The sequence below is a fragment of the Janthinobacterium sp. GW822-FHT07H11 genome (genome assembly GCF_058798615.1).
In genome coordinates, this window is sequence record NZ_CM179507.1 from 2,563,272 (window position 1) to 2,619,541 (window position 56,270).

Below are 56,270 nucleotides of genomic sequence, written 5' to 3' on the forward strand. Positions count from 1 at the left end.
CAGACATTTCAGCGTTGCAGAACGGGGAATTTTGTGGGACTTTCAATAATTATGTGGCTGCAGGATCAACTGCCATGATTACGGAATGTAAAACGGGGAAACATGGCGCCGATTTGCGCCAAAGTAGCCGCCGCCGGATAGCCGTGCAGGGGGCGGCCGGACAGCGCCGCGTCCGCGCAGCCTTCGGCGCGGAACTGCTGCAACACGTAGTTGTCGACGCCTTTGGCGGCCAGGGTGGCGGCCAGGGCCAGCAGCTGTTCGTCTGGCAGCAGGTCAGGATGGGTCGTGGTGCGGCATTCGTAGGCGACGCCGCTGGCCAGGATGGCGTCCAGGCAGGCGCGCGCCGGGTCGCCGCTGCCGGCCACGCGGGTCACATGACGATAGTCGGCAAACGGCGCCTTGATGTCGAAGCCGACCCAGTCGACGAGGGGCAGCACTTCCTGCAGGCGCTGCGGATAGATGCAGGCCGTATGCAGGCCGATGCCGAAACCCAGCGCCCGGACGTCCTGCATGGCGCGCGCCAGCGCCGGGTCCATGCACGCTTCGCCGCCGCTGAAGACGACGGCGTCGACCAGGCCCGCGCGGCGCCGCAGCCAGGTCAGGACGTCCTGCCACGGCATGGCGCCCTCCTGCGTGCGCGGCTGCAGGTGCGGATTGTGGCAATAGCCGCAGCGCCAGGGGCAGCCCTGCACGAAGACCACGGCCGCCAGCTTGCCGGGATAGTCGGTGGCGGAAAAGGGCGTCAGGCCGCCCACTTTCAACTCAGCCATGGCAGGCGGGCTGGCCTACCCGGGCGCTCGCTTGCGTAAAATACTGGCGCTCGTGGAATTCGCCCTGCTTGCCGATGTTGAACGAGGCGACGGGGCGGTGGTAGCCCATCACGCGCGTCCAGATTTCGCAGCGCTGGCGTTCGCTGTCGAGCAGGGTGATGGCGGGGGTGAAGTCGGGACGTGCGTTCATGGCGTTTCCTCAAGTGATGGAGCAATGTGGGCCTGCTTGCGGGCGATCAGCTCCGCGTCGCAGGTGGGACAGAATTCATGTTTGCCGGCCAGGTAGCCGTGGCGCGGGCAGATGGAAAACGTGGGCGTGACGGTGATGTAGGGCAGGGAAAAGCGGCTCAGGGCGCGTTTCACCAGTTCGCGGCAGGCGTTGGCGTCCGACAGCGCTTCCGTCATGTACAGGTGCAGCACCGTGCCGCCCGTGTACTTGCGCTGCAGCGCATCCTGCAATTCCAGTGCCTCGAACGGATCGTCCGTGTGGCCCACGGGCAGCTGCGACGAGTTCGTGTAATACGGGTTGTCCGGCGTGCCGGCCTGCAGGATGGACGGATAGCGCTTGCGGTCTTCGCGGGCGAAGCGGTACGTCGTGCCTTCGGCCGGCGTCGCTTCCAGGTTGTACATATGGCCCGTCTCTTCCTGGAATTGCACCATGCGCTCGCGCACGTGGTCGAGCAGGCGCACGGCCAGCGCATGGCCTTCGGGCGTCGTGATGTCGTAAGCGTCGCCGCTGAAATTGCGGATCATCTCGTTGATGCCGTTCACGCCCAGGGTGGAAAAGTGATTGCGCAGGGTGCCCAGGTAGCGCTTCGTGTACGGGAACAGGCCTTGCTGCATCAGTTCCTCGATGGTGCGGCGCTTGATTTCCAGGCTGACCTTGCCCAGTTCCAGCAGGCGGTCCAGGTCCGCCATCAAGGCTGGCTCGTCGCCGCGCCACAGGTGGCCCAGGCGCGCGCAGTTGATGGTCACCACGCCCAGGGAACCCGTCTGCTCGGCGGAACCGAACAGGCCATTGCCCCTTTTCAGCAGTTCGCGCAAATCCAGCTGCAAGCGGCAGCACATGGAGCGTATCATGTTCGGCTTGAGTTCCGAATTGATGAAATTCTGGAAGTAGGGCAGGCCGTAGCGCGCCGTCATTTCGAACAGGCGTTCCGCGTTTTCGCTATGCCAGTCGAAATCCCCGGTGATGTTATAGGTGGGGATGGGGAAGGTAAAGACGCGGCCCTTGGCGTCGCCCGCCATCATGATTTCGATGTAGGCGCGGTTGATCATGTCCATCTCCGCCTGCAGCTCGCCATAGCTGAAGTCCATCTCCTGGCCGGCGATGACGGGAATCTGCCCGCGCAGGTCGTCCGGGCAGACCCAGTCGAAGGTGAGGTTGGTAAACGGCGTCTGCGTGCCCCAGCGCGATGGCACGTTGAGGTTGAAGATCAGCTCCTGCATGTACTGGCGCACGTCTTCGTAGCGCAGGCCGTCCTTGCGGATGTAGGGCGCCATGTAGGTGTCGAAGGAACTGAAGGCCTGCGCGCCGGCCCACTCGTTCTGCAGGGTGCCGAGGAAATTGACGATCTGGCCGATGGCGCTCGACATGTGCTTGGGCGGACCTGATTCGATCTTGCCCGGCACGCCGTTCAAGCCTTCATGCAGCAGGGTGCGCAGCGACCAGCCGGCGCAGTAGCCGGCCAGCATGTCGAGGTCGTGGATGTGCAGCGCCGCTTCGCGGTGCGCCGCGCCCACCTCCGGCGGATACACCTGGTCCAGCCAGTAGTTGGCGATGACCTTGCCCGACACGTTGAGTATCAGGCCGCCCAGCGAATATCCCTGGTTGGCGTTGGCGTTGACGCGCCAGTCGCGCCGCTCCAGGTATTCATTGATGGACGCGGCGACATCGACCTGGCCGCGTGTGGGGGAAACTGCATTCGTCGTCATGAAACCTCCAATAAACACAACATGCGGTGTTTTTATGAAGGTTATCCACTAAATGTAGTGCAGTCAAAGGTGGCGTGCAAGCGATTCGCGTATCCTTGATCCAGGTGAAAAAACCACCTCAGCCGCTTTTGTTCCAGCGCGTTTCGCGCAGGATCAGCCAGCTCGCGCAAAAGAACGCGGCGCCGCAGGCGGCGATGCTGGCGACGGAGGCGGGCAGCACGTGGGTCCAGATTTCCAGTGGCGTATAGGTGCTCCAGCTGGCCACGCGCGCGTCGAAGGTGACGTAGTTCGCCAGCAGCCAGTAGACGGCCAGCAGGCCCGTGCAGATGGCGGCCTGGCGCAGCAGGGGCATGTGGCGGCGCGCGAACACGGCCAGCAGGAACAGCAGCAGCACGCCCGGATACGCGCCCAGCACTTCCGGCGACAGCAAGGAGACGGTCCCCGCGTCATGGCCGTCGGCCGGTCCGGCCCACTGCACCTGCAGCGCGGTGAGGAACAGGGTGAGCAGGAAAATCAGCAGCGGTTTGCGGGTCATGGCGGGCAATCGAAGAGGGAGAAAAGGGGGGCATTCTACAGCCAGGTCAAGCAAGTTGAACGCGCGCCAGCCATGCAAGCATTCCTTCACCTGCATCAAGGACTGGGTGGCATGGGCGGGGCTATAGTCTCGACCCTGAGCCGCCACAGGATTGTGAACATCATGAAGCTAGAAGCAAGCATCGCCACCCATGCGGCCGGACCGCTGGAGCTGGTCTGTCCCGCCGGCAGCCTGCCGGCCCTGAAGGCCGCCGTCGACAATGGCGCCGACACCGTGTACCTGGGTTTTCGCGACGCCACCAATGCGCGCAATTTCGCCGGCCTCAATTTCGACGAGAAGGCCATCGCCGAGGGCGTGCGCTATGCCCATCAATATGGACGCAAGGTGCTGCTGGCGCTGAATACCTATCCGCAGCCGCATAACTGGGCCGTGTGGCGCAGCGCCATCGACCGCGCCGCGCAAGCCGGCATCGACGCCATGATCGTCGCCGATCCGGGCCTGATGGCCTACGCGGCCCAGCACCAGCCGCAGCTGCGCCTGCACCTGTCCGTGCAGGGCTCGGCCACCAATTATGAAGCCATCAATTTCTATCGCGAGCACTTCGGCATCGCCCGCGCCGTGCTGCCGCGCGTGCTGTCGATGGCGCAGGTCGAGCAATTGATCAGCAAGACCGACGTCGAGATCGAGGTCTTCGGCTTTGGCAGCCTGTGCGTGATGGTCGAAGGGCGCTGCGCGCTGTCCTCGTATGCGACGGGCGAGGCGCCGAACACGCACGGCGTGTGCTCGCCGGCCAAGTCCGTGCGCTGGCTCGAGACGCCGAACGGCCTCGAGTCGCGCCTGAACGGCGTGCTGATCGACCGCTATGCGCCCGGCGAAAACGCCAGTTACCCGACCCTGTGCAAGGGACGCTTCGAGGTCAACGACGAGGAGTACTACGCCATCGAGGAGCCGGCCAGCCTGAACACGCTGGCGCTGCTGCCGCAACTGATCGCCATGGGCGTGCGCGCCGTCAAAATCGAAGGCCGCCAGCGCAGCCCTGCCTACGTGGCGCAGGTGACGCGCGTGTGGCGCGAAGCGATCGACGCCTGCCGCGAAGGCAATGCGCGCTACGCCGTCAAGCCGGGCTGGATGGCGGCCATGGACAAGCTGGCCGAAGGCCAGCAGCACACCTTGGGCGCGTATCACCGCTCCTGGAAATAGCAAGACCTACTGCGCGTCCCGGGGCGCGGCCTGCGATGCTCACCGCCTCGGCGGCCCCGTGCCGGAGCACGGCTGCGCTTCCCGGCCCCGCCGCGAGCCGCTCGCTACGCTTTTGTCACTTAAAAAATACTGGAAAAGGCATGCTAAAACTATCGTTGGGTCCCTTGCTGTACTACTGGCCGCGCGCCACCGTCTTCGAGTTTTATCAGCAGATTGCCGCCACCGCCGTCGATATCGTCTACCTGGGCGAAACCGTGTGCTCGCGCCGGCATGAGCTGCGCCTGGCCGACTGGCTCGATATCGCCGACATGCTGGCCGCCGCCGGCAAGGAGGTGGTGCTGTCGACGCAGGCGCTGATCGAGGCGGGCGCCGAACTGGCTACCCTGCGCCGCATCACGGGCAATGGCCGCTATGTCGTCGAGGCCAATGACATGGGCGCCGTGCACTGCATGGAAAAGGGCGCGCCCTTCGTCGCCGGCCCCCATTTGAACGTGTTCAATGGCCCCAGCCTGCAATTGCTGGCGCGCCTCGGTGCGCGGCGCTGGGTGATGCCGCTGGAAATGGGCCAGGCGGCACTGGCTGAAATGCAGCGCCAGCTGCCCGAGGGCATGGAGACGGAAGTGTTCGCCTATGGCCGCATGCCGCTGGCGTTTTCCGCGCGCTGTTTCACGGCGCGCAACCGCAACCTGCCGAAGGACGATTGCGGCTACAGCTGCCTGGAAGAGCCGGACGGCCTGCTGATGCGCACGCGTGACGACGTGCCCTTCCTGGTGCTGAACGGCACGCAGACGCAATCGGCGCTGGTCTACAACCTCGTGCGCGAACTCGACGTCATGCGGGACATGGGCGTGTCCGTTGCGCGCATCAGTCCGCAAGCGATGCATACGGACCAGGTGATCGCCATCTTCGACCGCGCCCGGCGCGGCCAGGTCAGCGGCGTGGGCGCCCAGGCGCAACTGGCCGCCTGCCAGCCCGCCGGTGCCTGCGATGGCTACTGGCATGGCCAGCCCGGCATGGAACTGGGCGCCGCCCATTGAATGAATTGAAAGGAAATACCATGCAAGATCAACTGGACCGGTTGCCGGTCCCTGTGCCCGCTCCTGCAGGCGCGCGTCCGACCCGGCCGCCGATGGCCTACCGGCTGCCCGAACCGCTGGCCGACCTGCTGTCCAAGCTGCCGCCGTATCCCGCGTCGTGGCTGTTCGTGCAGGGCCTGAACCGCCTGCTGGCGCCGCAGCTGCCCGACGACGTGCGGCGCAGCCTGGAAGGGCGCAGCCTGCGCCTGCGCCTGGTCGATGCGGGGATCGCCTTCGATTTCGAGTGGCAGGGCACGGTCTTCGTGGCCGAGCGCTATGTCGACGTGCCCGACCTGTGCATCGCCGCCAGCGTGCATGACCTGATGCTGCTGGCGCGGCGCCAGGAGGACCCGGACACCCTGTTCTTCAGCCGCCGCCTGAGCCTGGAAGGCGATACGGAGCTGGGCCTGCTGTTCAAGAACACGCTCGATGCCATCGAGCTGCCGCCGTTCGACCTGCAGGCGCTGGGACCACGGCGCGTGCTGGCCCATTTGCGCGACCGGGGAGCGCGGGGAGGGTGAGCGGAGGCTGGCAATGGCCGGGACAGGCCTGCGATAATACGGCTTTTGCCCGCCAGTCCGGGCGCCCCTGGAATCGTATGGCACTCAATATCATCGGCCTGTCAGCCGGCCACGACTCGGCTTGCTGCCTGCTGCGCGACGGCGTGCTGGTGGCGGCCGTGCAGGAAGAGCGTTTTACGCGCATCAAGAACGATGGCGCCTTGCCGCTGCAGGCTTTCGAATTTTGCCTGCGGCAGGCGGGGCTGGCGCGCGCCGATATCGGCGCCATCGCCTATTTTGAAGAGCCGCAGGCGCGCGCCGCGCGCTTGCGCGGCATGGCTGAACGGCCCGGCATCGCGCCTGCACGGCGCGCACAATGGCTGGCGCAGGCGCAGGCGGTGCCAGACGCCGCCGGCCTGCAAGCGGCGCTCGGCTGCGGCGCCCCCGTGCACTTCATCGCCATGCCTGCGGCGCATGCCGCCGGCGCATACTACTTTTCCGGCTATGACGATGCGGCCATCCTCACCGTCGACGGCCCGGGCGGCATGTGCGCAGGCAGCATGGCGCACGGCGCGGCGGGCCATATCACGCCACTGGCCGATGACCCCAGCCCGCACACGCCGGCGCTGCTGTACAGCGCCGTGACTGCCTATCTGGGTTTCGAGGTCAATGAAGGCGAATACAAGGTCATGGGCCTGGCGCCCTATGGCCAAGCGCATCATCTGGAGCGGCTGCGCCATTTGCTGGCGACGTCCGCCGATGGCGCCATGCGCCTGGAGCTGGCGTATTTCGACCTGGACGGCGGCCAGCTGTTTTCTCCCGCGCTGGAGGCCTTGCTGGGACGCCCGGCGCGCCAGCCCGGCGGCGCGCTGGATGCCTTCCACGCGGACGTGGCGCGCAGCCTGCAGCTGCTGTTCGAAGAAATCATGCTGGACAAGGCGCGCCAGCTGCATGCGCTGGCGCCTTCGGCCAACTTGTGCCTGGCCGGCAGCGCGGCCCTGAATTGCGTGGCGAATGCCCGCGTGCTGCGCGATGGCCCGTTCGAGCGCCTGTTCGTGCAGCCGGCGGCCGGTGGTGCAGGCGCCGCGCTGGGCGCGGCAGCGACGCTGGCGCGGCGTATGCCAGGCCAGGCGTCGTCGCGCGAGCGCCTGCGGCATCTGTCGTGGGGGCCGGAATACAGCCAGCCTGAGATCGATGCGGTATTGGCGCACGCCGGGCTGGCGGGCCAGCGCTTTGCCGGCGACGATGTCGCGCTGGGGCAGGCCGTGGCCGCCCGGCTGGCGCAGGGCAGGGTGGTGGCCTGGTTCCAGGGGCGCGTGGAGTTTGGTGCGCGGGCGCTGGGCAACCGTTCCATCCTGGCTGATCCGCGCGATGGGGCCATGCGCGCGCGCATCAACGCTCTGGTCAAGCTGCGCGAAGGTTTCCGGCCATTCGCGCCCATGGTACTGGCGGAAAAAATGCGCGACCATCTGGCGCTCGATCACCTGGCGCCCTTCATGACGGAGACCTGCCAGGTGAAGTCACCATTGGCGCTGCCGGCTGTCACGCACGTCGACGGTACGGCCAGGGTGCAGACGGTGGATGCGCACGCGCCGGCGCGCCTGCTGGCGCTGCTGCGCGCGTTTGATGCGCTTACGGCCTGTCCCGTGCTGCTCAATACCTCGTTCAACGTGAAGGGGGAACCGGTGGTGTGCACGCCCGGCGATGCGGTGCGCTGCTACCTGGCGGTGGATATCGATTGCCTGGTAATCGGCGACGTGCTGCTGGAGAAGGCGGCGTTTTCCTGGTGATGGCAGTGGCCGCAGGCGCCGCTGCATGGCGACAGCTGTTCTTCGTCCGTCGCTTCGCCCATGAAGCCGGCGTCGTTGACGGCCGCCAGCAGGCATTCCTGGCTGGCCAGCCGTTCATCGAATTGCACCGTGGCCCCATGGCGGGCCAGCGAGACGCAGACCGTGGCCACGCCGGCCACGGCTTCCAGCGCGTCCGTCAGCCTGTCGGCGCAGCCTTCATGATCCATTCCAATGATATTCAAGCGTGCTGTCTGCATGGGTTCCTCTTGTTTTTCAAATAAAAAAACAGCGTAGGCGAGCGGCGGGAGTGGCGTCCAGAGGGGCACGCGAGAATTTATTTGTATTTGCGTATTTATTGATCTGGATTAATTCTCCTGCGTCACGGCGGCGGCAAACAAGTGTTGTTTTATACACAGTTTCCCTATTCCAGTCGACAAGTGGCGTGCCGCATGATACTGTCTTTCTGATAAGAATGACGAAAAGGAGGGCTCCCATGCAGCGCCGCCCCCTGCTGATGCTCGCTTGTCTGTGGCCGCTGGAACGCGCTCTTGCCGCGCCCGCCGCGCAAGCGCAATTGCGGTCATTGCTGTATCCGCGCCACCAGGCGCAGGAAGACCCGCAACAGGCTTATGTCACGGCCTTGCTGCAACTGGCGCTGGCGCGCTCGGGCAAGACCTATGCCTTGCGCCGTTCGCCGTTAGCGATGGTGCAGACGCGCGCCATGCATGAAATCGCCACGGGGACGGGCAAGGTCGACATCGTCTGGGCCATGAGCAGCAGTGCGCGCGAGGAACAGCTGCTGCCCATCCGCATTCCCATCGACCGTGGCCTGATCGGCTGGCGGGTCGCGCTGATCGGCGCGCGCCAGCCGCAGTTGCTGCGCCGGGTGCGCAGCGTGGCCGGCCTGGCCCGCCTGACGGCAGGGCAGATGCGCGACTGGCCCGATACGCTGATCTTGCAAGGCAACGGCCTGCGCATCGATACCTCGAGCACGTATGAAGGCCTGTTCCAGCAACTGGCCGTGGGCCGCATCGATTACTTTCCCCGTTCCGTGATCGAGGTGCAAAGCGAACTGGCCAGCCATGCGCAGCTGCCGCTGGCGCTCGATACCCACCTCGTCATCCGCTATCCGGCGGCCATGTACTTTTTTGTCGGCAAGCACCGGCCGGAACTGGCCCGCGACATCGAGGCGGGGCTGGAAAAAGCGCTTGCCGACGGCAGTTTCGAGCAGTTGTTCCAGCGCCATTTCGGCCGTCTCGCGGACGAGCTGAAACTGCGCCAGCGCCATGTGCTGGAACTGGCCAATCCCGATTTGCCGGAACAAACGCCGCTGGCGCGCAAGGCGCTGTGGTATGGCTCAAAATATTACTAATAGTATTCTTGATCGGTGTCAAATAGCCGCTTCAATCGTGCGCTGCACGTTTGATAAAACGCAAGGCGAGTTCAACAGAACACCTGTTGACACTTATAGAATTTTCACCGAACATGATTCCACGTTACAACATTTTTCCCCGGCGTAGCCCCTGGTGCCGCCGCCGCGGGACCCCTGCGCGCGTTTGCCGGCAAGCTGTCGCCAGCCTGTGGTGCGTCCTGATTTTCAGTAACCATCCGTTATCTTTTCGAAGGGTAGTCCATGCTCGATTCGATCGCGTCGGTATTGCACCAGGTTCCGGAATTGGCCTTGTTCCTGGCACTGGCGCTGGGTTACGCGGTGGGACAGATACGCTTCGGTCCCATCCAGCTGGGCGGCGTGTGCGGCACCCTGATCGCCGCGCTGCTGATCGGGCAAGTGGGCATCACCCTGGACGCCAGCGTCAAGAACGTTTTCTTCATGCTGTTCATCTTTGCCCTCGGCTACGCGGGTGGCCCGCAGTTCTTTGCCAACCTGAACGCCAAGGGCTTGCGCCTGGGCATACTTTGCCTGATCGAAGTGGTGGTGGTGCTGGCGCTGGTGCTGCTGGCCACGCGTTTTCTCGGTTTGGACCAGGGCACGGCGGCCGGCATGATGGCGGGCGCGGCGACGGAATCGGCCGTCGTCGGCACGGCCACGGATGCGATCTCGAAGCTGGCCTTGCCGGCGGCCCGCATCGCCGAGCTGCAGTCCAACGTGGTCACCGCGTATTCCATCACGTATATCTTCGGCCTGATCGCCATCGTCATCGTCACCAGCCAGGTTTTTCCGCTGTTGTTGCGCGTCAACCTGCGCGAGGAAGCGGACAAATTATGGGAAAAAATGGGCGGCGCGCAGGCGGGTGCCGACGACTTGCAGGCCACGCCGGAAATGGTGGGCCGCGCCTACCGCATCAGCCGGGGCGCGGGACGCCGCCTCGATGCCTTGCAGCATATTTTCGCTGGCCGCGCCAGCATCACGCGCGTGCGCCGGCACGGCAAGGTGCTGGACCTGGCACCGGCACTGCGCCTGCGCAATAACGACGAAGTGCTGGTGATCGGCCACCGTCCCGCGCTGGTGGCGGCTGAAGCCATCCTGGGCGAGGAATTTGCCGACACGACGGGCTTGAACATGGCTGTCTCCGCCGTCGAAGTGGTGCTGCAGCAAGCCGCGCTGGTCGGCCAGCCCTTGCGCCAACTGGCCTTGCCTTCCGGCGTGCACGTGGCGGCCGTCCTCCGTGGCGAGCACAGCATGCCGCCCTTGCCCGACCTGGCCCTGCAGCGCGACGACGTGCTGCGCCTGTACGGCACGACGGAGGGGCGCGAACTGAACACGGCCTTGGCCGCCATCGGCAAGCGCGTGCCCACGGGCGACCGCAGCAATATCGTCTACGCCAGCATCGGCATCGTGCTCGGCGTGTACCTCGGCGGCTTTACCGCCAGGCTGGGCGGCATCCCGTTTTCGCTGGGCACGGGCGGCGGCGCCTTGCTGACGGGCCTGGTATTCGGCTGGTACCAGGCGCGAAAACCCGGCATGCCGGGCATCCATCCCGGCGCGCTCGACATGATGAAGGATATCGGCCTGGCCACCTTCATCGCCTGCGTGGGCCTGGCGTCGGGACCGCAGGCGATCGCGCTGGTGCGCCAGTACGGCCTGTCGCTGCCCTTGATGGGCGTCTTGATCGCCGTCATCCCCGCCTCACTGTCGTTGCTGGTGGGCCACTTTTTCCTCAAGCTGGAAGCGCCCGTGCTGCTGGGCGCCATCGCCGGCCAGCAGTGCAGCACGCCGGCCCTGTCGGCCGTGCAGAACGCGGCCGGCAATTCCACGCCCTTGCTGGGCTACACGATTACGTATGCGATCTCGAACGTGGTGCTGCCCTTGCTGGGGCCGCTCATCGTGGCCCTGGCCGGCTCGGTGCACGCATAAGCGGCCCGCAAGGGCGCAAGCAGTCAAGAATTCCTTCAACACGAAAGGCGGTCAGCATGGAATGGTTGCACGAGTTATTCAAGAAGTCGCCTGAAATTGCCTTGTTTCTCTCCCTGGCAGTGGGTTACTACATCGGCAAGATCAAGTTCGGCTCCTTCCAGCTGGGCGGGGTCGCCGGTTCACTCCTGGTGGCGGTGCTCGTCAGCCAGGTGGGCGTGGCCATCGATCCTGGCGTGAAATCGGTGCTGTTCGCGCTGTTCATTTACGCGGTCGGCTATGAAAGCGGGCCGCAGTTCTTCAATTCGCTGGGGCGCCAGTCCGTGCGCGAAATCATCCTGGCCGTCGTGCTGGCCGTGACGGCGCTGCTGACGGTGGTCATCATGGCCAAGGTATTCGGCCTGGACAAGGGCCTGGCGGCCGGCGTGGCGGCGGGCGGCTTGACGCAGTCGGCCATCATCGGCACGGCCGGCGACGCGATCACCAAGCTGGGCCTGGCGGCCGACGAAGTGGCGCGCCTGCAGGGCAACGTGGCCGTCGGCTATGCCGTGACGTATGTGTTCGGCTCGTTCGGCGCCATCATCGTCTGCGTCAATATCTTGCCTAAGCTCATGGGGCGCACCATCCGCGAAGATGCGATCAAGGCGGAAACGGCGCTGCAGGCGGGCGTGCAGGTGCTGGGACCTGGGCAGACGCCGGCCGCGCCCGACCTGATCGGCCGCATCTACGACGTGGGTCCCGGTGCCGGACGTTCCGTGGCGGAAATCGAAAGCGCCCATCCGAGCACGGCGATTACCATCGAGCGCGTGAAACGCAATGGCCAGATCATCGACGTCAGTCCGGACCTGGTGCTGGCGGCCGACGATATCGTGCTGCTGGTGGGCCGCCGCGAAGCCATGCTCAGCGTGTCTTCCCAGCTGGGCAAGGAATTGCTGGCCGTCGAAGGCATGGAATTGGTGATGCAGCGCCGCGACATGGTGCTGACCAACAAGGCTTACCACAACAAGACGGTGGGCGAAATCCGCAGCGCGACGGCGCCAGGCGTGCGTCACGGCATCTTTGTCGTGCAGCTGAGCCGCATGGGCAAGATCCTGCCCATGCAAGCGGAAACCGTCGTGCAGACGGGCGACGTGGTAACCATCTATGGCGCCGAGCAGGACGTCAAGCGCGTGGCGGCCGAAGTGGGCTATATGATCGTGCCGAGCGCCAAGACGGATTTCGTCTACATGGGCGCCGGCCTCGTCGTCGGCCTGCTGGTCGGCTTGCTGGTGGCGCGCATCGGCTCGATTCCGCTGACCCTGGGCAGCGGCGGCGGCGTGCTGCTGTCGGGCCTCGTATTCGGCTGGTTCCGCGCCAAGCGCCAGACGTTTGGCTACATGCCCAGCGGCGCCGTGCAAATCCTGAAAGACCTGGGCCTGGCCGGCTTCGTCGCCGTCGTCGGCCTCACGTCCGGCCTGCAAGCCGTGCAAACCGTGCGCGAACACGGCCTGACCCTGTTCGGCGTGGGTGTCGTCGTGACCATCCTGCCGATGATTTTGACCATGCTGATCGGACGCTACATCTTGCGCTATGACAACGTCGCCGTCTTTGCCGGTGCCTTGTCCGGCTCGCGCAGCGCCAATCCCGCGTTCGGCGAAGTGCTGAATGCGGCGCAAAACTCGATTCCCACCGTACCGTTTGCCATCACCTATGCCTTGGCCAACGTGTTCCTGACCTTGCTGGGGCCGCTGATTGTGGCCTTCGTCTGAGTCTGCACGTATGTACAAGCACCTTTGCAAGAACCCTCGAAATGATCAGTCTGATAAGGAGTAGCAAAAATGGATTTCAGTAACCCAAGCAAACTCGCCCTGTTGAGCCCCTTCGAATTGAAGGATGCGCTGATCCAGACGGCCAAGCAAAGCAACCGCCTGATGCTGAATGCGGGCCGCGGCAACCCGAATTTCCTGGCGACCACGCCACGCCACGGCTTCTTCCAGTTCGGCCAGTTCGCCATGACGGAAGCGGAACGTTCCTACGTGTACATGGACGACGTGGGCGGCTTTCCCACGCGCGAGGGCATCGAGGCGCGCTTTGAAATCTTCGTGCGCAAACACGAAGGCAACCCGGGCGCGCATTTCATCGAGGCGGCCGTGTCGTATGTGCGCGACCAGCTGGGCCTGAGCGCGGGCGACTTCATCTATGAAATGTGCGAAGCCATCCTCGGCTGCAACTATCCCGTGCCGGACCGCATGCTGCGCCTGTCCGAGAAAATCGTCGGCCAGTATATTCACCGTGAAATGATCGGCGACCATCCGTTCGTCGGCAATTTCGACATGTACGCGGTCGAAGGCGGCACGGCGGCCATGACCTATCTGTTCGCCAGCTTGAAATCGAACCACATCATCCAGGAAGGCGACACGATTGCCCTGGGCATGCCGATCTTCACGCCCTACATCGAGATTCCTCAGCTGAACGATTACAAGCTGAACACCGTCCACATCGATGCGCCGCAATCGAACAATTGGCAATTCACCAAGAAGGAGCTGGACAAGCTGCTGGACCCGAAAGTCAAAGCTTTCTTCCTCGTCAACCCCAGCAACCCGCCATCCGTCAAGATCGATGACGAGACCCTGGACTACATCGCCAAGATCATCAAGAAGCGCCCGGACCTGATTATTTTGACCGATGACGTGTATGGCACCTTCGCCGACAATTTTGTTTCGCTGTTCGCCATCTGCCCGTTCAACACCATCCTCGTGTATTCGTTCTCGAAATACTTCGGCGCGACGGGCTGGCGCATGGGCGTGGTGGCCACGCATGAGAACAATGTGCTCGATGACAAGATCGCCAAGTTGCCGGAAACCATCAAGAAGCAGCTCGATGCGCGTTATCACTCGATCACGACGGAGCCGCGCCAGCTGAAATTCATCGACCGCCTGGTGGCCGACAGCCGCACGGTGGCGCTGAACCACACGGCCGGCCTGTCCACGCCCGTGCAGGCGCAGATGACCTTGTTCTCCTTGTTCTCGCTGATGGATGAAGAGCAAAAGTACAAGCAGTCGATGAAGCGCATTGTGCTGCGCCGCAAGGAAGCGCTGTACCGCGAACTGGGCTTGCCGATGGTGCACGACGCCAATTCCGTGCGCTACTACCATTTGCTGGACATGGAATCGCTGGCCGCGCAGATGCATGGCGAGGAATTCTCGCAGTGGCTGCTGAAAAAACTCAAACCCAATGAAGCGCTGTTCCGCCTGGCCGAGGAAACGGGCGTCATCCTGCTGCCGGGCCGCGGCTTCGGCACCACGCATCCGTCGGGCCGCGTCTCGCTGGCCAACCTGAACGAATACGACTACGCCAATATCGGCCGCGCCATCCGCAGCATGGCGTCCGAGTTCTTTGCCGTGTTCGAAAAGGAAAAGGAGAAGGGCGGCAAGAAGGCCAAGAAGTAAGCCGCTAGAAGCTTAGGTTGACAAAAACGGGCGCCCCACATGAGGCGCCCGTTTTTGTCTGCCAGTCTGCGTAACCAACAGTGCAGGCTGGAATGGACATCCGTGGATATAATTGCTATTGTGAAAGTATAAACATGGCAACCCCGTGCTTTCCCCTCATTCATTGACTGGACGCTACATGGGCAGATTGCAAGGACATTTATTATTCGCTGGCGCGCTGGCCGCATTGCTGCCGGCGCTGCCGGCCCTGGCGCAGTTGCCGGCCGGTGCGCCTTTGAGTTTCAGCGAGGCGCTGCAGCAGGCGGCGGCGGCTTCGGGCGCCGTGCAGGGCGCCGCCCTCGACGTGCGCGCGAAAACCCTCAAGGCCGAGGCGCTGTCGAATATCGACGGCCCTTCCGTGGACTTGACGGCGTTTCGCGGCCGTTTGTCGACGGACTTGAACATCGATACGAGCGGCCTGTCCGGCGTGGTGGGCGGCATCGAATCGGTGCTGCCGCCGATTCCCGGCTTGCCCAAGCCACAGATTCCCAATTCCCTGAGCCGCGAAGTGGTGACGGACCTGACCTCGTTCGGCTTGCTGGGCATGTGGCCCATCTACACGGGCGGGCGCCTGGACGCCGTCAAGGGCCTCGCTTCGAGCCTGACCCTGGCCGCGCAGGCCGAGCGCACGGAAGCGGAAGAACAGCTGGCCACCCTGGTGGCGCAGCGCTATTTCCAGTTGCTACTGGCCAAGCGCGTGGTGGCCGTGCGGGCCGAAGTGACGGCCGGCGTGACGCAGCACCAGCGCGACGCGGCCAGGCTGGAAAAGGGCGGCCTGATTTCGCGCGCGGAACGCCTGCGCGCCGACGTAGCCCTCGACAGCGCCCGCAGCGACGAGGCGCAGGCGCGCAGCGACGAGGAAATCGCGCAAGTGGCGCTCGACCGTTTGCTCGCCGTCAATACGCAAGTGCGGCCCAGCACGCCCCTGTTCGTCAACAGCTTGCCGGTTGGCACCTTGCAATCGTTCATCAGCACGGGCATGCGCGAAAATGCGAACTGGAAAAAGATCGACAGCAAGCGCGTGCAGGCCGAGCAGGCGTTGAAGCTGCACGGCAAGGAATACGCGCCCACCGTGTTTGCCATCGGTAATTACAACCTGAATCGCGGCAACGAAAAACTCGTGCGCTCGAACTGGGCCATCGGCCTCGTCGTGGCCGTGCCGCTCGTGCACCGCATCAACACGGGCAAGATGATCGCGGCCGCCAAGCTCGACCAGGAGAGGGTGGAGGTGGTGGCGCGCCAGGCCGAGCGCGATATTCCCACCCTGATCGAAAAGAACTGGCGCGCGCTGGAAAATGCGCGCATCCAGTACCTGTCCACGGCCTCGTCGGTGGAGCTGGCGCGCGAGAATATCCGCTTGCAAACGGTTGCCTTCCAGCAAGGTCAAGTGACGTCGCTGGAAGTGGTCGACGCGCGCCTGAACCTGGCCAAGGTCGAGACCCAGCGCGCGCAGACGGCCTATAACTATGTGATGGGGCTGGCGCAATTGCTGGAAGCGACGGGCGAGACGCAGCGCCTGGGCAGCCTGGCCGCCGCGGCCGATATCCAATTACCTGTGGACAAATAATAATGAGCACTTCCAAAAAACCCTTGGCCATAGTCGCCGCCATCCTCGTCCTGGGCTTCGTCGGCTGGGGCTTGTACCAGGCATTCCAGCCGCAGCGCCTGCCCTTGCAGGGGCAGATGGATGCGCAGGAAGTCAATGTCTCGTCGAAAGTGCCGGGCAGGGTGGGCCAGTTGTACGTCAAGCTGGGCCAGACGGTGCCGAAAGGCGAGCTGCTGTTCCAGCTGACGAGTCCGGAAGTGGATGCCAAGGTCGCGCAAGCGACGGCCGCCACGCAGGCAGCCGATGCCGTCGCGCAAAAGGCGCAGGCGGGTGCGCGTCCCGAGGAAATTGCTGCGGCGAAAGCCAACTGGGAGCGGGCGCAAACGGGCGCCACCATCGCCAAGACCACGTACACCCGCGTCAACAATATGTACGAGCAAGGCGTGATCGCCCAGCAGAAACGCGACGAGGCGCAAGCGCAATGGCGCGCCGCCGACCAGCTGGCGCAAGCGGCCCGCGCGCAATATGACATGGCGCAAAAGGGCGCCCGTCCGGAAGACAAGACGGCCGCCGCCGCCCAGGCGCGCCAGGTGGGCGCCGTGCTGACGGAAGCGCAGATCGCCCTGGCGGAAACGAAGATCGCCGCGCCGGTGGCGGGCCAGGTCAGCAAGATCCAGATACAGCCGGGCGAGCTGGCGCCGCAAGGTTTCCCCGTGATCACCCTGGTGAACCTCGATGACGCCTGGGCCGTGCTGCAGGTGCGCGAAGATGAGATGGCGGCGTTTGCCATGGGCAGCACGCATACGGCCAATGTGCCCGCGCTGAAACAGCAGCTGAGTTTCAAGGTCAGTTCCGTGGCCGTGCTGCCCGATTTCGCCACGTGGCGCGCGGCGCGTCCGGGCGGCACGGACTTGCGCACGTTTGAAATCCGCTTGCGCCCCGCCATCAAGGTCGAGGGCTTGCGTCCGGGCATGTCGGTCGTGTTTCCACCGCTCTGATACGCGATGAATGAAGCGGATAAGGGGCCGGTTTCTGCGCTGGCACGCGAGTGGGCGCGGCTGCGCGGCGATTTCTGGGACTTCGGCATGCTCAGCTGGATTCCCGTCGTGCTGTGCGGCATGCTGTGGCTGGTGTTTTCCGCCGGCATCGCGCGCGACTTGCCCATCGTCGTCATCGATAACGACAACTCCACCTTGTCGCGCCAGCTCACGCGCTGGCTCGACGCCTCGCCCGGCATCGAAGTGGCGGCGAAGGTGGCGTCCAGCGACGAAGCCCTGCACCGGCTGCGCGAACGCACGGCGTACGGCTACCTGCTGATCCCGAACGATTTTGAACAGAAACTGCTGGGCGGCCGGCAAGCCACCGTGCAATGGCTGTACAACGCGCAGTTTTCCTCGCACGCGGGCGCCTTGCTGCGCGACGTGCGCACGGTCAGCACGACCTTGTCGGCCGGCATAGAAATGACGGCGAGGATGAAAAAGGGCATGTCGGGCGTGCAGGCGGCGGCCCAGTTCGAACCGATACGCACGACACTGAACAGTTTATATAACGAAAACATCAGCTATGAAGCGTTTCTGACCCTGGCCCTGATGCCGGCCATGCTGCAGATTTTCATCGTCGTCGCCGTCGTCACGTCCATCGGACGCGAGTTGCGCGACGGCACGGTGCCGCAATGGCTGGCCTCGGCCCATGGCAGCTGGCTGCGCGCCGTCGGCGCCAAGCTGCTGTTCCCCCTCGTCGCCTACTGCGCGCTGGCGCTGCTGTACTTGCTGTTCTTCAGCCTGGCGCGAGGCTGGGCCGTGGCGGGCAGCTTGCCGGCCTTGTTGCTGAGCATGCTGCTGCTGGTGCTCGCGTATTGCGGCCTGGCCACCTTGCTGATCGCCGCCACCCTGTCATTGCGTTTGGCCCTGTCGGGCGCGGCATTTATTACCGCACCGGCCTTTGCGTTCGCGGGCCAGGCCTTTCCCCTGATGGCCATGCCGGCGCCAGCGCGCGCCTGGGCGGAAGCCTTGCCGCTCACGCACTACCTGCAGCTGCAAACGAAGTACTGGCTGGCCGGCGCACCGTGGCGCTATGGCGTACAGGAAATGCTGATCTTGGCCGGCTTTGCCATCGGCTGCGGCGCCGTGGGCGTATTCCTGCTGGCGCGCCGCGCGCATGCGCCGGCGGCCTGGGGGCGCGCATGATGTGGCAATCCTTCCTCGCCACGTGGCGCGCCATGCTGACGGACAAGGGCGCGCTGACCTTGCTGTTTATCGGCGGCATCATCTATTCCTTCTTTTATCCTTTGCCATACTCGACGGAAATCGTCCAGCGCGTGCCCGTGGCCGTCGTCGACCAGGACCGCAGCGCCATGTCGCGCCAGCTGACGCGCTTTGCCATGGGCCATCCGTCGCTGGACGTGATCGCTGTCACGCCGGACTTGCCCGTCGCGCAGGATTTATTGTGGCGCGACCAGGTCATGGGCGTGCTGATCCTTCCCGAAGGCTTGCAGACGGACGTGCTGGCCGGCCGCGCCGCCCATGCCCAGGTGGCGGGCAATGGCTTGTATTTGATGCTCAACAAGGTGGCCTTGAACGGCCTGGCCGAAGTGGTGGGCACGGTGTCGGCCGGCATCGAGTTGAAACGCCTGGGTGCGGGCACGCCGTCCACCATCCAGGCCAACCAGCAGCGCTCGCCCATCGCGTTTGACGCGGTGCCCTTGTTTAATGTCAAGGAAGGCTATGGCGCCTATGTCGTGCCCGGCGTGGCGACCTTGATCGTGCAGCAGACCTTGCTGATCGGCATGACCATGCTGTTCGGCACCTGGTATCAGCGCAAGACCTTCCCCGTGGCAGGCCGGCGCACGGCGGGCGGCTATGCGGGCATGCTGCTGGCGTTTGCCTGCGTGGCCTTCCTCAATTGCTGCTATTTCTTCGGCTTCGTCTTCTGGTTCCAGGATTACCCGCGTGGCGGCAACTTCGGCGGCATGCTCTTGCTGCTGGTGCTGTTCTCGCTGGCGGAAGCGGCCTTCGGCATGCTGCTGGGCATGCTGTTCCGCACGCGCGAGCGGGGCACGCAGCTGATGATCGCCACCTCGATGCCCGTGCTGTTCCTCGCGGGCCTGACCTGGCCCGTGTCGTCCATGCCAGTCGTGCTGCAATGGCTGCGCTGGCTGCTGCCGTCCACGGCCGGCATCCAGGGCTTTGTTGCGCTTAATCAAATGGGCGCGTCGCTGTATGAAATCCGCCATGAAGTGGCGGGCCTGCTGGCCTTGCTGCTGGCCTGCGTGGCGCTGGGCTGGTGGCGCTGGCGCGCCGAGGCGCCAGTGTCCATCATTAAACAAGAATGAGCACGAAACCAGGGAAAGCGCTGGAGCCCCCACTGGCCGCATCGCTAGCGACGGGATCCATCATGCCTCTTGTTCTGCAATGCTGCCAGCAGCAGCTGGCAAAAACCGGCGCGCACGGGGTCGGGCAGGTTGTCATTGGCCCGCAGCAGGCTGGCGACACGGGGTAGCGGCGCCAGCCGTTCCAGTGCCGCATGCCGGTGCACGCCCTGGCCCAGCTTGCGTTCATTGACCACCGCCATGCCCAGCCCGGCGGCAATCGCGGTCAGCACACCCGCCATCGACGGGCATTCCAGGCCCACGCTCCAGGCCATGCCGGCCTGACCCAGCTTTTCCTCGGCCAGCCGGCGGTAAAAGCAGTGCGGCCCGTAGGTGATCAGCTTGACGGTCTCGCCCGGCAAAGTCTGCTCTGCCGTGGCGGCGCACCAATGCAGCGTTTCCGTCCATAACAGTGTGTCGGCCGGCGCCGCCATGCCGGCAAAATCCTGATGCAAAATCACATCGAACACGCCGTCGGCAAAGCGTTCGCGCAATACCTGGCTTTGCTCCACCACCAGTTGCACGTCCACCTTGGGGTGGTGATGCGAGAACTGCGACAGCACCGCGCACACGTCCGTCAATGAAATCTGCTCCGTCACGCCGATGCGCAGCCGGCCATGCATCGCCGATGGCGAAAAATGGGCGACGGCATCATCGTGGGCATCGAGTATGTTGACGGCGTGCCGCAGCAGCACGGCTCCCTGGTCGGTCGTGCCAAACAGCCCGCCGCTGCGCGCCAGCAGCGGGCAATCGAGCTGCTGCTCCAGTCGCTTGATTTTCCAGCTGACGGCCGACTGGCTCAGATGGAGCATGCTGGCGGCCTGGCTCATGCTGCCGGTTTGTACCACTGCCCTGAACACACGCAGGGCATCGACGGATAGGCGCAAATTCATGAGTTATGACAAAAGTTGCATTGAAGAGCAAAAGAATGTCACTGGCGTCATGTCCAGTCAAGCCTTAGCCTGCAGGTTCTGCAAACAAAAGGACATCTGATGACGAGTCAAGAACTGCTGTTGAATGGCCACGCCCTGATCCACGGCCACCGTATCGCCACCGGTATCCATGGCGCAGGCACGCCGCTGGTGCTGGTGCATGGCACGCCGGCGCACAGCATTATCTGGCGCGAACTGGTACCGCTGTTCGTCGATGCCGGTTTCCAGGTGCACCTGTATGACTTGCTGGGCTTTGGACGGTCGGAGCGGCCCGTCGAGGCCGATACCTCGGTAGCGGCGCAGGTGACCTTGCTGGCAGCCTTGCTCGACCACTGGCAACTGCCGACCACCCATTTGTTCGGCCACGATATCGGCGGCGCCATTGCGCTGCGCCTGGCGTTCGACCACGCGTCGCGCCTGCGCAGCTTGAGCATCGCCGACGCGCCCAGCTACGATTCGTGGCCGTCGCCCACCTGGAAGCATCTGCGCGATGATTTCGCCCGGCGTGCCTTGACGCCGGCCAGCGAGCATCGCGGCACGATGGCGCGCCAGCTGGGCATGGCCGTTTTTCACAAGGACAGGATGCAGGGCGAGCTCCTGCGCTGCTACCTGGAGCCGCTGTGCGGCGTGCTGGGCCAGCCCTCGTTCTACCAGCACCAGGTGGCGCACTATAACGCCTGCTATACGATGGACTTTACCGAAAGACTGCCGCAGTTGACAGTGCCGGTACAGATATTATGGGGCCAGCAGGACGAGTGGCAGCCGGTGGCTTACGGCCATCGCCTGCAGCGCGATATTCCCGGCGCCACCTTGCACCTGTTTGACGAGGCCGGGCACTTCCTGATGGAAGACGCGCCATTGCCCGTCGCGGCGCAAGTCATCGCGTTTCTTCATCAGCTGGAGAGGAGAAGACCATGATATTGATCGGAATGCTCGATTCGCCCTACGTCAGGCGCGTTGCCATCGGTATGAAAGTGCTGGGCCTGGAGCACGAACACCGGCCCCTGTCGGTGTTTTCCGATGTCAACCAGGTACGGAGCATCAACCCGGCCGTCAAAGTGCCGACCTTGGTCACGGACGATGGCCAGGTGCTGATGGATTCGACCTTGATCCTGGCGTATCTGGAGGAACTGGCCGCGCATGCTCCCCGCATCAGGCCGGAGCCGGGTCCGGCACGCCTGCGCGCGCTGTGCCAAACCAGCTATGCTTTGGCAGCCTGTGACAAAGCCGTGCAGATCGTCTATGAACGGCGCTTGCGCCCGCAGGAAAAGCAGCACCAGCCCTGGCTGGACCGCGTCCAGCTGCAGTTGCATGGGGCTTGGGCGCAGCTGGAAGCGTCATTGCGCGAAGAGGCGCCAGACTGCTTGAGTATTGCCGGCATCACCATTGCGGTGGCCTGGAGTTTTGCTCAGCAGATGGTGCCTGACGTGATGGCGGCCAGCGATTATCCGGCCGTGGCCGCGTTGACGGCGCTGGCCGAGCAGCAGCCGGTATTTTTGGCCACGCCGATGGCGGGCTGAGCTGCTTTTCATCCGAACCGGCGCTTGCAGGTGGCTTGTGCAATAATTTCATTTCCTTAATGGAAGAGTATTGCCATGCCGTCTTTTAACCTGTTCCAGCGCCTGTCCCAGGCCCCCACCAAGCCCAAGTCCGCGCCCGCCGCGCGGCAGTTCGACGTGGCGGACCTGTACCAGGGCCCCATCGCGCTGGGAGCGGAAGGCGAGGCGCAAGCGCGGCCTTTCGATGAAAAGCTGCGCCAGGCGTATTTCTGGATCGTCAACCACGCCATCATCAGCCCCCACTACGACATCGAGTACAACGACGGCCCGTCGCAGACCTACTCCGTGGGCGACAGCCGCCGCACATTGAATTTGCCGTCGGCGCAAAGCTATTCGAGCTTCATTTTGCTGCCGCTGCTGACGTTTGCCACGCGCCGCAAATGCCTGTTCGTCGGCGGGCCGGGGCGGGGCAAGACGGCCAGCGCACTGCTGATGGGCGTGCTGGCCGGCTCCACCGTCAAGGAGGTGAAACGCGCGATGCAGCATGGCCACCCGCAGATGACGGTGGCCGATTTGCTGGGCAATCCGCTGCCGGCGGACCTGGTCAACGCGCAAAGCATGGACGATATCCGCATCGCCTGGCGCGCCTGGCTGGGCATGCGCGTGAAGATCGTCGATGAATACAACCGCATCCCCACGCGCACGCAAAGCGCGCTGCTCACCGTCATGGGCGACAATTACGCGGAAGTGCTGAGCCATATCTATGAATGCCCGGAAGCGGCCTGGTATCTGACGGCCAACGACGACCAGGGCGGCGGCACCTACCAGGTGATCGAGGCGCTGCGCGACCGGGTCGACGTGACGGTGCAGGCGCTGGCCTTCAATCCGCGCTTTTTGAATGAGCTGCTGCTGCGCGTGGAAGAAAACGTGCGTCCCGAAGAGCTGGTGCCGCCCGAGATCATCTTCACGGAAGGGGAAGTGGACCAGATCGGCGAGGCCATCCGCCAGGTGGGCATACCCGACGCCGTGCGCCGCCGCCTGGAATTCTTTGCCAGCCAGTTCGAACTGTTCGAGACGGCGGGCGGCCAGTTCGAATACATGACCAAGGATACGGCCCGCCTGGCGGGCGCCGACCGTGGTGCCGCGCAGGCGGCCGACAATGGGCGCGACCGCCTGAAGGATCTCGGTTGCCAGACCCTGAACGGCATCTCCGTGCGCACCCTGATGGCGCTCATGATCTACGCCAAGGCCATGGCATATTTTCGCGGCAATGGCGAGGTGGCGCTGGAAGACTTGCGCCAGGTGCTGCCCTTCGTCCTGCATAACAAGCTGCAGCCGGACCCGGACGCGCCATTTTTCGCGCTGCCGGAAAACGCCGCCTACCGCAGCGACAGGCTGGGCTGGCTGCGCCGCCTGTTCGACCTGTCCAACGATGAATTCAACCGCCTGGACCTGGACCGCGACGATCCCGTAGGCGTGCTGTCGGCCGAATTCGACCGGGGCCTCGACGGCGTCAGCGAGCGCGAGACCCTGGCGCGGCTGAACCGCATCGAAAAGCTGATCGGCGAACGCACGAAGGGGAGAAAACTGTACGGTCCCCTGTACGACGATTTGCTGAAGCTCAAATACCTGCATCAGCGCTATACGAATTACCGCAGCTGGCTGCGTTCGCAATGAGCATGCTGCACTGCCAAGGCTTCCTGCAAGCGCTGGCCATGCTCAATGGCGAGGCGAGCGACTTGTGTGCGAGCTACGAGTTGCTGCGCCTGCCCGATGCGCCCGATCTCGCCACGGCGCTGGGCTTGCGCGTGGAAGATCATGCCTTGCACGTCATCGAGCCCGCGCGCGACTTGCCGGCCCCCTTGTGGCATATCAAGGCCGCGCCGTGCGCGCGCGCGCAGCTGGAGCAAGTGTGCCAGCGCTGGTTTTTCTCGTCACAGCATATGCAGGCGGCGCCGCCGGGACGCTTCCGCGCCCAGTTGGTGGCCGCTTTCCTCGCATCGCTCGATGCAGCGCTGGGCGGTTTTTCGCCGTACGCCGTGACGATGACGCCGCCCGCCGGTTTCTGGTACGCGATCCACTGGGACGAGATCGCGTTCGAGCGCGCTGGCGAGCGTTATCTGCTGCACTTTTCGCACAGCGACTGACGGGCCGCGATGATCTCTCCTGCCTTTGCTTCGCTACTTGCCAGTGGCCGCGCCCAGTTCAATGCGCGTGCGGCGGAAGCACGCCGGCGCTTTCCCGCGCTCGACATGGCCGCCTTTGGCGCCTTCTTGCGCGACGGCGTCGATCCGCTGGTGGTGGCCGTGGCAGCCGCCGCGCCCGAGCGCGTGGGCGGCGCGACCCTGGCCGCCTATGACATGGCCCTGGAACTGGTGGGCCATGGCCTGGCGGGGCCGGCGGCGAAAAACCCGTTCCTGAACACCGTCTGGCGCGAGCTGGCGCCGCAGTTTGCGCTGCTGCTGGCCAGCGCCCCGGTCGACGCGTTGGGCATGCTCAGCAACGCGGCCATCCACATCGCCTGCGTGGCGGGCGCGCGGCCCGCGCAGTGGCAGCGCGAGCTGGCCGCCCTGGCGCCGCAGATCGCCACGCTGGCGCAGCTGCGCGCCGTGGGCCAGGTGCTGGCCTGGCGCGCGGGCGTTGCGCATTTCCGCCAGGGCGCGCTGGCCGCCGCCGATACCTTGCCGCCCGCCTTGGCGCTGGCCGCCTTTGGCGAACCGGGTGCGTCATGGCCGCAGGTGCATGCGCAGCTAATGGCGAATCCGTGGCGCGGCAATGCGGAGGGCCGCGAGTTCGGCAGCTTCAGCGGCCTCGGTGGCGACTTCGCCACGCCGCCGCTGGTGCGCGCCACGGACGACGGTTTCATCGTGCGCAGCGCCGAACGCCATTACCTGCTGGTGGCCGACGCCTGTGGCGCCGTGCTGCACAGCGCCACGGCGCAGGAGTTTGATCATGCGCAAACGGGCGCGCCGGCGTCCGTGCGCCTCGACGGGGCGACCCTGCAGATCGGCGCGCGCCGCATCGAACTCGATGTGCCGGCCGGCGACATCGCCATCGCCGCCAATGCGCATACGCTGGCCGTCACGTCGCCATGGACGCACGCGATCCGCCTGCTGCCGCTCGCATGAAGAACGATGCCGACACCGCGCTGATCGAGGCCTGGCGCGCCGCCTGGCCCGCGGCCCTGGCCGTATGGAGCAAATTTACGCGCTTGCGCGACCCGAGCCTGTGCGCCAGCCGCGTCGAGGCCAGCAAGCAGGGCCTGTCCGGCAGCTTCGCCATGATCCGCTTGCTGGACCAGAGCGTGGTGGTGGACTTGCCGCTGGTGACGGAGCTGGGGCTGGACGACTATGCGCTGGAAATCCTCGCCCATGAAATCGGCCACCACATCCTCGCGCCGGGCAGCGCCGGCGACCAGTTTCGCCTGCTGGCGCGCATGCGCCGCGCCTTGCCCACCCTGGAGCAGCACGCGCCCATGGTGGCCAATCTCTACACGGACCTGTTCATCAACGACCGCCTGCAGCGCCAGGCGAATCTGCGCATGGCCGACATCTACCGCAAGCTGCAGCAGGGGCGCACGGTGGAAGCGCGGGCCAAGGGCAGCGGCGGCGTCTGGACCTTGTACATGCGCATCTATGAAAACCTGTGGCAGCTGGAAAAGGGTGAACTTGGCGGAGCAGGGGCTGAGAACGAGGCCGACGAGCGCCTGGACACGGATGCCTGGCTGGGCGCGCGCCTGATACGCGTGTATGCGAACGACTGGATGCTGGCGGCGGGCCGCTTCGCCACCTTGCTGCTGCCCTATCTGGTCGACGATACGGATGCCTTGAGCCCGAGCCGCTATCTGCAGGACACGCGCGACGCGGCCAGGGGCTGCCAGACCTATGGCGCGCAGCAGATCGAGGATGACGAGGAGGGCGGCGCCATCCACCCGGTGCACGACAGGCGCATTTCCGGCCTCGATGGCGAGGAGCCGCCCGGCGAGGCGCCGGCCCGGCCCGGCGGCGGACAGCTGCGCGAACCGTTCGAGCTGGGCGACATTCTGAAGGCCTCGGGCATCGACCTGAGCGACCATGAAATCGCCATCCGCTACTACCGCGAGCGGGCCTTGCCGCACCTGGTGGCGTTTCCCAGCCGCCCCGCGCCCGAATCGCAGGAACCGCAGATGGAAGGGCTGGAAGCGTGGGAAATCGGCGATCCGCTCGAGGAAATAGACTGGCTGCAGTCCGTGATGCAGTCGCCGCGCCCCGTGCCGGGCGTGACGACCGTGCGCAGGGTCTATGGCCGCGAACCGGCGCGCGCCATCGATGCCGTGCCCGTCGACCTGGACATGTACGTGGACAGTTCCGGCTCCATGCCGAACCCGCAGGCGCACACCTCGTTCCTGACCCTGGCCGGCGCCGTCATTGCCTTGTCCGCCTTGCGCGCCGGCGCGAAAGTGCAGGTGACCCTGTGGAGCGGCAAGAACGAGGTGATGCAGACGCCCGGTTTCGTGCGCGATGAAGACATGATACTGGGCGTGCTGACGGAATTTTTTGGCGGCGGCACGTGCTTTCCCATCCACCGCCTGCGCCAGACCTACGCGGGCAAGCGCGAACGGCCCGCGCACATCCTGATGATTTCCGACGACGGCATCACCACCATGTTCGACAAGGATGAACTGGGCAACAGCGGCTGGGATATCTCGGCGAAAGCGCTGGCCCGGGGCGGCGCGGGCGGCACCATGGCCCTGAACCTGGCGCGCGACTGGGATGGCGCGGCGGCCAGCAAGTGGCTGCAGCCAACCTATGACGATTTAAAGCGCGCGCGCCGCGAGCAGGGCTGGGATATCCACGCCGTCGAGCGCTACGAGGACTTGCTGGAATTTGCGCGCGCGTTCAGCCGGCGCCACTATATACAACCATGATATGCAGAATCCCGGACCCCACCTCGAAACCCTGACCCACCGCCTGGCCGACACGCCCGCCGAATTCCTCGCCGAACCGCGCATCGCCGGCGTCGCCAACGCGCAGGCGGTGGCGGTTGCCGCGCTGGTCAACGACATTATGCTGCTGCATGGCGCGCGCGCGCCTGCCGCGTCACTGCAGGGTTTTGTCGGCGCCCAGGTCAAGGCGGACCGCAACCGGCTGGCGCTGGCCATGATCGTCTGCTGGCTGCTGGCCGACGAGTGGTTCGTCGGCCGGCAGTTGCCGCAGCATGATCTGCTGCAGGTTCTGGGCGAGGCGGCGCGCGAACTGGCCGCCAGTACGCCGGCCCACCAGTTCACGCAAGACCCGGAACGGCGCGAGGAACTGGCGCGCATCGTGCTGGCGCGCCTGGGTTTTCGGCCGCGCGATGAAAGCGTGGCGCAGGCCACGGACAGATTGTCCGCCATCAGCGGCACTGAGCGCCGCCGCCTGCTCGAGGCGAGCCGCCTGGCCGAGCAGCGCGCGCGCGAGATCCGCGAGGCGCTGGCGAAGAAGGCGGCCGAGGAGTCGGCCGACAAGTGGTCGCGCGAATGACGCTCGCTGGCAAACCTGATGTCAATCTGCCGGGCGGCGCCTGGGAATCGGACCGCGACTACTGTCCCACCCTGACGCCGGCGGGCGCGCGCATGCTGGACAAGCTGCGCAGCCATCCCGCAGCCCCCCGTTACCGCAACCGCAGCGGCAACAAGCTGCAGGCGGCGGAAGTGGCCGCCTTGCATGCCTATGAGCGCGAGGTCATCGACGCGGCGATCAGCTGGAGCGCCGCCGCACCGCCCTCCTGGCTGCCGGCTTTTCTCAGGGAGGTTTACGCTGGCGTGCCGTATTACCGCGCCTGCGGCTCACCCCCCGCGCGCCTTGCGGACGTGGCGCCCGTCAGCCGCGCCGAGCTGGCGCACGATATCGCCGCCTTCGTGCCCGACGAGGCGGACCTGGCGCGCATGATCAACTTCCAGACGACGGGCACCACGGGCCACCCGCTGCTGATCGCCTCGCACCCGCTGGTGGCGGGGCGCTACCTGGCTTTCCACAAGCGCGCGCTGCGCCGCTTCGGCGTGACCCTGCGCCATGGCGCGGGCCAGGTGGGCGTGATGCTGCTGGGGCACCAGCGCCGCTGCTTCACCTATGTCTCCGTCACGCCCACGATGGGTGAATCGGGCCTGGCGAAGATCAATCTGCACCCGGACGACTGGCGCCAAGCTGAAGACCGCGCGCGCTACCTCGATGCCATGGCGCCCGAGCTGATCGCGGGCGACCCCATCTCGTTTGCCGAGCTGCTGACCTTGCCCATGACGCACCGTCCCGCCGCGCTGCTGTCCGTCTCCATGATGCTGTTGCCCGGCATGCGCGCACGGCTGGAAGCGGCTTTTGCTTGCCCCGTGCTCGACATCTATTCGCTCAATGAAGTGGGTCCCGTGGCCGTCTACGACGAGCGGGCGGGCGGCCACGTGCTGCTGCAGCACCGCTTGTACGTGGAAATCCTCGACGCGGACGGCCGGCCCGTGGCCGATGGGGCGCGCGGCGAAATCACCGTGACGGGCGGTTTCAATTTTTGCCTGCCCCTCGTGCGCTATCGCACGGGCGACTACGCCTCCCTGGCGCATGGCCCCGACGGCCCCGTGCTGGTGGGCCTGGCGGGCCGCAGTCCCCTGCGCTACAGGACGGTCAAGGGCGCATGGATCAATAATATCGACATCACGCACGCCTTGAAGCCGCTGGCCATCGCCCTGTTCGGCGTGCACCAGCATGGCGATGGCAGCGTCGTGCTGCGCCTGGCGCCGGGCGCCATGCCGCAGGCTGACGAGGCGCGCACCTTGTTGGCGCCTTTTTTCGGCGCCGTCACGGTCGAGACCTTGCTGGCGGAAGACAAGATCATTCAATACACGTCGGATTTGCAGGAAGCAGTGGCATGAACCTTTATAAACGCGGCCTCGTGGTGGGCAAATTTTGCCCGCTGCACCAGGGCCACGAACTGTTGATCAAGCGTGCGCAAGACGCTTGCGAAGAACTGCTGCTGGTCAGCTACACCAGGCCCGAATTTCCCGGCTATGAGCCGGCGCGCCGGGAACGGTGGTTGCGCGCGCAATTCCCGCAGGCGCATATCGTCGTGCTCGACGATGCGCGTCTGGCGGCCCTGTGCGCGGCGCGCGGCGTGCAGGCGCGCGCGCTGCCGCACAACGACGACGAGGGCGACGAGCATCGTCATTTCATGGGCTGGCTGTGCTGGACGGTGCTGGACTTGCCCGTCGATGCCGTGTTCAGCAGCGAAGACTATGGCCCCGGCTTCGCGCAGGTGCTGGAACGGCATTATGCGCTGGGCGCGGTGGCGCACGTCAGCGTGGACCAGGCGAGAACCCTGGTACCCGTGTCCGGCACCCTCGTGCGGCAAGACCCGCAGGCGCACGGCGCCTTCCTGTCGCCCGTCGTGCGCGCCGATTTCGTCACGCGCGTGTGCGTGCTCGGTGGCGAGTCGAGCGGCAAGACGACCCTGGCGCAAGCGCTGGCGGCGCATTTCGATACCGGCTGGGTGGCCGAATATGGCCGGGAACTGTGGGAAAGCCAGGATGGCATCTTGCACTACGACGATCTGCTGAAAATCGGCAGGGAGCAGCTCAGGCGTGAAGCTGCCGCTGCTGCACAGGCGCAGCGCTGGCTGTTTTGCGATACCTCGCCCCTGACCACCTATTTTTACTGTGTCGAGATGTTCGGCAGGGCCGAGCAGGAACTGGCGCAGCTGGCCGAACACTGCTACGACCTGGTGCTGCTGTGCGCGCCCGATTTTCCCTTCATCCAGGACGGCACGCGCCGCGACGGCGATTTCCGCGCGCGCCAGCATGCGTGGTACCGGGACGAGCTGGCGCGGCGGGAGATTGCGTACGTCGATGTGTCAGGCACGGTGGCCGACAGGGTCAGGCAGGTGGCGCAAGTGTTGCCCTGACCGCCGCCAGGATCTCATCCGAAAACGCTTCGTCATCGACGGCGCGCGCCAGCGCCACGGCACCCACCATGGCCGACAGCATGACGATGGCTTGCTGTCGGGGGTTGCGTTTCTTCTGCCACGGAAAATGCGTCGCCAGCTTGCCGATGATGGATTTCAGGTGGAAGGTGAAGGCGGGGCGCACGGCAGGCTGCTTGCGCGCGTCGCCTGCCAGCGCCGCCAGCAGGCAGCCATGGCCCGGCGCATCGCGGTGGGCCGCGCTCACATAATCGCGTACATATTGGCGCATGCTTTCCGGGCTGATGGTTGCCGCATCGAGCGCCACGCGCGAGTGCTCCGAGCCGTGCCGGGTGCTTTCGGCCATCAGCGCTTCCTTCGAGGCGAAATGATTGTAGAAGGGACCATGCGTCAGCCCTGTCGCCTTCATGATCTGTCCCACGCTGACGCCGTCAAAGCCCTGTTCGCGGAACAGCCGCGCCGCTTCCGTGAGGATGCGCTGGTGCTTTTCGGCGGTTTCTTCGGCGGGATAACGCATGGCAGGCTCCTGATCGCGGTTCAAAAATAATGGTTGACATCATACATGATGTTCGTCATGCTTCAACTTATCAAACATGACGACCGTCATATTTAACGCATACAAACATGATGACTATCATGCTTGATGACGCAATCCACCCCCTATCTTGAAGAAGGAATGATCATGAATGCAGTTACCACCCAAGGCACGGCCCTCGTCACCGGCGCCTCTTCCGGTCTTGGCGCCGTGTATGCGGACCGCCTGGCCGCGCGCGGTTTTGATTTGATCCTGGTGGCGCGCCGGGTCGAGCGCCTGGGCGTGCTGGCCAAGTCGCTGGCGGACAAGTATGGCGTGGCCGTGCGCGCCATGGCGGCCGACTTGTCCGCGCCGGCCGACCTGCAGCGTGTGGCCGATGAACTGGCCAGCAATCCGGCCATCACCATGCTGGTGAATAATGCGGGCGCCTCGACCCTGGCGCCCGTCGTCGATACGGCCAGGGCGGGCATCGCCACCATGGACAAGGTCAATGTGACGGCGTTGGCCGAGCTGACCTACGCCGTGCTACCGCAATTCAAGCAGCGCAACGGGGGCACCATCATCAACATCGGTTCCGTGCTGTCCTTCCACATCCTGCCGGTGAGCACGATCTATAGCGCCACCAAGGGCTATGTGATGAATTTCACGCGGGGCTTGCAGCAGGAGCTGGCTGGCACGGGCATCGTGGTGCAGCTGGTGCTGCCTGCGTCGACGGCGACGGAAATCTGGGAGTTGAGCGGCGTGCCGCTGTCGCAGCTGGACCAGGCCACCATCATGCGCGCTGAAGACTGCGTCGATGCGGCGCTGGCGGGCCTGGACCAGGGCGAGCTGGTGACTTTGCCCTCCGTCGAAGACCAGGCCTTGTGGGAGCAGTTTGACGCGGCGCGCCTGGCCTTGTTCGCGGGCGCGATGCGCGGCAAGCCGGCATCGCGCTATGGTATCGCGGGCTGATATACGCGAAAGAGGAGGCTACAGCGGCCGCACGGGGATGCATATCTCGCAAGAGAATTCGCCGGTGGCCGGGTCCATCGCCGTGGCGGCGGCAAATCGCTCGAAGCAGGGGCGCTCGTCCCACTGCAGGCCGCTGGAAGGCAGCCATTCGCGCGCCATGCGCGTCCACGCGTCGGGGATGGCGCTGGACGGTCCCTTGAACCGCGCCACCGCATAGCGCCCGCCCGGCAGGGTGGCGAGGCTGGCCCTTCCCGCTGACTGGAAGCCGTCGGGCACGGCGACGCAGGCGTCGTAGCGGCATTTTTCCGGCGGCGTGATGCTGGGGTCGTCAAGGCCGATGCCGTAGCAGGTGGCGTCGCCCAGGCCGTGGGACTGCATCCACGGTGATACGGTGTCGCGCCAGAAGGCGCTGATGGCGGGGCCGTAAGGGCCGATATGGCGCTGGCACGCGACGGTGGCGGGCGGCAGGTCGAGGATGGTGACTTGCATGGGACTCTCTCTATCAAGTGGATTGGAGTGCCCATGGTGCGGGAAGTTCGGCCCGTTTTCCTGATCGGCATTGCGCATGGCCTGATCCGGATTGCTCTCTTGCCGGCGCAGGCGCATGGCCGCGAGCATGGCGGCGTTCTTCGCGGCAATGCCGGCGCGCCAGGCTGTCGGCGTGCAGCCGAACTTGAGCTTGAAGGCGCGCGCAAACGCTTCGCCGGAACCGAAGCCCGTCGCCAGGGCGATGTCCAGTATCGCTTCGCCGGGGCGGCAGGCCAGCCGCAAGGCGGCCGATTCCAGGCGCCGGCGGCGCGCATAGTCGCCCAGGGTTTCGCCCATCCAGGCGGCGAATACGCGGTGAAAGTGGAAACGCGAAAAATGCGCGACGTCGGCCAGCTGCGCCAGGTCCAGCGGCGTGTCCAGGTGGCGGTCGATATGGTCGAGCACGGCGTTCATGCGGCGCGCATATTCGGCGCGGAACAGGCCGCGGAACTGGCCAGATGCCGGCTGCTCCGGCGAAGGGGAAGGGGAGTTCATGCCGCCGATTATGGCATGAACTCCCCAGGGGGAACGCGTGAAAACAGGCCTTACGCCGCGTTCAAGGCCTGTTCCAGGTCTTCGCGCAAGTCGTCGATATGTTCGATGCCCACGGACAGGCGCAGCATGTCTTCGGACACGCCCGCCTTGGCCAGTTCCTCGGGATTGAGCTGGCGGTGCGTGGTGGAGGCCGGATGCGTGGCCAGCGACTTGGCGTCGCCGATGTTGACCAGGCGCGTGAACAGCTGCAGGGCGTCGAGCACGCGGGCACCGGCCGCGCGCGGGTCTTCGCTTGCCGCCAGCTTCAGGCCGAAGGACAAGATGCCCGAGGCGCGGCCGTTCATGTATTTTTTCACCAGCGCGTGGTCCGGGTGGTCTTCCAGGCCAGCGTAATTGACCCACGCGACTTTCGGATGGTTTTTCAGGTGTTTGGCCAGGGCCAGCGTATTGTCGCAGATGCGATCCATGCGCAGGGCCAGGGTTTCGATGCCCTGGATCAGCTGGAAGGCGGAGAGGGGCGAAATCGCCGCGCCCATGTTGCGCAGCGGGACGACGCGCGCGCGGCCGATGAAGGCGGCGGGGCCGAAGGCTTCCGTGTAGACGACGCCGTGGTAGGACACGTCCGGCTCGTTCAGGCGCTTGAAGCGCTGCTTGTGCTCGGCCCAGGGGAATTTGCCGCTGTCGACGATGGCGCCGCCCACGGTGGTGCCGTGGCCGCCCAGGTATTTGGTCAGCGAATGGACGACGATGTCGGCGCCATGCTCGATGGGGCGGAACAGGTAGGGGCTCGGTACCGTGTTATCGACGATCAGCGGAATGCCGTGCGCATGGGCGATTTCGGCCAGCTTGGCCACGTCCGTCACGTTGCCCAGCGGGTTGCCGATCGATTCGCAGAAGATGGCCTTGGTGCGCGCGTCGATCAGCGCGGCGAAGGTTTCGGGCTGGCGCGCGTCGGCGAAGCGCACTTCGATGCCGATCTGCGGCAGGGTGTGGGCAAACAGGTTGTAGGTGCCGCCATACAGCTGGCTGGCGGAGATGAAATTGTCGCCCGCTTCGGCGATCGTCTGGATCGCGTAGGTGATGGCCGCCATGCCCGACGCCACGGCCAGCGCGGCCACGCCGCCTTCCAGCGCCGCGACGCGCTTTTCCAGCACGTCCTGCGTGGGGTTCATGATGCGCGTGTAGATATTGCCGGCCACTTTCAGGTCGAACAGGTCGGCGCCATGCTGGGCATTGTCGAAGGCGTAGGCCACCGTCTGGTAGATGGGGACGGCGGCGGCCTTGGTGGTCGGGTCGGGGGTGTAGCCGGCATGCACGGCCAGGGTTTCGATTCTCATGTAGTCTCCGGTTGCTATGGTATGCGGTGGTGAAATCCGCAGCCATTGTGCCATGAGTCACTTGGCTGACTGGCATGCTTGATAGAATTTTAAGTCATAAGCTAGTGCTGTCTTGATATAAGTCATGCAGCTCCGCCTGGCCGATGAAGCGTTCGTGCGTGCCATGCTGGGCGCAGGCAAACGCGCCGCCGATGGCGCCGCGGCGCATGGCCTCGTCGAGCGGCAATCCTGCCAGCCAGGCGTGCAAAAAGGCCGCCACGAAGGAGTCGCCGGCGCCATTCGTGTCCACCACGGGCAGCGTCAATCCCGCCGTCGGAGTGTGGCGCACTGGGCCGCTGCCCCGTTCCAGCAGGTAGGCGCCGTGCGCGCCGGCCATGGCGATGACGGCCTGCGCGCGGCCTTCCGAAAGAATTGCGCGCATGACGTCGTCCCGACGCGCGCCCAGCGCCGCCGTGCTGAGAAACACCAGGTCGGCGCGCAGGGCAAAGACCTTGTGATGCGGGTTGACGCCATCCCAGTCGTGCAAATCGGTCGATACCGTCGTGCCGCACGCTTGCGCATCGTCAAACAGCGCCGCCACCCAGCCCATGATGGAAAAGTGCGCGTGGCGCGCCGGCCCCAGGTAGGGTAAATAAAAGGCGGCCGGCATGCGCAGGTCTTCCGGGTGGCGGCCGTCGTACAGCGACAGCCGGCGTCCTTGCGGGTCGACCAGGTTGACGCTGCGCCGCGTGCCCGAGGGTTCGACGATGTGTGAAAAATCGAGCTTGGTCTCTTTATAGCGCTGCAGGATGGCCGCGCCTTGTGCATCGTCGCCGATGAAGTCGATGAACTTGCAGCGCAGGCCCAGCGCGTGGCAAGCGAGCGCCACGCCATTGCCCGTGTGCGCCACATAGTCACGGATGGGTGGCACGTGCAGCGAATCGGCGACGGGCAGTTGCAGGTCGGGGACGCGCACGATGGTGTCGATGCCGGCGCCGCCGACCACCAGGATGTCATAGGTACTCATGGTGCAGCCTTTTCTAACAGGACGGTGCCGGCCGCGTTCACGGCGACGGCACCATCTTTGACGGTGTAGGTGTGATGCGTGTAGGCGTCGCGCAGCAGGGCGCCATCGGCAAAGACACCGTGGACTTTCAGCGGGATGGCGCCCTGCGCCTCGGGCACGGCGATGACGGCGTCGCCATCCATCACGCGGGCGAACGCATACGGTTTGTCCTGGATCAAGCGATGCTCGCCGCGCGCCAGCGCCGGGTGGCGCAGGCGGAACTGGCCCAGCTTGCGCGCATGCGCCAGCGTCGCCGCATCAAGCGAGTCCCAGTTCATGCCGGAGCGCGTGGCCTGCTGTTCGTCGCCGACGGGTGCCACGCCAGGCTGGCGCGCGCTTTCATCGCCATAGAACAGCTGCACGCCGCCCGGCGCCAGCAGCAGGGCGCTCAAGCCGTGCTTCAATTGCTCGCGCGGGAACAGGCTGGTGTCGTGCGAGGAGATATACGACAGGATGTCGTAGCGTGGCGCATTGCCAATGCGCTTGCCCAGCAGCGTCGCGTACTGGCGGTACACGCCGTCGATGCTTGTCCAGTCGCCGCCCGCGCGGCCTTGAAAGTCGAAATTGATCATCGAATCGAAGCCGGCATCAAACCAGCTGCTGCGCTCGGGGCCATGGCCCCACGCTTCGCCCGTTATCCAGAATGGCGCATCGTCGATCTTCTGTTCGGGATGGCGCGTCTTCCAGTCCTTCAGGGCATCGGTGGCGGCCGCGCGCAAGGCCAGCCAGCTGGCCGGTTCCACGTGCTTAACGGTGTCGGCCCTGAAACCGTCGACGCCGAATTCGCGCACCCAGTCGGCCAGCCAGTGCACCAGGTAGCCGCGCACGGTGGTGCCGGGCAGGACCACGGCGCGTGTATCCATCTTGCGCTGCAAAATCGGCGGCAAGCCCACGGCCTTGGCGCTTTCCGTGCGGAAGTCGGGCAGGTATGCCAGCTGCATCGTGTAGTCGTCCTTGCCGCCGTCGGGATAGCCGGGCAAGCCCGCGCGCACCCAGTCCGGGCCCCACCACTGCTTGAACTCGAAGTTGTTGTAGTCGATGAAGCTGTGATAGTCGCGCAGGGTGGCTTTCTCATGGCCGGGCCACAGCACGGGCACCTTGTAGTCGGCCAGGGTGCGCAAGTCCGCATAGCCGGGGTGGTTCAGCACCACGTCGAACAGCACGCGGATGCCTTGCGCGTGGGCGGTGTTGATCATCTCGCGCAGTTCCTCGCGCGTGCCCATGTTGGCGTCCATGGTGGTGTAGTCGAGCGCCCAGTAGCCGTGATAGGCGTAATGCCGGAACTGCTGCTTGCCGCCCACCACCCAGCCGTGTATCTGTTCATACGGCGCCGTGATCCACAGGGCGTTGACGCCCAGTTCCTTGAAATAGCCGGCTTTGAGCTGCTGCGTGAGGCCGGCGAGGTCGCCGCCGTGAAAGCTGCCGACGTCGCCGCCTTGCGGGTCGGCGGCGCGGCCATAGGAATTGTCGTTGCCGGGATTGCCGTTGGCGAAACGGTCCGTGACGGCAAAGTAGACGATGGGGTTGTCAGCGAAGCTCCCTGCCTGCGCCGCAGCGCTGAGCAAGAGGGCGGCCAGCGTAGTCAGGGCGCGGCACATGGTCAGCCCTTCACGCCGCCAGCCGTCAGGCCGGAGATCATCCACTTCTGCGCCAGCAGGAACACGGCCGTGATGGGCAGGCCGGACAGGATGGCCGCCGCGGCGAAGTCGCCCCACAGGTATTTTTGCTCGTACAGGAACAGTTTCGAGCCGACGGCCAGGGTCAGGTTGTTCTGCTCATGCAGCAGCACGGAAGCGATCGGGTATTCGATGATGGCGCCGATGAACGACAGCAGGAACACCACCATCAAAATGGGCACCGTCATCGGCAGCAGCACGTAGACAAACGCCTGCCACTGCGTGGCGCCGTCGACCTTGGCCGCTTCCTCGATCTCGATGGGAATGGTTTGATAGTAGCCCTTGATGGTCCAGATGTGCATGGCGATGCCGCCCGTGTAGGCCAGCACCAGGCTGCCGTGGTGGTCGATGCCCAGCCAGGGCACATAGCTGCCCAGCAGGTCGAAGATGGCGTAGATGGCCACCAGGGCCAGCACGGCGGGGAACATCTGCAGCAGCATCAGCGCGGACAGGGTCTGCGACTTGAAGCGGAACTGCATGCGCGCAAACGCATACGCGCAGGTGGTCGACAGCAGCACGGTCACGGTGGCGCTCATGGTGGCCACCTTGATGGAATTCCACAGCCACAGCAGCACGGGGAAGTCCGGCTCGACGAGGGCGCCGTTGGCGGCCTGGTAGGACATGCCCAGCGCTAATCGCCAGTGCTCGAAGCTGATTTCGGGCGGTATCAGACTGCCCGAGGCAAAATTGCCTGGGCGCAATGAAATCGACAGGATCATCAGGAAGGGAAACATCACCAGCGCGATCAGCGCGATCACGGCGACGTGGGCCGCCAGGATGCGCCAGCGGTTGGAACGGTCGACAACGATAGCCATGGTCTGTCCTTTATGCTTTGTTCATGCGCGTCAGGCGCATGTTGACCAGCGAAATCGCGGCCACGAGGAAGAAGATCAGGGTCGAGATGGCGGCGGCCAGGCCGAAGTTCTGGCCAGAATCCTCGAACGCGATGCGGTAGGTGTAGGACACGAGCAAGTCCGTGGTGCCGGCCGGTAAGGTTGTGTCGAGGAAATCGGGGCGCCCGCCCGTCAGCAAACTGATCAGCACGAAGTTATTGAAATTGAAACCCAGGCTGGCCACCATCAGCGGCGTCAGCGGCTTGATGATCAACGGTAACGTTATCTTGAAGAAATTCGTCAGCGGTCCCGCGCCGGCCAGGGCCGACGCTTCGTACAGGTCCGACGGGATCGCCTTGATCAAGCCCATGCACACGACCATCATGTAGGGGTAGCCGAGCCAGGTGTTGACGATCAGGATCATGGCCTTGGCCAGGGTGGTGTCCGAGAACCAGGCGGGCTTGATGCCGAACAAGGCGTCGAGCACGAGGTTGATTTCGCCAAAGTTGTTGTTGAACAGCCCCTTGAAGACCAGGATGGAAATGAAGCCCGGCACGGCGTAGGGCAGGAACAGCAGGGTGCGGTACAGGCCGCGGAAGCGCAGCGCATCCCAGTTCAGCAGCACGGCCAGCACCATGCCCAGGCCCGTCGTGGTGGCCACGCTGATCAGGGCGAAAACGATGGTCCACACAAAAATACGCAGGAAGGGGCCGCGGAACGCTTCATCGGAGAAAATCTTGACGAAGTTGGCAAAGCCCACGTTGACCTTGAAGCCCGGTTCCAGCTTGGTGCCATCCGGCATTTCATAAAAACCCGTCTTGAAGTTCGGTGTCACGAGTTCGCCCGTGGCGATCTTTTTCAGTGTCTTGTCGGGAAGTTGCTTGTAGACATGTGCGACGGGGCCGAATTCGCGCAAGCCCACCATGCGCAACTCGATCCTGTTCGGCAGCACGAGGGTCAGCAGCTTCAAGTCCTTTTGCAAGGCGATGATGTCCTTGATGGGCAGGGCGGGGGCCAGCACGGGCGCCTGCACGGGGTCCGGCGGCGCCACCTCCACTGTCAGGGGCACGGCGCGCTTCAGGGCCAGCGGCGCGGTCAGCAGGATTTCACCCGTGTCCGGGCTTTCCAGGCGCAAGCGGTATTCCTTGTTGTCCGGGTGTACGGTCATCGCATAGCCGGCGCTTTCCACGCGCTGCGTCTCGTCGAGCAGGTATTGCGTGGCCCTGTCGTAGGTGAGCAGGTTGCGCGAACTGAAATTGGTGAAGCCGATCGACACCGTGTACACGAGCGGCAGCAGCACGAAGACGATCACCGCCGTAATGCCGGGAAACAGGTAGCGGTAGGCATAGGCGCGCGGCGACGTGAAGACAAACGTCGTCAGGGTCAGCAAGCCGAGGAAGACGGCGGCCAGCATGGTCTGGCCGGAAATGTACAGCATGAAGAGCAGATACAGACCCAGCGCCATGCTGATGGTCAATACCGTAGGGCCGATAAACTTGCGCACGATGGGATACCTGTGAAGATGGATGCTGGATGTCAAGCGTGGTGGCATAGGTCGGATTAGCGGCTACGCCGCGTAATCCGACATCAGCCGCCAACAATGTTGTCGGATTACGGCCCTTCGGGCCTAATCCGACCTACCTAAAGCTAATTAATTGGCCGTCGTAATCCGCTTCGCCGCCGCATCGAGACCTTCCTTGGTGCTCTGGCGGCCTTGCGTGATGTTTTCCAGCGCCGATTGCATCGATGACCAGAAACGGCCCATTTCCGGGTTGTTCGGCATCGGGCGGCCCGCTTGCGCGCTTTCCATCGTCGCCTGGATGTTCGGGTTCGATTTCAGCTCGGCAAACAGCACCTTGTTCGCTGGCGTGCCCAGTGGAACGTCGGCATTGATGGTTTTCAAGCCATTGATCTGCAACATCTGGTTTTCCAGGAATTCCGTCGCCAGGTCCTTGTTCGGACTGGCTTTCGAAATCATCGCGCCCAGCACGCCCACGAATGGGGTGGCCGTCTTGCCGGCCACGGTAGGAATCGTTGCCACGCCGAAGTTGATCTTCGACTTGCGCGCGTTGTCCCACGACCATGGGCCGTTGATCATCATGGCGATCTTGCCCTGGTTGAAACCGGCTTCCATTTCCGCGTAGCCGGCGCCCTTGGCCATGGCGCCGCTGTTGATCAAGGTCATGACGGCATTCACGCCAGCCACGGCACCGGCATTGTTCACGCCGGTTTTCGTCGCATCGTAGCGGCCGTCGCTCTTGACTTCAAACGGGTAGCCGCCGCCCGCGCCCAGCAGGGGCCAGGTGAAATAGGTATTCGTATAGTCCCACAGGATGGCTTTCTTGCCTTGCGCCGACAGTTTCTTGTCCAGCGCGGCGATTTCCTCGAAGGTCTTGGGCGGATTCGGCACCAGGTCCTTGTTGTAGACGAGGGCGACGGCTTCGATGGACATCGGATAGCCCCAGGTCTTGCCGCCGACAGTAAAGGCATTCCACGCCAGCGGCAGGATGGCGGCGCGCGCTTCCTTGCTTGGCGTCAATGGTTGCAGCAAGCCCGCGTCGATCCAGCCGCCGATGCGGTCATGCGGCCAGATCCAGATGTCCGGACCCTTGCCGGCGGCGGCGGCCTGCTGGAATTTGTTTGGCGCATCTTCCGGGTGTTCGACGACGACCTTGACGCCCGTCTTCTTGGTGAATTCCTCGCCGACCTTGGCCAGGCCCTTGTAGCCTTTGTCGCCATTGATCCAGATCAAGAGGGTGCCCGCTTCGGCCGCGTTGGCCATGCTGGCGGCGGCCAGGTTGCCGATGCCGGCCAGGGCGGCGGCGATCAGGGTGGTTTTGATGAAGCTGCGTTTTGGATTCATGAAGGACATGTCGATCTCCAGTTGTATTTTTATAAGTCGGGTGTCAAGGCTGAAACAGTGCAACCAGGCCAGGCGTCGCCCATAGCGCCCGGCCCGTAAAATTCAAGGCATCAGGTGCGGGCCTGCCCGTGTTCGTCGAACACGTGGACACGGGCGGCGGCCACTTGCAGGGCCACCTGCTGGCCGATGGCCCAGTCTGTTTCCGCATCGGCGCGCACCACCAGCGCCTCGTCGCCGCCCGGCACTTGCACATACAGATAGCTGATGTCGCCCAGTTTTTCCACCGCTTGCACGGTGGCCGTGATGGCGGACGCGGCGCCGGGCGCGCATGCCTGCACGTGTTCCGGGCGCGCGCCGATGGTGACGGGGGTGCCGCTGGCCAAGGGCTGCGTCAATGCCGCCTGCAGCATGCCGCCGGCCGCCGTGGCGATCACGGCCACGCCATCCGCATGGCTGTGGATCTTGCCCTTGAGGAAATTCATGCGGGGCGAGCCGAGGAAGCCGGCCACGAACAGGTTGGCCGGGTGGTGGTACAGCTCGAGCGGTGCGCCCACCTGCTCGATGCGGCCCGCGTTGAGCACGACGATGCGGTCGGCCAGCGTCATCGCCTCGACCTGGTCATGCGTGACGTAGATCATGGTCGAGCGCAATTCGCGGTGCAGATTTGCCAGTTCGATGCGCATCTGCACGCGCAGCGAGGCGTCCAGATTCGACAGCGGCTCGTCGAACAGGAAAACGTCGGGCTTGCGCACGATGGCGCGGCCGATGGCCACGCGCTGGCGCTGGCCGCCCGACAAGTCTTTTGGTTTGCGTTCGAGCAAAGGTTCGATGCGCAGGATTTGCGCGGCGCGCTGCACCGCGTCGGCGATCTGCACCTTGTTCATGCCGGCTAACTTGAGGCCAAAGGCCATGTTTTGCGCCACGCTCATGTGCGGGTACAGGGCGTAGCTCTGGAACACCATGGCGATGCCGCGCTTGGCGGGCGGCACGTCGTTCATGCGCGTCTTGCCAATATACAAGTCGCCGCCGCTGATTTCTTCCAGGCCGCAGATACTGCGCAGCAAGGTGGACTTGCCGCAGCCGGACGGCCCCACGAAGACCATGAATTCGCCATCGGCGATCTCCAGGTCGATGCCGTGCAGGGTTTGCACGTCGCCATACGCCTTCTTCAGGCCTGTTAACTTCAGTCCAGCCATGTCGTCCTCACTGTGTCTATCCGGCCCCGCTGATGCGCGGGGCTCGTTATTGTAATTGGCGGCATGGCCGCCCCAGCCTGCGATTTACACCAGGGTGCCGAACCAGCCGCCATGCGGAGGCAAGCTGATCTGCTGGCCATCCTTGCTGCCCGGCAAGCCGTGACCGGCCAGCTCGGCCGCTGCGGCGGCAGCCGGCAAGTCGAACGTGACGGCTTGCGTGCCCAGGTTGAAGGCGGCCAGCACGGATGGCTGTCCCGGCAAGTCGCGGCGCAAGGCCAGCACGGGTTCCGCCGTATCGAAGAACGTGATCTCGCCTTGCAGCAATTGCGGCAGGGTGCGGCGCCAGGCGAGGATATTCTGCGCAAAGCGCAGCGGCGAGCCGGCATCGCGTTCTTCCACATCGACGGCCCGCTCCAGATGCTCGGGCGGCACGGGCAGCCAGGGTTTGGCCGAACTGAAGCCGCCATGCGGCGCATCGGCCACCCACGGCATCGGCGTGCGGCAGCCGTCGCGGCCCTTGAACTGGGGCCAGAACGGGATGCCGTACGGGTCTTGCAGCGCCTCGAAGGGAATGTCCGCCTCCGTCAGGGCCAGCTCGTCGCCCTGGTACAGGCAGGGCGTGCCTTTCAGCGCCACTTGCACGGCCAGCACCACCTTGGCCAGCGACGGCGACGGATTCTGGCCGCCCCAGCGCGTCATGACGCGCACGCTGTCGTGGTTGCCGACGGACCAGGAAGCCCAGCCGTCGGTCACTTGCGCTTCGAATTCTTCCACCTGCGTGCGGATGTGGGCGGCGGAAAACTCCGCCGTCAGCAGATTGAAACTGTAAGCCATGTGCAGCTTGTCGGCACCCGTGTAGGCGGCCATGGTGGCCAGCGCATTGTCGTCGCCCACTTCGCCGATGGAAATGGCCTGGTATTCATCGAGTACGGCGCGCACGCGCTGCAGGTAGGCGATGTTTTCCGGCTGCGTCTTGTCGTACACGTGCGCCTGCATGCCGTAGGGGTTGATGGCCGACACGCTGCTGGCGTCGCGCTGCGCGGCGGGAGGATTGTCGCGCAGCAACTGGTCGTGGTAGGGAAAGTTGCAGGAATCGAAGCGGAAACCGTCGACGCCGCGCTCGAGCCAGAAGCGCAGGTTGTCCAGCTGGGCCTGCTGCACGGCCGGGTTGTGGAAGTTCAGGTCGGGCTGGCTGGCGAGGAAATCGTGCAGATAGTACTGGCCGCGGCGCGGCTCCCATTGCCAGGCCGAGCCGCCGAAGACGGACAGCCAGTTGTTCGGCGCCGTGCCGTCGGGCTTCTGGTCGGCCCACACATACCAGTCGGCCTTGGCATTGTCGCGGCTGGAGCGGCTTTCCACGAACCACGGGTGGACGTCGGACGAGTGCGACAGGACCTGGTCGATCATCACTTTCAGGCCCAGTTCATGGGCGCGCGCCACCAGGCGGTCGAAATCGGCCAAGGTGCCGAACATGGGATCGACGTCGCAGAAGTCGGCCACGTCGTAGCCGAAGTCTTTCATCGGCGACGTGAAGAAGGGCGAGATCCACACGATGTCGGCGCCCAGGGCGGCAATGTAATCGAGCTTCGAGGTAATGCCGGGCAAGTCGCCGATGCCGTCGCCATTGCTGTCGAGGAAGCTGCGTGGATAGACCTGGTAGATGACGGCGCTGCGCCACCAGTCGGCGGGCAGGTGGGCGAGATTGTTCTGGATGGTCGGCATGAATGATTTCTTAAAAGTTGTCCGTAGCCGTGGCTATCGGGGCGGCGCTGCTGGTTGGTAGGCGAACGTCTTATTTTAAAATTCAAAGCGCTTTGGGTATGAAATGAGTATAGTTCAAAGCGCTTTGAAAAGTAAAGCGATACACGCGCCAGACATACGATTTTTTTATGAGGGTGATTCAGGACAACAAGGTGGGAGAGCCGGGGTCAGACCCGCCGGGGGAATGCGTCCCGGTGGGATGCATTCCAATGCAGTGACCGACCCCTGTAGTTTGCTCCAGGGGGAAATCAGGCGTGGATTACTGGCCCGGCCGACTCGCCCGGCAGCAGTTCGCACGGCCACAGTTCCTGCAGCTCGGTGGCGGGCGTGCCGTCCATCAGGGCCAGCAGCATCTGGATCATCTTCGCGCCGGCGCCGCGCGGGTCGGGCTGGACGACGGTGGTGACGTTGTGGCCGGCCAGGGAATCTTCCATCACGCCCCAGACGATCAGCGACATCTCGCGCCCGATGGCGATGCCCGCGTCGAGCAGGGCGCGTACGGCGCCCACGCCCGACATGTGGTTGTCGACGATGACGGCCGTGGGGCGGGGCGAGCGGGCCAGCAGGCGCTGCATGGCCTGGTAGCCGGCGCGGCGGTCGTGCGCGTTGTCGACCAGGTTGTCCGGATCGACGGCCAGGCCGCCCGCCTGCATGGCGTGCTGGAAACTGTCGACGCGCTGGCGCACGAAGTTCAGGTCGGGCGTGGCGCTGATCAGGCCGATGCGCTGGTGGCCCAGCTGCGCCAGGCGCTCGACGGCCAGGCGCATGCCCGCCTCGTTGTCGTAGTCGAACCAGGCGTGCGGCTGGTTCAGCTGGGTGCGGCCATGGGCGACAAAGGGCATGCCCTGCTGCGCCAGGTAGGCGATGCGCTCGTCGAACGGTTTTGTCCGTCCGACGACCAGCCCGTCGATACGGCGGCCCTTGACCATGCGTTCATAGGTGGAAAACTCCTTGCTGGCCGAGGCGGGCGCGATGATCATGTCCATCTGCTGCGCTTCCAGCGCTTCCGACATGCCGCCCACGATCTCGATGAACATGGGGTCGGCCAGGTCGTTCGGCATCAGCGGGTAGATGATGCCGACGATGTTGGTGCGCCCCACGGCGAGGCTGCGCGCCATGGGATTGGGCCGGTAGCCGGCCGCCTGCGCGGCGGCCAGCACCCGTTCGCGCGTGCGTTCGCTCACTTCCGGATAGCCATTCAAGGCGCGGCTGACGGTGGTTTCGGATATTCCTAGCGTTTTGGCGAGATTTTTGAGGTTCATGGATGCTGCAGTCGGGGTCTATCCTGGGTGGGTCTTGCCGCTGCCTGCGTCCTGCCGGTGGGCGGGAGCGCTGCAGTGCAATGCGATTGGGGGTAGTTTATCTGATAAATGCCGGAATGATCAGGGGTATGCGCAGCGGCGGCGGCACCCAAAAAAATACGCGGGCAAACCCAGGGGCGCCCGCGCTAAAAGAGGATACTGCTGAATCACTACATTGAAGCTGCCGGCCATCGCGTGCAGCGGCGAAATGGTGGGTCCGGATATTACTTGCCCCTGAATAAGCGGGCGGTGTTGCTGCCACCGGCAAGCGTCCGGGGACGCTTGCCAAAGTCCTAGAGTCCCGCGCTTACCACCAGGATTCGACCTGGAAACCCATGGAGCTGCCGTTGGTCTTGCCACCGAACACGCCCGTCGACGACAGTGCCGATTCCGCCGCGGCGGCCGACTGGGCTGCCTTGTTCCATTTGGCGTAGGTGTAGAAGGCGCGCAGCACGGGACGCGACCAGAAGCTGTTGCCGGCCGACAATTGCGGCGCAAACGTCAGCTTGGTCAGGTTGCGGCTCTCGCCGCCTTCCGGCTTGACGATGTCGTGACCGAGTTCCACGGCCAGGCTGTAGTTGTCCGTGAAGTGGTAGACGGGACGCGCGCCGATCGACGTCCACTTGCTGCTCACGCCGGCCGTTTGCTTGTCTTCGTAGACGAAGGTGCCCATGCCCGACCAGGAACCCTTGGGCTGGATCATGATCTGTTCCGTCAGGCGCGTGACCTTGTCATCCTTGTCGGCGCCCAGGCTGAAGCCGCCCGTATTGGCGGCGCTACCCTTGCCGAACTGCAATGCCACCTTGTTGAAGCCGCCCAGCAGATTGCCTTGCGTATGCATGATGGTCAGCAAGTGGCCGCTGGCGATGGGGGCCGCGCCTTGCGCATTGCGTTTCTGGTTGAATTGCAGGCCCAGGGTCAGTTCGCCGTCCGGGTTGACCTTGATGCCGGAAAAGCGCAGGTCGTGGGACAAGCCCATGCGCTTGCTGTCGCCGTCGTCGGCCGTGCGCACGATGGCGTAGGCCAGCTTGGCCGCACCCAGGTCGATGTTTTCCAGGCCGGCGCCGGGGCCGCTATTATTCCAGAAGTAGTAATCGGTGATGTGCACGTCCTGGCGGTCGTAATAGCGTTTGCCGACCCAGGCGCGCGCTTCGGCGAAGGCGCCCGTGCCGATCTTGTCGGCCACGACGTTCATTTCGCGCCACGACGGGTCCGACTGCTCCCAATCCTGGTTCTGGTTGACGGAAAATGCCACCAGGGTATTGATGCGGAAAGTGGTGCCGTTGGCGGCCTTGAACGCTTCGCCGCCGAATTTCAGCTCGCCGTAGGTTTCGCACTCATTGCCCAGACGATACTTGGACGAGGCGCCGGCCAGGCCGAAACAGGCTTCCTTGCCACCTTCGCTGCTGGTGCCGAAGCCCGAGCGGATGTAGCCGCCGAAATCGATAGGCAGGGCGGCCTGGGCGGCCGAAGCGCTCAAGGCCATGACGACTGCCGCTGGCAACGCCTTCAGGAAAAATGTGTTCATTGTGTCTCCAGTGTTTTTATAGGTGTGGGATGGCCGCGTCTGACTTCGCGTAGCCAAAGCGCTTTAATTCCGTTTCAAAGCGCTTTGAGTATAGTTCAAAGCGCTTTGATCAGTAAACTGGTTTTATTCCTGAAAACTTTTGAGGTGTTGCGGAGAAACATCAGGGAGGAGGGCGGCGCGTGGGCGCCGCCGGGTACGGCAGGAGGGACTGCGATGGTCGTGAATTATTGCGGTGCCTTGCAGGCGGGCAGGGTGGCCGAGTCCGCTGCAACTGGGGCCGGATGCCGCAAAAAGGCCAGAATCAGCAGGGCCGAGGCCGTCGTGATGCTCGCCAGCACATACAGCAAGTGGCGGAAGGCCGTGCCATACGTCTGCGCCAGTTCGGCGGCACCCGCCTGCGGCAGCAGGGCGGCTGCATGGCGCAGTTCGCCCAGCGCCAGGAAGGGGCCCGCGTGCGCCGCCTGTTGCGCGCCGACGCCGGCAAGGCCGGCGCCGCCCAGCGCCGCCACGGTGAGCGTGCCCAGCAGCGCGCTGACGATGGCCAGCGCCAGGCCTTCGCCCGCCACCCTCGTCGTGTTGAAGATGCCGGCCGCCATGCCGGCCCGCTCGACGGGCACGACACTGACGGCCAGGCCATCCATCAAGCCCCAGGGCAGGCTGATGCCGCAGCCGATCAGCAGCAGCGGCCCGATCAGGGTTGCGGGCGACTGGCCCGGCGCGCACGTCGACAGCCACAGCAAGCCACCCGCCGCCAGCAGCAGGCCGCTGGCGCACAGGTGCGCGGCAGCGATGCGCTGCGCCGCCAGGCCGGCCAGGATGGGCAGCACCAGCATGGGCGCCGACAGGGCGATCATCATGCGCCCCGCCTCCAGCGCGCTGTAGCCTTCGATGCCGATGAAGCGGGCCGGCAGCAGCACCAGCAGCACGACGAAGGAAAACGCGGGCGCGGCCGCCAGCAATTGCACGCCGGCAAAGGCGGGCAGGCGGAACAGGGTCAAGTCCAGCATGGGCCGCGCGGCGCGCCGCTCCACGCCGATGAACGCGGCCAGCAGCAAGGCCGCGCCACCGAACAGCCCCAGGCTGGCGGCGCTGCCCCAGCCTTTGTGCGGCGCCTGCAGCAAGCCATACGTAAACACAGAGAGTGCGCCGGTAAACGTCAGGGCGCCGGGCCAATCGACGCCCTGTGCCTGCGGGTCGCGCGTTTCGCGCATGGCGTGCGCGGCGCCCAGCAGGGCGGCCAGGCCGGCGGCGGCCGTGGCGATGAAGATGGCGCGCCAGCCCGTGTGGGCAATCAGCAGTCCTGCGAGGAAGGGGCCGAAGGCCAGGCCCACGCCGAAGGCCGTGCCGATCAGGCTGAAGGCGCGCGCGCGGGCCGGGCCGTCGAATTCCTGCGCCAGGGCCGCCAGTCCGCTCGACAGGGCCATGGCGCAGCCCAGGCCCTGGACGGCGCGCAGCACGGCGAGCAGGGCGATATCGGGCACGGCCGCCAGCGCCAGCGCGGCGGCGGCAAACACGGCCATGCCCAGCAAGAACACGCGCTTGCGGCCATAGCGGTCGGCCAGCGCGCCGGCCACCATCAGGCAGCCGCCAAAGCTGAGCATGAAGGCATTCGTGATCCAGGCCAAGGCCAGCGGGCTGCCGTGCAGTTCGGCGGCGATGGCGGGAATGGCGATGGCCGGTCCTGTAAAGCTGAGCGGCATGCATAGCGCGCCGAGGCAGACCGCGGCCAGCACCAGGATGCGGCGTGCCTTGTCGGAATAAAATGGTTGCATAGAGGTCGATTCCAGAGGGAGGGAATTTGATGATAATATGGACGTAATCTATGAAAAAGTGGCTGAAAATCCAGTCATAGCGGACAAAATATCCTTAATGGCTTAGATATGGATAATCTGAACGGCATTGCCGCCTTCGTGCGCGCGGCCGAAACGCGCAGCTACGTGGCGGCCGGGCGGCTGCTCGGCGTGTCGGCCTCGGCCGTGGGCAAGAGCGTGGCGCGGCTGGAAGAAAAGCTGGGCGTGCGCCTGCTCAACCGCAGTACGCGGCGCATCAGCCTGAGCAACGAGGGCGCGCTGTTCTACGAGCGCTGCCAGCGCATCCTGGCCGACCTGGGTGATGCCGAGGCGGAATTGTCGCACCTGGCCGAGGCGCCGCGCGGCAAGCTGCGCGTCAGCCTGCCCGTGATCGGCTACCGCATCATCCTGCCCCTGCTGGCGGACTTTACGCGCAAGTACCCGGAAATCGAGCTCGACCTCGATTTCAACGACCGCCTGGTCGACGTCGTGGCCGAAGGCATCGACGTGGCCGTGCGCAGCGGCACGCTCACCGATTCGCGGCTGATGGCGCGCGAACTGGGGCCGTTCGCGTTTGCCATCGTCGGTTCCCCCGCGTACTTCGCCCGCGACGGCGTGCCGGCCACGCCGCGCGCGCTGGAAGGGCACGCCTGCGTGCGCTATAAATTTCCCACCACGGGCAAGCTGCAGGAATGGGCCTTGCGGCGGGCAGAGGGCGACAGTGGCGGCGACTTGCGCCTGCCGACAGCCTTGACCTGCAACAATATCGAAGCGCTGATCGGCGCCGCCGCGCAGGGCGTGGGCCTGGCCTATTTACCCGACTTTATCGTGCGCGACGCGATCGCGCGTGGTGAACTGCAAGCCGCGCTGGGCGAGTATCTGGCGTACTCGAGCAAGTTCTGGGTGCTGTGGCCGTCGAGCCGCCATCTGTCACCGAAAATCCGCGTGTTTGTCGACCATCTGTGTACCCACCTGCATTTTTCAACCCCACCTCGCGCCACCTGAGCGGCCTGGCAGCCGCCATGGCGGCTGGTTGAGGAATATTCCTACCCCAAAGAGATTTTTCCTAACGACGCAACATATTTATTTGCTGCGATGCGTCACGCCACGCCGCGCGCCGTCAACTTATACCCTTTCTGAATACCTATCATGCGTTAATTAAATTGCCATAAGGAATTTATTTATGTTAATTTAATATCTGTTTCCGCAACATTGCATCAACTTCATGGTTATGGAGATAAGTGCAAGATGAGGCGCAGTAAGCGTGTAGTAACCAACAATTGGGGCGTGAGCCCGTTCCGTTCAGGGAGTGTGCATGAAGACAGTAAGCACGATGGCGCCACAGCCGGCGCCAGCCGCGACACCGGCCCGCAAGACGGGCCTGCTGCTTGGTGGCGGTGCACCAAATTCGACCCTGATCGCAGGCGCGCTGGCGGCGTTTCTCGATGAAGGCATCGAATTCGACGTCATCTCGGCCTCCGGCGCCGGGGTGCTGATGGGTTTGCTTTACACGACGCCGCACGAGGCCACGCCGCGCCAGGCGCTGCAAAGCTGGGCCGACACGGGCGTGGCCGACAGCATCTACAAGATGATTCCGATCAACTACAAGGTGTTCCAGAAGCCGGGCATGCACGCGAGCACCTTCCGCGACGCCTTCCAGCCGCCGGCCAACAATCCTTTTTTTCAGGCCTTCCAGCAAACGTTTGCGGACGTGCCCGCGGCCTGGTCGGACTGGGGGAAATTGATGCTGTCGTCGCTGTCGCCATCGGACCTGTCGGCGAAAAGCCTGGGCCTGTGCGCGCACTTGCCCTTCCTGGAAAAAGCCGTGGATTTCTCGGGCGTGGCGCGCATGCGTCCCGATTTCTACATCAATGCCTACAACCTCAGCGAGCACCGCATGCACATCTGGGGCAAGCACGAGATTGCACCGATCCACGTGCGCGCGGCGCTGTCGTTTCCCTTCCTGTATGCGCCCACCACCATCGATGGCGACGACTACATCGAAGGCGCGGCGCTCGATACGCTCAATTTCGAGCCATTCATCGAAGGCAAGGGCGAGCACCATGACGCCGATACCCTGGTCATCCTCGACATCCTCGGTGACGAGCGCTTGCTGCGCAAGCCGCGCAACCTGTACGACGCCTGGGTGCGCTCCATCATCACGCCGCTGGTGAAGATTTCCAAGAGCGAGCTGCGCCTGTTCGAGCTCGAGCACAACACGGACAGAAGCACGGGCCAGCCCAAGCGGCGCCTGCTGAAACTCGACTTGATGGGCGGCATCCCGGAGCAGCACTGGCCCGACACCCTGGACTGGTCCAGCTCGAACATGCAGCTGCTGTTCGACGTGGGCCACAAGGCGGGCCTGGCGTTTTGCCGCGAACATGGCGACTTGCTGCGCCGCGCGCCTGGCGCCGCCGCACTGGCGGCCTGAAGAGCGCCGCCCATCCTCCGCATTCCGGCCACCCGTCGGCAGCTTTTCGTTGTACCTGGCCTCGCCAGGCCACCTTTTTTACTGTGAAACACCATGAATATCACCAAGCAATTAATCCTTACCCTCACCATTGCCTTGCTGGCCCTGCTATTGCTGGGTGCCGGCGGCGCCATCCAGCTGCAGCGTGCCCAGGAGCGCTTTGACACCGTGCAAAACCGCATCATCCCCAGCATCCAGGGCTTGAATGCGGCCAAGGGTTTCCTGGCCGATTCGCGCCTGGCCGGCTACCGCCTGTCCGTGTTCTCCAACCTGGCCGACAAGACGGCGCTGGACAAGGCCGTGGCCGACGCCAACACGAATTTCGACAAGGTCATCGCCACCTACCGCGCCGAGCGCCTGTACGACGCGACGGACAGCAAGATGCTTGACGCCGACCAGGCCGCCATGGAAGCGTACCGCCGCGCGCTCGTACCGTTCTTTGCCGCCGCCTACGCGGGCGACATGGAAGGCGTGCGCGCCACCTTGCTGGCCGGCACGCCGCTGGCCATCACGGCCGCCGCCGCGAAAAAGAGCATGGATGACCATATCGCCTACAACAACAAGCTGGTCGACGATGTGAAGGCCGAGAGCCTGGCCGCCTACGACACGGCCTTCAACACCATGCTGGCCGTGCTGGGCGTGGCCGTGCTGCTGACGGGCGCGCTGGCATGGCATATCTACCGCACCATCAGCGGCGGCCTGGGCAATATCGAGCACACCTTGGAGAGGGTCAGCGCCTCGCTGGACCTGTCCGCCGCCATGCCCGTCGAGCGCATGGATGAAGTGGGCCGCACGGCCACCGCCTTCAATAAATTCCTCGAGCGCATCGTCGGCGTGATCGCCACCGTGCGCGCCTCGGCCGATACGGTCAGCGTGGCGGCCGCGCAGATTTCCGCCGGTAACGCGGACCTGTCCGTGCGCACGGAGCAGCAGGCGTCTTCCCTGGAAGAAACTGCCTCCAGCCTGGAAGAACTGACTTCGGCCGTGCGCCAGAACACGGACAATGCGCGCCAGGCGAATGCGCTGGCCGTGTCCGCCTCGGACGTGGCGCGCAAGGGCGGCGCCGTGGTGGCGCAAGTGGTGGGCACGATGGGTTCCATCAATGAATCGGCGAAGAAGATCGCCGACATTATCGGCGTGATCGACGGCATTGCCTTCCAAACCAACATTTTGGCGCTGAATGCGGCCGTCGAGGCGGCGCGCGCGGGCGAGCAGGGCCGTGGCTTCGCCGTGGTGGCCACCGAGGTGCGCAACCTGGCGCAGCGCTCGGCGGCTGCCGCCAAGGAAATCAAGGGCTTGATCGAGGATTCCGTGGATAAAGTCAACACGGGCAGCGTGCTGGTCGACCAGGCGGGCGCGACGATGGAAGAAATCGTCGCCAGCATCTTGCGCGTGACGGACATCATGGGCGACATCGCCAACGCCAGCCACGAGCAAAGCGCCGGCATCGAGCAGGTGAACCAGGCCATTTCGCAAATGGACCAGGTCACCCAGCAAAACGCGGCCCTGGTGGAAGAGGCGGCGGCTGCCGCATCCTCGCTGCAGGACCGCGCCGTGGAACTGGTCGACGTGGTGGCCGTGTTCCGCCTGCGCGGCGATGTCCAGGCAAAACCGTTGACAGCGGCGGGCGGCTTGCCGGCCCCGGTTTCAAGCGCCGCCAGCCGGCGCCTGGCGCTGCCGGACCGCAGCGCGCGCGCTTGATCGTTATGACTGCCCCGGTACGCCGGGGTTTTTCTTGGGTGATGGTGCCGTTCCATGGGGGGCGTTGAGTTCTGCGCTGGTGGCAAGTGTCGGTAAGGTTGGTCGGGCTGGCAGCAGGCATGCAGGAAGGGCCGTCCGGTTCCGCTGCAGTCCAGTGTCAGCCTGACTTTCGGGCACGCGATTCCGCTCTCGCCCCGTGGCAGGCAGTGAGCCCTATCGTCAAAAGTCGGCAAATTTTGCCCACATCATGCCCAAATACCCAAGCACAGCGCCAATAAGGCTTGCGAGCGCAACGGCTTCAAGCGGCCAGCGCCACAAAGCGGACAATATTAACGAGGCTATGACCCCGAATGACATCCGACCGATTGCACTGGACTTGATCTTCAAGTCGGAATCCGGATCGAAGGCATATATTCCCCCGAGTAAGAATCCGAGACAGCAGAAGGAAGCTGCCCAAAGCTGCGCTTGCCGCCACGATATGTCCGTCCACGGTGCCGCATAGGACAGCGCTGCGCCAGCGCTTGTCACCGCAAAAAAGACTGCCAGGATAATTGCTTTACGCAATGTTGTCATGATCGGACTGTGCGAAAAACTGGTTTGAGGGGCTGGTCAACATATAGCGTTGAAGAGTTGACCGCCAACTGCCGATGAGCATAAGGAATGACCAAGCGAGAAAAGTCACGTCTGGAACTTGCACTCCTCGTCACGGAAAACCATCCATGCGCGTTGCAGTCCTCGTGGCTTGCTAAGCGCGTACATCAATGCCTTGTAGACGACATTTAGCGCGTGTCGGATTCTTTTAGCTCTCGACTCATGCAGAAGGTATTTTCAAGATTATTACTTTCTTCGCAATGCTCCTGCTTGATCGATGTCATATCGCTTTGTTGTTCGGATGCATTGGTCAAGGACGACAGCGAAAGGCACAAGAAAACAACGCCCAACATGGACAAGCGGCTTGAAACGGCATTTCCCACGAGCACTCGCTCCTTCTCATAATTGGTCGTATTGAGGTCCGATTCCGGCCGGTTGCCGTCATCGGCAGCTTCCGCCCCAAAGTGGAAGTTCGGCTTGTGAGCACTGGCGCGGAGGCTTATGACTCGACATCGCATATACGGTCGCGCCCCCCGGACTTGGCCTGATAAAGACGGCGGTCTATTCTATCGAGAAAAACATGGGGGTCAAGCAGGGCGCCGGGCAAGATAGTGCCGACGCCCATGCTGACAGTGACTAAGCGACCAACGCCGGAGCGTGCATGCTCGATTTCCTTGCGCGCCAGCAGCTTGCGACAGCGCTCGGCCACGTTGCGGGCTGCTCCCTCGTCCGTGGCTGGCAGCAGCAGCACAAACTCCTCGCCGCCCAGGCGGGCGCATAGGTCGCGCGAACGTGAAGCGCCCTCATCCATTGCCTGGGCTACACGACGCAAACAGTCATCACCTTGCATGTGGCCATAATGATCGTTGTACTGTTTGAAATAATCTATGTCGATCACGATCAGCGACAGCGGTTCGCCAGTGGCGCGCGCCTTGGCCCATTCGACCGCGTACAAAGTGTCGAACATGCGGCGGTTTGCAACGCCGGTCAGGCTGTCGCGGTAAGTGAGCACTTCCAGCTCGCGCTGCAACTGGAGGATTTTGTCCTCGGCCTGCTTACGCTCGGTAATGTCGAACATGAAGCCTACCAGCGATTCGACGCTGCCGTCCGGGCGACGCACCACGTGCACGACGTCTCGGATCCAAAGCTGTTCTCCGTCGGCCGTTAGCGCCCGATAGTCGGCTTCGTGATCGAGGCCCATCTGCGACTGTGCAACACAAAAATCGACCGTCTTCTTGCGATCCTCTTCATGGATGCGTGCGGCCCAGTCGTTTACGGACAGCCAACTTGACTGTTTCCAACCGAGCAACTCCTCAATTTGAGGGCCAATGTAAGTGAAGCACATGGTGGCCCAGTCGATTCGCCATGGAATTGCGCGGGTCGACTCCAGCAATGTTCGATAGACACCTGAATCGTCGCAGGCGGCGATGGAAGAATCGAGAGTAGGGGTAGTCATCATGAATGAATGTGAGAAGGAAGGTATTGTGTACTGCATGTCCTGTATGGCCGGTTGCCGTCGTTGGCAGGCCCGCGCCATGACAGGCTTTACTGACTGTTTGCAACAGTCATCCAGCCACAGCTTATGAGCAGCTCAACAGTGTCTAGTGAATTCGTGGTCATTTACACACCCAGCAGCATCGTCACTGTCGACAATACCAGCAACTGAAGCAAAGCGGGAAACAAAGCTCGTGGTATCGGCTGCATGAACTTCCATTGCAAGCTCTTCGTCGCGGAGGCCAACGCAGATTTATTGCTCCCTACGCAAGAAAACGATGCGCTCGCTCAAGGCCTATGCCGAGCAGCGCCACGCGCCTTGCCAGAATGGCAAGGCGGGCGGGGCCAGGATGGCCGCCGTCTGACAGATAGTTTCCCCTAGTCAATTCCTTGCAAGGCACCGCGTCAAATTAACGTGCCCTTCCTGTCATGATGGAATACAATTCTTGCGTGGCAGCCAGCTTGCCTGGCAAGGCCGGGCACGGCGTCACGTTTTGACCTCGGAAAGATGTTTGCTTATGACGCTGCAGTTCCCCCTGCCGAATGTATCCCCTGCGCCGCGCGCGTCCTTCATTCTGTCCAAGCCATTCGGCTCCGTGTTTGCCCTGCCCCTGTTCTGCCTGATACCTGCGGCGTCCGCCCTGGCGGCCGCGCCTGCCAGCAGCAGCGTCATGCTGGAAGAGCTGACCAGCACCGAATTGCGCAGCCGTATCGAGCACGGCGCCACCACCGTGCTGGTGCCCATCGGCGGCGTCGAGCAGAGCGGGCCGTTTATCGCGCTGGGCAAGCACAATGTGCGTGCCGGGCTGCTGGCGCGCCAGATTGCGCAAAAGCTGGGCAATACCATCGTTGCGCCCGTTGTGTCCTACGTGCCGGAAGGCGCGATTTCGCCGCCGGCCGGCCACATGCGCTTCGCCGGCACGATTTCGATACCGCCGGCCGCCTTCGAAGCCGTGCTGGAAGGGGCGGCCGCCAGCCTGCGCCAGCATGGTTTCCGTGACATCATCTTCCTCGGCGATCACGGCGGCTACCAGAAGAACGAGCAGAATGTGGCGAACAAGCTCAATCGGGCCTGGGGCAAAGCTTCCACCGCCAAAGATGCGCGTGCGTATGCCTTGCTCGATTACTATGACATCACACAATCGCAATTTATTGCCGAGCTGCAGAAACGTGGCTACGGCAGCGCCGAGATCGGCCTGCATGCGGGCTTGGCGGACGCGGCGCTGATGCTGGCAGCGGACCCGTCGCTGGTGCGCAGCGAGGCCATGGCGCACGGACCCAAGCCCGGCGTGGCCGATGGCGTGCGCGGCGACGCCACGCGTGCCACGGCTGAACTGGGGCAGATCGGCATCAGGCTGCAGGTCGATACCTCGGTGGCGGCCATCAAGAGATTGCTGCAACGGAATCAATAATCTACCGCCGGGAGTGTGTAACTTCTGGCATTTGCAATGAAAAGACGCGAAAACACATGAAAACATCTCAGCGACGCACCATCGTCACCTTGTCCGCCCTGGCTGCCGCATTGGCCGGCCTGGGTGTGGCCAGCCAGGTCACCGGCGCCAGCACACCGGCTTCTGCCGCCGTAGCGCCGGCCGCCGCCTATTCGCCACTGCCCGGCATGCCGCCCCTGGTGGACCCGAAAAACGTGTACGGCAGCATCGGCAGCAGCAATATGAGTCCCGTCGTCAAGGATCACCTGCGCCGCGTCTACGTGCCCAATTTGCGCTCGAACGACGTCTACGTGATCGACCAGGACAGCCTGAAAGTGGTCGACAAGTTCAAGGTCGGCAGCGGCCCGCAGCACGTCGTGCCGTCGTGGGACTTGCGCACCCTGTGGGTGGCGAACAATGCCGAACGCACGGACAAGGGCAGCTTGACGCCGGTCGCCCCCTTGACGGGCAAGCCGGGCAAGGAAGTGCCCGTCGATGATCCCTACAATATGTATTTCACGCCGGACGGCAAGTCGGCCATCGTCGTAGCCGAAGCGCGCCACCGCCTCGATTTCCGCGATCCGAAGACCATGGCCGTGCAGTATTCGATCGACACGCCCCAGTGCGGCGGCATCAACCATGCGGATTTCTCGAATGACGGCCGCTACGCCATGTTCACCTGCGAGTTCGACGGCACCATCGCCAAGATCGACCTGGTGGGCCGCAAGGTCGACGGCTACCTGAAATTGCAGATGCCGGCCAAGCGCTTTGCCGAGTCCGGTCCCGTGGGCGGCCCGGCGAATGAAATCTGCAGCGTCAAGAAGGGCATGCCGCAAGACATACGCATCTCGCCGGACGGCAAGAAATTCTTTATCGCCGACATGGACGCCGACGG

At 64.3% G+C, this 56,270-nt stretch carries 49 protein-coding genes (1 of these 49 only partly in view); 27 read left to right on the top strand and 22 right to left on the bottom strand.

From position 1 onward, the window contains the following. Positions 1–65: 65 nt before the first annotated feature. From AC3RCJ_RS11470 to AC3RCJ_RS11485, 4 genes are all read right to left on the bottom strand, one after another. Positions 66–770, bottom strand: a complete 705-nt coding sequence (locus AC3RCJ_RS11470) for an anaerobic ribonucleoside-triphosphate reductase activating protein (protein WP_492960032.1) — start codon at positions 768–770, stop codon at positions 66–68. Beyond that, entirely contained in the window at positions 763–960 is a 198-nt protein-coding gene (gene nrdD, locus AC3RCJ_RS11475) for an anaerobic ribonucleoside-triphosphate reductase (RefSeq protein ID WP_492960034.1), read from the bottom strand. The genes AC3RCJ_RS11470 and nrdD overlap by 8 nt, the downstream gene beginning before the upstream one ends. Then, positions 957–2,705: a ribonucleoside triphosphate reductase gene (locus AC3RCJ_RS11480; protein ID WP_492960036.1), complete on the bottom strand. Its 1,749-nt coding sequence runs from the start codon at positions 2,703–2,705 to the stop codon at positions 957–959. Before AC3RCJ_RS11480 ends, nrdD begins: the two co-directional genes overlap by 4 nt. A gap of 118 nt (positions 2,706–2,823) precedes the next feature. Then, positions 2,824–3,240, bottom strand: coding sequence for a hypothetical protein (locus AC3RCJ_RS11485; protein WP_492960038.1), 417 nt, complete (start codon positions 3,238–3,240; stop codon positions 2,824–2,826). 162 nt (positions 3,241–3,402) lie between these two features. On the opposite strand from AC3RCJ_RS11485, the gene ubiU reads away from it, so the two are divergent. From ubiU to AC3RCJ_RS11505, 4 genes are all read left to right on the top strand, one after another. Further along, complete coding sequence (gene ubiU / locus AC3RCJ_RS11490; protein WP_492960040.1) at positions 3,403–4,440, top strand: ubiquinone anaerobic biosynthesis protein UbiU; 1,038 nt, start codon at positions 3,403–3,405, stop codon at positions 4,438–4,440. 140 nt (positions 4,441–4,580) lie between these two features. Next, positions 4,581–5,477, top strand: coding sequence for a ubiquinone anaerobic biosynthesis protein UbiV (ubiV, locus tag AC3RCJ_RS11495; protein WP_492960042.1), 897 nt, complete (start codon positions 4,581–4,583; stop codon positions 5,475–5,477). 20 nt (positions 5,478–5,497) lie between these two features. Next, positions 5,498–6,037, top strand: a complete 540-nt coding sequence (gene ubiT / locus AC3RCJ_RS11500) for a ubiquinone anaerobic biosynthesis accessory factor UbiT (RefSeq protein WP_492960044.1) — start codon at positions 5,498–5,500, stop codon at positions 6,035–6,037. A gap of 77 nt (positions 6,038–6,114) precedes the next feature. After that, positions 6,115–7,806: a carbamoyltransferase family protein gene (locus AC3RCJ_RS11505; protein WP_492960046.1), complete on the top strand. Its 1,692-nt coding sequence runs from the start codon at positions 6,115–6,117 to the stop codon at positions 7,804–7,806. On the opposite strand, the gene AC3RCJ_RS11510 is transcribed toward AC3RCJ_RS11505, so the two are convergent. Further along, a complete protein-coding gene (locus AC3RCJ_RS11510) occupies positions 7,734–8,063 on the bottom strand; it encodes a heavy-metal-associated domain-containing protein (protein WP_492960048.1) in 330 nt (109 codons plus the stop codon). The genes AC3RCJ_RS11505 and AC3RCJ_RS11510 overlap by 73 nt on opposite strands. Before the next feature lie 236 nt (positions 8,064–8,299). Between AC3RCJ_RS11510 and AC3RCJ_RS11515 the strand changes: the two genes are divergently transcribed. From AC3RCJ_RS11515 to AC3RCJ_RS11550, 8 genes are all read left to right on the top strand, one after another. Then, positions 8,300–9,178, top strand: a complete 879-nt coding sequence (locus tag AC3RCJ_RS11515; protein ID WP_492960050.1) for a substrate-binding periplasmic protein — start codon at positions 8,300–8,302, stop codon at positions 9,176–9,178. Between the two features lie 261 nt (positions 9,179–9,439). Then, complete coding sequence (gene aspT, locus AC3RCJ_RS11520) at positions 9,440–11,122, top strand: aspartate-alanine antiporter (protein WP_492960052.1); 1,683 nt, start codon at positions 9,440–9,442, stop codon at positions 11,120–11,122. 56 nt (positions 11,123–11,178) lie between these two features. Continuing rightward, positions 11,179–12,867 (top strand): aspartate-alanine antiporter, encoded by a 1,689-nt coding sequence (gene aspT / locus AC3RCJ_RS11525; protein WP_492960054.1) that lies wholly within the window; start codon positions 11,179–11,181, stop codon positions 12,865–12,867. 69 nt (positions 12,868–12,936) lie between these two features. Then, on the top strand, positions 12,937–14,547 hold the full coding sequence (locus tag AC3RCJ_RS11530; protein WP_492960056.1) for a bifunctional aspartate transaminase/aspartate 4-decarboxylase: 1,611 nt from the start codon (positions 12,937–12,939) through the stop codon (positions 14,545–14,547). A gap of 178 nt (positions 14,548–14,725) precedes the next feature. Continuing rightward, positions 14,726–16,153, top strand: coding sequence for a TolC family protein (locus tag AC3RCJ_RS11535; RefSeq protein ID WP_492960058.1), 1,428 nt, complete (start codon positions 14,726–14,728; stop codon positions 16,151–16,153). A 2-nt stretch (positions 16,154–16,155) separates the two neighbouring features. Beyond that, positions 16,156–17,130, top strand: a complete 975-nt coding sequence (locus tag AC3RCJ_RS11540) for an HlyD family secretion protein (RefSeq protein ID WP_492960060.1) — start codon at positions 16,156–16,158, stop codon at positions 17,128–17,130. A 6-nt stretch (positions 17,131–17,136) separates the two neighbouring features. Then, a complete protein-coding gene (locus AC3RCJ_RS11545; RefSeq protein WP_492960062.1) occupies positions 17,137–18,318 on the top strand; it encodes an ABC transporter permease in 1,182 nt (393 codons plus the stop codon). Continuing rightward, positions 18,315–19,463, top strand: coding sequence for an ABC transporter permease (locus AC3RCJ_RS11550; RefSeq protein ID WP_492960064.1), 1,149 nt, complete (start codon positions 18,315–18,317; stop codon positions 19,461–19,463). The genes AC3RCJ_RS11545 and AC3RCJ_RS11550 overlap by 4 nt, the downstream gene beginning before the upstream one ends. Positions 19,464–19,507: 44 nt before the next feature. Here the strand turns inward: AC3RCJ_RS11550 and AC3RCJ_RS11555 are convergent, their stop codons facing one another. Then, positions 19,508–20,392, bottom strand: coding sequence for a LysR family transcriptional regulator (locus tag AC3RCJ_RS11555; RefSeq protein WP_492960066.1), 885 nt, complete (start codon positions 20,390–20,392; stop codon positions 19,508–19,510). 99 nt (positions 20,393–20,491) lie between these two features. Between AC3RCJ_RS11555 and AC3RCJ_RS11560 the strand changes: the two genes are divergently transcribed. From AC3RCJ_RS11560 to AC3RCJ_RS11600, 9 genes are all read left to right on the top strand, one after another. Next, a complete protein-coding gene (locus AC3RCJ_RS11560; RefSeq protein ID WP_492960068.1) occupies positions 20,492–21,349 on the top strand; it encodes an alpha/beta fold hydrolase in 858 nt (285 codons plus the stop codon). Then, on the top strand, positions 21,346–21,951 hold the full coding sequence (locus AC3RCJ_RS11565) for a glutathione S-transferase (protein ID WP_492960070.1): 606 nt from the start codon (positions 21,346–21,348) through the stop codon (positions 21,949–21,951). Before AC3RCJ_RS11560 ends, AC3RCJ_RS11565 begins: the two co-directional genes overlap by 4 nt. A 75-nt stretch (positions 21,952–22,026) precedes the next feature. Further along, positions 22,027–23,607 carry an AAA family ATPase gene (locus AC3RCJ_RS11570; protein ID WP_492960072.1) on the top strand — a complete coding sequence of 527 codons (1,581 nt, stop codon included), beginning with the start codon at positions 22,027–22,029 and terminating at the stop codon, positions 23,605–23,607. A 2-nt stretch (positions 23,608–23,609) separates the two neighbouring features. Beyond that, positions 23,610–24,077, top strand: a complete 468-nt coding sequence (locus AC3RCJ_RS11575; protein ID WP_492960074.1) for a hypothetical protein — start codon at positions 23,610–23,612, stop codon at positions 24,075–24,077. A gap of 9 nt (positions 24,078–24,086) precedes the next feature. Next, the gene (locus AC3RCJ_RS11580; protein ID WP_492960076.1) at positions 24,087–25,058 is read left to right on the top strand and encodes a hypothetical protein; all 972 of its coding nucleotides are present in this window, start codon (positions 24,087–24,089) and stop codon (positions 25,056–25,058) included. Continuing rightward, positions 25,055–26,836, top strand: a complete 1,782-nt coding sequence (locus AC3RCJ_RS11585; RefSeq protein WP_492960078.1) for a vWA domain-containing protein — start codon at positions 25,055–25,057, stop codon at positions 26,834–26,836. The genes AC3RCJ_RS11580 and AC3RCJ_RS11585 overlap by 4 nt, the downstream gene beginning before the upstream one ends. 1 nt (position 26,837) lies before the next feature. Further along, positions 26,838–27,431, top strand: a complete 594-nt coding sequence (locus tag AC3RCJ_RS11590) for a hypothetical protein (protein ID WP_492960079.1) — start codon at positions 26,838–26,840, stop codon at positions 27,429–27,431. Beyond that, complete coding sequence (locus AC3RCJ_RS11595) at positions 27,428–28,807, top strand: phenylacetate--CoA ligase family protein (protein WP_492960081.1); 1,380 nt, start codon at positions 27,428–27,430, stop codon at positions 28,805–28,807. Before AC3RCJ_RS11590 ends, AC3RCJ_RS11595 begins: the two co-directional genes overlap by 4 nt. After that, positions 28,804–29,832 carry an AAA family ATPase gene (locus tag AC3RCJ_RS11600; RefSeq protein WP_492960083.1) on the top strand — a complete coding sequence of 343 codons (1,029 nt, stop codon included), beginning with the start codon at positions 28,804–28,806 and terminating at the stop codon, positions 29,830–29,832. The genes AC3RCJ_RS11595 and AC3RCJ_RS11600 overlap by 4 nt, the downstream gene beginning before the upstream one ends. On the opposite strand, the gene AC3RCJ_RS11605 is transcribed toward AC3RCJ_RS11600, so the two are convergent. Then, the gene (locus AC3RCJ_RS11605) at positions 29,804–30,367 is read right to left on the bottom strand and encodes a TetR/AcrR family transcriptional regulator (protein WP_492960085.1); all 564 of its coding nucleotides are present in this window, start codon (positions 30,365–30,367) and stop codon (positions 29,804–29,806) included. The genes AC3RCJ_RS11600 and AC3RCJ_RS11605 overlap by 29 nt on opposite strands. Positions 30,368–30,532: 165 nt before the next feature. On the opposite strand from AC3RCJ_RS11605, the gene AC3RCJ_RS11610 reads away from it, so the two are divergent. Further along, the gene (locus AC3RCJ_RS11610; RefSeq protein WP_492960087.1) at positions 30,533–31,336 is read left to right on the top strand and encodes an SDR family NAD(P)-dependent oxidoreductase; all 804 of its coding nucleotides are present in this window, start codon (positions 30,533–30,535) and stop codon (positions 31,334–31,336) included. Positions 31,337–31,354: 18 nt separating this feature from the next. Here AC3RCJ_RS11610 and AC3RCJ_RS11615 read toward each other — a convergent pair whose 3' ends face one another. The 12 genes from AC3RCJ_RS11615 to AC3RCJ_RS11670 form a co-directional block, all read right to left on the bottom strand. Further along, positions 31,355–32,359, bottom strand: a complete 1,005-nt coding sequence (locus tag AC3RCJ_RS11615) for an AraC family transcriptional regulator (RefSeq protein WP_492960089.1) — start codon at positions 32,357–32,359, stop codon at positions 31,355–31,357. Between the two features lie 50 nt (positions 32,360–32,409). After that, positions 32,410–33,696, bottom strand: a complete 1,287-nt coding sequence (locus AC3RCJ_RS11620; protein ID WP_492960091.1) for an O-acetylhomoserine aminocarboxypropyltransferase/cysteine synthase family protein — start codon at positions 33,694–33,696, stop codon at positions 32,410–32,412. 94 nt (positions 33,697–33,790) lie between these two features. Next, a complete protein-coding gene (locus AC3RCJ_RS11625; protein WP_492960093.1) occupies positions 33,791–34,702 on the bottom strand; it encodes a carbohydrate kinase family protein in 912 nt (303 codons plus the stop codon). Beyond that, positions 34,699–36,339, bottom strand: coding sequence for an alpha-amylase family glycosyl hydrolase (locus tag AC3RCJ_RS11630; RefSeq protein ID WP_492960095.1), 1,641 nt, complete (start codon positions 36,337–36,339; stop codon positions 34,699–34,701). The genes AC3RCJ_RS11625 and AC3RCJ_RS11630 overlap by 4 nt, the downstream gene beginning before the upstream one ends. A 2-nt stretch (positions 36,340–36,341) precedes the next feature. Further along, entirely contained in the window at positions 36,342–37,232 is an 891-nt protein-coding gene (gene malG / locus AC3RCJ_RS11635) for a maltose ABC transporter permease MalG (RefSeq protein WP_076570033.1), read from the bottom strand. A 10-nt stretch (positions 37,233–37,242) separates the two neighbouring features. Continuing rightward, positions 37,243–38,754, bottom strand: coding sequence for a maltose ABC transporter permease MalF (malF, locus tag AC3RCJ_RS11640; protein WP_492960097.1), 1,512 nt, complete (start codon positions 38,752–38,754; stop codon positions 37,243–37,245). A gap of 147 nt (positions 38,755–38,901) precedes the next feature. After that, positions 38,902–40,122 carry a maltose/maltodextrin ABC transporter substrate-binding protein MalE gene (gene malE / locus AC3RCJ_RS11645; protein WP_492960099.1) on the bottom strand — a complete coding sequence of 407 codons (1,221 nt, stop codon included), beginning with the start codon at positions 40,120–40,122 and terminating at the stop codon, positions 38,902–38,904. A gap of 101 nt (positions 40,123–40,223) precedes the next feature. Next, on the bottom strand, positions 40,224–41,309 hold the full coding sequence (locus AC3RCJ_RS11650) for an ABC transporter ATP-binding protein (protein WP_492960101.1): 1,086 nt from the start codon (positions 41,307–41,309) through the stop codon (positions 40,224–40,226). An 84-nt stretch (positions 41,310–41,393) separates the two neighbouring features. Then, complete coding sequence (locus tag AC3RCJ_RS11655) at positions 41,394–43,031, bottom strand: alpha-glucosidase (RefSeq protein WP_492960103.1); 1,638 nt, start codon at positions 43,029–43,031, stop codon at positions 41,394–41,396. 287 nt (positions 43,032–43,318) lie between these two features. Beyond that, on the bottom strand, positions 43,319–44,332 hold the full coding sequence (locus tag AC3RCJ_RS11660) for a substrate-binding domain-containing protein (protein WP_492960105.1): 1,014 nt from the start codon (positions 44,330–44,332) through the stop codon (positions 43,319–43,321). 346 nt (positions 44,333–44,678) lie between these two features. After that, entirely contained in the window at positions 44,679–45,899 is a 1,221-nt protein-coding gene (locus AC3RCJ_RS11665) for a maltoporin (protein WP_492960107.1), read from the bottom strand. 224 nt (positions 45,900–46,123) lie between these two features. Beyond that, the gene (locus tag AC3RCJ_RS11670; protein ID WP_492960109.1) at positions 46,124–47,671 is read right to left on the bottom strand and encodes an MFS transporter; all 1,548 of its coding nucleotides are present in this window, start codon (positions 47,669–47,671) and stop codon (positions 46,124–46,126) included. Between the two features lie 108 nt (positions 47,672–47,779). On the opposite strand from AC3RCJ_RS11670, the gene AC3RCJ_RS11675 reads away from it, so the two are divergent. The 3 genes from AC3RCJ_RS11675 (at position 47,780) to AC3RCJ_RS11685 (ending at position 51,860) form a co-directional block, all read left to right on the top strand. After that, entirely contained in the window at positions 47,780–48,694 is a 915-nt protein-coding gene (locus AC3RCJ_RS11675) for a LysR family transcriptional regulator (RefSeq protein WP_492960111.1), read from the top strand. 310 nt (positions 48,695–49,004) lie between these two features. Beyond that, positions 49,005–50,120, top strand: a complete 1,116-nt coding sequence (locus tag AC3RCJ_RS11680) for a patatin-like phospholipase family protein (protein WP_492960113.1) — start codon at positions 49,005–49,007, stop codon at positions 50,118–50,120. A gap of 93 nt (positions 50,121–50,213) precedes the next feature. Continuing rightward, positions 50,214–51,860 carry a methyl-accepting chemotaxis protein gene (locus AC3RCJ_RS11685; RefSeq protein WP_492960115.1) on the top strand — a complete coding sequence of 549 codons (1,647 nt, stop codon included), beginning with the start codon at positions 50,214–50,216 and terminating at the stop codon, positions 51,858–51,860. 219 nt (positions 51,861–52,079) lie between these two features. On the opposite strand, the gene AC3RCJ_RS11690 is transcribed toward AC3RCJ_RS11685, so the two are convergent. The 3 genes from AC3RCJ_RS11690 to AC3RCJ_RS11700 form a co-directional block, all read right to left on the bottom strand. Continuing rightward, positions 52,080–52,433 carry a hypothetical protein gene (locus AC3RCJ_RS11690; protein WP_492960117.1) on the bottom strand — a complete coding sequence of 118 codons (354 nt, stop codon included), beginning with the start codon at positions 52,431–52,433 and terminating at the stop codon, positions 52,080–52,082. 105 nt (positions 52,434–52,538) lie between these two features. Beyond that, positions 52,539–52,679 (bottom strand): lysozyme inhibitor LprI family protein, encoded by a 141-nt coding sequence (locus AC3RCJ_RS11695; protein WP_492960249.1) that lies wholly within the window; start codon positions 52,677–52,679, stop codon positions 52,539–52,541. A 271-nt stretch (positions 52,680–52,950) separates the two neighbouring features. Next, a complete protein-coding gene (locus tag AC3RCJ_RS11700) occupies positions 52,951–53,907 on the bottom strand; it encodes a diguanylate cyclase (RefSeq protein ID WP_492960251.1) in 957 nt (318 codons plus the stop codon). Positions 53,908–54,463: 556 nt separating this feature from the next. Here AC3RCJ_RS11700 and AC3RCJ_RS11705 point away from each other — a divergent pair. Continuing rightward, positions 54,464–55,357, top strand: coding sequence for a creatininase family protein (locus AC3RCJ_RS11705; RefSeq protein WP_492960253.1), 894 nt, complete (start codon positions 54,464–54,466; stop codon positions 55,355–55,357). A 56-nt stretch (positions 55,358–55,413) separates the two neighbouring features. Beyond that, positions 55,414–56,270, top strand: the 5' portion of a protein-coding gene (locus AC3RCJ_RS11710) for a YncE family protein (protein WP_492960119.1). Its footprint extends 415 nt past the window's final position; only the first 857 of its 1,272 coding nucleotides appear in the window; the start codon lies at positions 55,414–55,416; its stop codon lies off the right edge, out of view.

What these genes read in the sequence shown, in the direction of transcription:
- AC3RCJ_RS11615 (WP_492960089.1), bottom strand. Translation starts at nt 32,359, where the DNA reads ATGAACTCCCCTTCCCCTTCGCCGGAGCAGCCGGCATCTGGCCAGTTC.
- AC3RCJ_RS11655 (WP_492960103.1), bottom strand. Translation starts at nt 43,031, where the DNA reads ATGCCGACCATCCAGAACAATCTCGCCCACCTGCCCGCCGACTGGTGG.
- AC3RCJ_RS11600 (WP_492960083.1), top strand. Translation starts at nt 28,804, where the DNA reads ATGAACCTTTATAAACGCGGCCTCGTGGTGGGCAAATTTTGCCCGCTG.
- AC3RCJ_RS11535 (WP_492960058.1), top strand. Translation starts at nt 14,726, where the DNA reads ATGGGCAGATTGCAAGGACATTTATTATTCGCTGGCGCGCTGGCCGCA.
- AC3RCJ_RS11680 (WP_492960113.1), top strand. Translation starts at nt 49,005, where the DNA reads ATGAAGACAGTAAGCACGATGGCGCCACAGCCGGCGCCAGCCGCGACA.
- malG (WP_076570033.1), bottom strand. Translation starts at nt 37,232, where the DNA reads ATGGCTATCGTTGTCGACCGTTCCAACCGCTGGCGCATCCTGGCGGCC.
- AC3RCJ_RS11660 (WP_492960105.1), bottom strand. Translation starts at nt 44,332, where the DNA reads ATGAACCTCAAAAATCTCGCCAAAACGCTAGGAATATCCGAAACCACC.
- nrdD (WP_492960034.1), bottom strand. Translation starts at nt 960, where the DNA reads ATGAACGCACGTCCCGACTTCACCCCCGCCATCACCCTGCTCGACAGC.
- AC3RCJ_RS11515 (WP_492960050.1), top strand. Translation starts at nt 8,300, where the DNA reads ATGCAGCGCCGCCCCCTGCTGATGCTCGCTTGTCTGTGGCCGCTGGAA.
- AC3RCJ_RS11510 (WP_492960048.1), bottom strand. Translation starts at nt 8,063, where the DNA reads ATGCAGACAGCACGCTTGAATATCATTGGAATGGATCATGAAGGCTGC.
- AC3RCJ_RS11575 (WP_492960074.1), top strand. Translation starts at nt 23,610, where the DNA reads ATGCTGCACTGCCAAGGCTTCCTGCAAGCGCTGGCCATGCTCAATGGC.
- aspT (WP_492960054.1), top strand. Translation starts at nt 11,179, where the DNA reads ATGGAATGGTTGCACGAGTTATTCAAGAAGTCGCCTGAAATTGCCTTG.
- ubiV (WP_492960042.1), top strand. Translation starts at nt 4,581, where the DNA reads ATGCTAAAACTATCGTTGGGTCCCTTGCTGTACTACTGGCCGCGCGCC.
- AC3RCJ_RS11625 (WP_492960093.1), bottom strand. Translation starts at nt 34,702, where the DNA reads ATGAGTACCTATGACATCCTGGTGGTCGGCGGCGCCGGCATCGACACC.
- AC3RCJ_RS11630 (WP_492960095.1), bottom strand. Translation starts at nt 36,339, where the DNA reads ATGTGCCGCGCCCTGACTACGCTGGCCGCCCTCTTGCTCAGCGCTGCG.
- AC3RCJ_RS11470 (WP_492960032.1), bottom strand. Translation starts at nt 770, where the DNA reads ATGGCTGAGTTGAAAGTGGGCGGCCTGACGCCCTTTTCCGCCACCGAC.
- AC3RCJ_RS11690 (WP_492960117.1), bottom strand. Translation starts at nt 52,433, where the DNA reads ATGACAACATTGCGTAAAGCAATTATCCTGGCAGTCTTTTTTGCGGTG.
- AC3RCJ_RS11605 (WP_492960085.1), bottom strand. Translation starts at nt 30,367, where the DNA reads ATGCGTTATCCCGCCGAAGAAACCGCCGAAAAGCACCAGCGCATCCTC.
- AC3RCJ_RS11665 (WP_492960107.1), bottom strand. Translation starts at nt 45,899, where the DNA reads ATGAACACATTTTTCCTGAAGGCGTTGCCAGCGGCAGTCGTCATGGCC.
- AC3RCJ_RS11675 (WP_492960111.1), top strand. Translation starts at nt 47,780, where the DNA reads ATGGATAATCTGAACGGCATTGCCGCCTTCGTGCGCGCGGCCGAAACG.
- AC3RCJ_RS11590 (WP_492960079.1), top strand. Translation starts at nt 26,838, where the DNA reads ATGCAGAATCCCGGACCCCACCTCGAAACCCTGACCCACCGCCTGGCC.
- AC3RCJ_RS11530 (WP_492960056.1), top strand. Translation starts at nt 12,937, where the DNA reads ATGGATTTCAGTAACCCAAGCAAACTCGCCCTGTTGAGCCCCTTCGAA.
- AC3RCJ_RS11585 (WP_492960078.1), top strand. Translation starts at nt 25,055, where the DNA reads ATGAAGAACGATGCCGACACCGCGCTGATCGAGGCCTGGCGCGCCGCC.
- malE (WP_492960099.1), bottom strand. Translation starts at nt 40,122, where the DNA reads ATGTCCTTCATGAATCCAAAACGCAGCTTCATCAAAACCACCCTGATC.
- AC3RCJ_RS11565 (WP_492960070.1), top strand. Translation starts at nt 21,346, where the DNA reads ATGATATTGATCGGAATGCTCGATTCGCCCTACGTCAGGCGCGTTGCC.
- AC3RCJ_RS11685 (WP_492960115.1), top strand. Translation starts at nt 50,214, where the DNA reads ATGAATATCACCAAGCAATTAATCCTTACCCTCACCATTGCCTTGCTG.
- AC3RCJ_RS11540 (WP_492960060.1), top strand. Translation starts at nt 16,156, where the DNA reads ATGAGCACTTCCAAAAAACCCTTGGCCATAGTCGCCGCCATCCTCGTC.
- AC3RCJ_RS11560 (WP_492960068.1), top strand. Translation starts at nt 20,492, where the DNA reads ATGACGAGTCAAGAACTGCTGTTGAATGGCCACGCCCTGATCCACGGC.
- AC3RCJ_RS11595 (WP_492960081.1), top strand. Translation starts at nt 27,428, where the DNA reads ATGACGCTCGCTGGCAAACCTGATGTCAATCTGCCGGGCGGCGCCTGG.
- aspT (WP_492960052.1), top strand. Translation starts at nt 9,440, where the DNA reads ATGCTCGATTCGATCGCGTCGGTATTGCACCAGGTTCCGGAATTGGCC.
- AC3RCJ_RS11580 (WP_492960076.1), top strand. Translation starts at nt 24,087, where the DNA reads ATGATCTCTCCTGCCTTTGCTTCGCTACTTGCCAGTGGCCGCGCCCAG.
- AC3RCJ_RS11485 (WP_492960038.1), bottom strand. Translation starts at nt 3,240, where the DNA reads ATGACCCGCAAACCGCTGCTGATTTTCCTGCTCACCCTGTTCCTCACC.
- AC3RCJ_RS11555 (WP_492960066.1), bottom strand. Translation starts at nt 20,392, where the DNA reads ATGAATTTGCGCCTATCCGTCGATGCCCTGCGTGTGTTCAGGGCAGTG.
- ubiU (WP_492960040.1), top strand. Translation starts at nt 3,403, where the DNA reads ATGAAGCTAGAAGCAAGCATCGCCACCCATGCGGCCGGACCGCTGGAG.
- AC3RCJ_RS11670 (WP_492960109.1), bottom strand. Translation starts at nt 47,671, where the DNA reads ATGCAACCATTTTATTCCGACAAGGCACGCCGCATCCTGGTGCTGGCC.
- AC3RCJ_RS11705 (WP_492960253.1), top strand. Translation starts at nt 54,464, where the DNA reads ATGACGCTGCAGTTCCCCCTGCCGAATGTATCCCCTGCGCCGCGCGCG.
- AC3RCJ_RS11480 (WP_492960036.1), bottom strand. Translation starts at nt 2,705, where the DNA reads ATGACGACGAATGCAGTTTCCCCCACACGCGGCCAGGTCGATGTCGCC.
- AC3RCJ_RS11700 (WP_492960251.1), bottom strand. Translation starts at nt 53,907, where the DNA reads ATGACTACCCCTACTCTCGATTCTTCCATCGCCGCCTGCGACGATTCA.
- AC3RCJ_RS11550 (WP_492960064.1), top strand. Translation starts at nt 18,315, where the DNA reads ATGATGTGGCAATCCTTCCTCGCCACGTGGCGCGCCATGCTGACGGAC.
- AC3RCJ_RS11610 (WP_492960087.1), top strand. Translation starts at nt 30,533, where the DNA reads ATGAATGCAGTTACCACCCAAGGCACGGCCCTCGTCACCGGCGCCTCT.
- AC3RCJ_RS11570 (WP_492960072.1), top strand. Translation starts at nt 22,027, where the DNA reads ATGCCGTCTTTTAACCTGTTCCAGCGCCTGTCCCAGGCCCCCACCAAG.
- AC3RCJ_RS11505 (WP_492960046.1), top strand. Translation starts at nt 6,115, where the DNA reads ATGGCACTCAATATCATCGGCCTGTCAGCCGGCCACGACTCGGCTTGC.
- AC3RCJ_RS11545 (WP_492960062.1), top strand. Translation starts at nt 17,137, where the DNA reads ATGAATGAAGCGGATAAGGGGCCGGTTTCTGCGCTGGCACGCGAGTGG.
- AC3RCJ_RS11650 (WP_492960101.1), bottom strand. Translation starts at nt 41,309, where the DNA reads ATGGCTGGACTGAAGTTAACAGGCCTGAAGAAGGCGTATGGCGACGTG.
- AC3RCJ_RS11620 (WP_492960091.1), bottom strand. Translation starts at nt 33,696, where the DNA reads ATGAGAATCGAAACCCTGGCCGTGCATGCCGGCTACACCCCCGACCCG.
- ubiT (WP_492960044.1), top strand. Translation starts at nt 5,498, where the DNA reads ATGCAAGATCAACTGGACCGGTTGCCGGTCCCTGTGCCCGCTCCTGCA.